The sequence below is a fragment of the Sphingobium sp. FG58 genome (genome assembly GCF_057809055.1).
This window is the reverse complement of the sequence record NZ_JBMDJF010000023.1, coordinates 1-51,152: the sequence shown is the minus strand read 5'-3', so window position 1 is coordinate 51,152 and position 51,152 is coordinate 1. Positions and strand designations below refer to the sequence as shown.

57 protein-coding genes and 1 pseudogene are annotated in these 51,152 nt (G+C 62.2%); 30 read left to right on the top strand and 28 right to left on the bottom strand.

Translation table 11 applies throughout. The features are described from left to right. Positions 1-27 precede the first annotated feature (27 nt). The 4 genes from ACODR8_RS18100 to ACODR8_RS18085 form a co-directional block, all read right to left on the bottom strand. The gene (locus tag ACODR8_RS18100) at positions 28-231 is read right to left on the bottom strand and encodes a toll/interleukin-1 receptor domain-containing protein (RefSeq protein ID WP_489008545.1); all 204 of its coding nucleotides are present in this window, start codon (positions 229-231) and stop codon (positions 28-30) included. A gap of 16 nt (positions 232-247) precedes the next feature. Then, positions 248-685, bottom strand: a complete 438-nt coding sequence (locus ACODR8_RS18095; RefSeq protein WP_489008544.1) for a TIR domain-containing protein — start codon at positions 683-685, stop codon at positions 248-250. Positions 686-1,054: 369 nt separating this feature from the next. Further along, positions 1,055-1,843 carry a hypothetical protein gene (locus ACODR8_RS18090; RefSeq protein WP_489008543.1) on the bottom strand — a complete coding sequence of 263 codons (789 nt, stop codon included), beginning with the start codon at positions 1,841-1,843 and terminating at the stop codon, positions 1,055-1,057. Positions 1,844-2,098: 255 nt separating this feature from the next. Next, positions 2,099-2,611, bottom strand: coding sequence for a hypothetical protein (locus ACODR8_RS18085; RefSeq protein ID WP_489008542.1), 513 nt, complete (start codon positions 2,609-2,611; stop codon positions 2,099-2,101). 452 nt (positions 2,612-3,063) lie between these two features. On the opposite strand from ACODR8_RS18085, the gene ACODR8_RS18080 reads away from it, so the two are divergent. Further along, positions 3,064-3,279 carry a hypothetical protein gene (locus ACODR8_RS18080; protein WP_489008541.1) on the top strand — a complete coding sequence of 72 codons (216 nt, stop codon included), beginning with the start codon at positions 3,064-3,066 and terminating at the stop codon, positions 3,277-3,279. 637 nt (positions 3,280-3,916) lie between these two features. Here the strand turns inward: ACODR8_RS18080 and ACODR8_RS18075 are convergent. From ACODR8_RS18075 to ACODR8_RS18055, 5 genes are read right to left on the bottom strand one after another with little or no spacing between them, the layout of a single operon-like run. After that, entirely contained in the window at positions 3,917-4,378 is a 462-nt protein-coding gene (locus ACODR8_RS18075; protein ID WP_489008540.1) for a hypothetical protein, read from the bottom strand. After that, complete coding sequence (locus tag ACODR8_RS18070) at positions 4,375-5,148, bottom strand: DUF3800 domain-containing protein (protein WP_489008539.1); 774 nt, start codon at positions 5,146-5,148, stop codon at positions 4,375-4,377. The genes ACODR8_RS18075 and ACODR8_RS18070 overlap by 4 nt, the downstream gene beginning before the upstream one ends. A 38-nt stretch (positions 5,149-5,186) precedes the next feature. Next, entirely contained in the window at positions 5,187-6,464 is a 1,278-nt protein-coding gene (locus ACODR8_RS18065) for a hypothetical protein (protein ID WP_489008538.1), read from the bottom strand. Continuing rightward, the gene (locus ACODR8_RS18060) at positions 6,465-6,851 is read right to left on the bottom strand and encodes a HigA family addiction module antitoxin (RefSeq protein WP_489008537.1); all 387 of its coding nucleotides are present in this window, start codon (positions 6,849-6,851) and stop codon (positions 6,465-6,467) included. Further along, complete coding sequence (locus ACODR8_RS18055; RefSeq protein WP_489008536.1) at positions 6,826-7,131, bottom strand: hypothetical protein; 306 nt, start codon at positions 7,129-7,131, stop codon at positions 6,826-6,828. Before ACODR8_RS18055 ends, ACODR8_RS18060 begins: the two co-directional genes overlap by 26 nt. A gap of 292 nt (positions 7,132-7,423) precedes the next feature. On the opposite strand from ACODR8_RS18055, the gene ACODR8_RS18050 reads away from it, so the two are divergent. The 13 genes and pseudogenes from ACODR8_RS18050 to ACODR8_RS17990 all read left to right on the top strand — a co-directional run bounded on the left by ACODR8_RS18050 (position 7,424) and on the right by ACODR8_RS17990 (position 24,295). Then, a complete protein-coding gene (locus ACODR8_RS18050) occupies positions 7,424-7,774 on the top strand; it encodes a hypothetical protein (protein WP_489008535.1) in 351 nt (116 codons plus the stop codon). A 698-nt stretch (positions 7,775-8,472) separates the two neighbouring features. Then, positions 8,473-8,568 (top strand): hypothetical protein, encoded by a 96-nt coding sequence (locus ACODR8_RS18045; RefSeq protein WP_489008534.1) that lies wholly within the window; start codon positions 8,473-8,475, stop codon positions 8,566-8,568. Continuing rightward, positions 8,564-8,701 (top strand): annotated as a pseudogene (locus ACODR8_RS18040) (phage integrase central domain-containing protein); the annotation flags it as partial. The gene ACODR8_RS18045 and the pseudogene ACODR8_RS18040, both read left to right, overlap by 5 nt. Before the next feature lie 229 nt (positions 8,702-8,930). After that, positions 8,931-11,444: a TonB-dependent receptor gene (locus ACODR8_RS18035; RefSeq protein WP_489008533.1), complete on the top strand. Its 2,514-nt coding sequence runs from the start codon at positions 8,931-8,933 to the stop codon at positions 11,442-11,444. Between the two features lie 37 nt (positions 11,445-11,481). Further along, on the top strand, positions 11,482-12,708 hold the full coding sequence (locus ACODR8_RS18030; RefSeq protein ID WP_489008532.1) for a YdcF family protein: 1,227 nt from the start codon (positions 11,482-11,484) through the stop codon (positions 12,706-12,708). Positions 12,709-12,731: 23 nt separating this feature from the next. After that, positions 12,732-14,642 (top strand): glycoside hydrolase domain-containing protein, encoded by a 1,911-nt coding sequence (locus ACODR8_RS18025; protein WP_489008531.1) that lies wholly within the window; start codon positions 12,732-12,734, stop codon positions 14,640-14,642. Positions 14,643-14,695: 53 nt separating this feature from the next. Next, a complete protein-coding gene (locus ACODR8_RS18020; RefSeq protein ID WP_489008530.1) occupies positions 14,696-15,844 on the top strand; it encodes a Ca2+-dependent phosphoinositide-specific phospholipase C in 1,149 nt (382 codons plus the stop codon). 605 nt (positions 15,845-16,449) lie between these two features. Then, complete coding sequence (gene kdpF / locus ACODR8_RS18015) at positions 16,450-16,539, top strand: K(+)-transporting ATPase subunit F (protein WP_037492487.1); 90 nt, start codon at positions 16,450-16,452, stop codon at positions 16,537-16,539. A gap of 15 nt (positions 16,540-16,554) precedes the next feature. Then, entirely contained in the window at positions 16,555-18,258 is a 1,704-nt protein-coding gene (gene kdpA, locus ACODR8_RS18010; RefSeq protein WP_489008529.1) for a potassium-transporting ATPase subunit KdpA, read from the top strand. Between the two features lie 13 nt (positions 18,259-18,271). After that, the gene (gene kdpB / locus ACODR8_RS18005; protein WP_489008528.1) at positions 18,272-20,308 is read left to right on the top strand and encodes a potassium-transporting ATPase subunit KdpB; all 2,037 of its coding nucleotides are present in this window, start codon (positions 18,272-18,274) and stop codon (positions 20,306-20,308) included. Between the two features lie 26 nt (positions 20,309-20,334). Beyond that, positions 20,335-20,925, top strand: a complete 591-nt coding sequence (gene kdpC, locus ACODR8_RS18000; protein ID WP_489008527.1) for a potassium-transporting ATPase subunit KdpC — start codon at positions 20,335-20,337, stop codon at positions 20,923-20,925. Continuing rightward, entirely contained in the window at positions 20,922-23,591 is a 2,670-nt protein-coding gene (locus ACODR8_RS17995; protein ID WP_489008526.1) for a DUF4118 domain-containing protein, read from the top strand. The genes kdpC and ACODR8_RS17995 overlap by 4 nt, the downstream gene beginning before the upstream one ends. Then, positions 23,588-24,295, top strand: coding sequence for a response regulator (locus ACODR8_RS17990; protein ID WP_489008525.1), 708 nt, complete (start codon positions 23,588-23,590; stop codon positions 24,293-24,295). The genes ACODR8_RS17995 and ACODR8_RS17990 overlap by 4 nt, the downstream gene beginning before the upstream one ends. A 16-nt stretch (positions 24,296-24,311) precedes the next feature. Here the strand turns inward: ACODR8_RS17990 and ACODR8_RS17985 are convergent, their stop codons facing one another. The 14 genes from ACODR8_RS17985 to ACODR8_RS17920 all read right to left on the bottom strand — a co-directional run bounded on the left by ACODR8_RS17985 (position 24,312) and on the right by ACODR8_RS17920 (position 37,948). After that, a complete protein-coding gene (locus ACODR8_RS17985) occupies positions 24,312-24,812 on the bottom strand; it encodes a L,D-transpeptidase family protein (RefSeq protein WP_489008524.1) in 501 nt (166 codons plus the stop codon). Continuing rightward, positions 24,809-25,882 (bottom strand): GTP cyclohydrolase II, encoded by a 1,074-nt coding sequence (gene ribA / locus ACODR8_RS17980; RefSeq protein WP_489008523.1) that lies wholly within the window; start codon positions 25,880-25,882, stop codon positions 24,809-24,811. The genes ACODR8_RS17985 and ribA overlap by 4 nt, the downstream gene beginning before the upstream one ends. Beyond that, positions 25,882-26,679 (bottom strand): exodeoxyribonuclease III, encoded by a 798-nt coding sequence (xth, locus tag ACODR8_RS17975; protein WP_489008522.1) that lies wholly within the window; start codon positions 26,677-26,679, stop codon positions 25,882-25,884. Before xth ends, ribA begins: the two co-directional genes overlap by 1 nt. A 259-nt stretch (positions 26,680-26,938) precedes the next feature. Then, on the bottom strand, positions 26,939-27,574 hold the full coding sequence (locus ACODR8_RS17970) for a LolA family protein (RefSeq protein ID WP_489008521.1): 636 nt from the start codon (positions 27,572-27,574) through the stop codon (positions 26,939-26,941). 102 nt (positions 27,575-27,676) lie between these two features. Next, entirely contained in the window at positions 27,677-29,995 is a 2,319-nt protein-coding gene (locus ACODR8_RS17965; protein ID WP_489008520.1) for an FtsK/SpoIIIE family DNA translocase, read from the bottom strand. A 250-nt stretch (positions 29,996-30,245) separates the two neighbouring features. Beyond that, positions 30,246-30,740 (bottom strand): GNAT family N-acetyltransferase, encoded by a 495-nt coding sequence (locus ACODR8_RS17960; RefSeq protein WP_489008519.1) that lies wholly within the window; start codon positions 30,738-30,740, stop codon positions 30,246-30,248. Further along, on the bottom strand, positions 30,741-31,640 hold the full coding sequence (locus tag ACODR8_RS17955) for a DMT family transporter (RefSeq protein ID WP_489008518.1): 900 nt from the start codon (positions 31,638-31,640) through the stop codon (positions 30,741-30,743). It abuts the gene before it with no gap. 5 nt (positions 31,641-31,645) lie between these two features. Further along, a complete protein-coding gene (locus ACODR8_RS17950) occupies positions 31,646-32,026 on the bottom strand; it encodes a type II toxin-antitoxin system VapC family toxin (RefSeq protein ID WP_489008517.1) in 381 nt (126 codons plus the stop codon). Further along, complete coding sequence (locus ACODR8_RS17945) at positions 32,023-32,265, bottom strand: AbrB/MazE/SpoVT family DNA-binding domain-containing protein (protein ID WP_217673174.1); 243 nt, start codon at positions 32,263-32,265, stop codon at positions 32,023-32,025. The genes ACODR8_RS17950 and ACODR8_RS17945 overlap by 4 nt, the downstream gene beginning before the upstream one ends. Before the next feature lie 51 nt (positions 32,266-32,316). Then, entirely contained in the window at positions 32,317-33,477 is a 1,161-nt protein-coding gene (gene ispG, locus ACODR8_RS17940; RefSeq protein ID WP_489008516.1) for a flavodoxin-dependent (E)-4-hydroxy-3-methylbut-2-enyl-diphosphate synthase, read from the bottom strand. A gap of 178 nt (positions 33,478-33,655) precedes the next feature. Beyond that, positions 33,656-34,951 carry an OmpP1/FadL family transporter gene (locus ACODR8_RS17935; RefSeq protein ID WP_489008515.1) on the bottom strand — a complete coding sequence of 432 codons (1,296 nt, stop codon included), beginning with the start codon at positions 34,949-34,951 and terminating at the stop codon, positions 33,656-33,658. Between the two features lie 398 nt (positions 34,952-35,349). Further along, entirely contained in the window at positions 35,350-36,720 is a 1,371-nt protein-coding gene (gene pgmG / locus ACODR8_RS17930) for a phosphoglucomutase/phosphomannomutase PgmG (protein WP_489008514.1), read from the bottom strand. Continuing rightward, a complete protein-coding gene (locus tag ACODR8_RS17925) occupies positions 36,717-37,142 on the bottom strand; it encodes a J domain-containing protein (protein ID WP_489008513.1) in 426 nt (141 codons plus the stop codon). The genes pgmG and ACODR8_RS17925 overlap by 4 nt, the downstream gene beginning before the upstream one ends. Further along, positions 37,142-37,948: a division plane positioning ATPase MipZ gene (locus tag ACODR8_RS17920; RefSeq protein WP_489008512.1), complete on the bottom strand. Its 807-nt coding sequence runs from the start codon at positions 37,946-37,948 to the stop codon at positions 37,142-37,144. The genes ACODR8_RS17925 and ACODR8_RS17920 overlap by 1 nt, the downstream gene beginning before the upstream one ends. A 110-nt stretch (positions 37,949-38,058) precedes the next feature. On the opposite strand from ACODR8_RS17920, the gene panC reads away from it, so the two are divergent. Then, positions 38,059-38,904 carry a pantoate--beta-alanine ligase gene (gene panC, locus ACODR8_RS17915; protein ID WP_489008511.1) on the top strand — a complete coding sequence of 282 codons (846 nt, stop codon included), beginning with the start codon at positions 38,059-38,061 and terminating at the stop codon, positions 38,902-38,904. Positions 38,905-38,910: 6 nt separating this feature from the next. Here the strand turns inward: panC and ACODR8_RS17910 are convergent, their stop codons facing one another. From ACODR8_RS17910 to hemE, 4 genes are all read right to left on the bottom strand, one after another. After that, positions 38,911-39,039, bottom strand: coding sequence for a hypothetical protein (locus ACODR8_RS17910; RefSeq protein ID WP_275402196.1), 129 nt, complete (start codon positions 39,037-39,039; stop codon positions 38,911-38,913). Positions 39,040-39,192: 153 nt separating this feature from the next. After that, positions 39,193-39,633 carry a CopD family protein gene (locus ACODR8_RS17905; protein WP_489008510.1) on the bottom strand — a complete coding sequence of 147 codons (441 nt, stop codon included), beginning with the start codon at positions 39,631-39,633 and terminating at the stop codon, positions 39,193-39,195. Beyond that, positions 39,633-39,959, bottom strand: coding sequence for a helix-turn-helix transcriptional regulator (locus ACODR8_RS17900; RefSeq protein WP_489008509.1), 327 nt, complete (start codon positions 39,957-39,959; stop codon positions 39,633-39,635). The genes ACODR8_RS17905 and ACODR8_RS17900 overlap by 1 nt, the downstream gene beginning before the upstream one ends. Continuing rightward, complete coding sequence (gene hemE, locus ACODR8_RS17895; RefSeq protein ID WP_489008508.1) at positions 39,960-41,003, bottom strand: uroporphyrinogen decarboxylase; 1,044 nt, start codon at positions 41,001-41,003, stop codon at positions 39,960-39,962. Positions 41,004-41,292: 289 nt separating this feature from the next. On the opposite strand from hemE, the gene ACODR8_RS17890 reads away from it, so the two are divergent. The 11 genes from ACODR8_RS17890 to ACODR8_RS17840 all read left to right on the top strand — a co-directional run bounded on the left by ACODR8_RS17890 (position 41,293) and on the right by ACODR8_RS17840 (position 48,409). Further along, positions 41,293-42,120 carry a pyruvate, water dikinase regulatory protein gene (locus ACODR8_RS17890; protein ID WP_217673183.1) on the top strand — a complete coding sequence of 276 codons (828 nt, stop codon included), beginning with the start codon at positions 41,293-41,295 and terminating at the stop codon, positions 42,118-42,120. Further along, entirely contained in the window at positions 42,117-42,710 is a 594-nt protein-coding gene (locus ACODR8_RS17885) for a Maf family protein (RefSeq protein WP_489008507.1), read from the top strand. The genes ACODR8_RS17890 and ACODR8_RS17885 overlap by 4 nt, the downstream gene beginning before the upstream one ends. Further along, a complete protein-coding gene (gene aroE, locus ACODR8_RS17880) occupies positions 42,707-43,531 on the top strand; it encodes a shikimate dehydrogenase (RefSeq protein ID WP_489008506.1) in 825 nt (274 codons plus the stop codon). Before ACODR8_RS17885 ends, aroE begins: the two co-directional genes overlap by 4 nt. A gap of 11 nt (positions 43,532-43,542) precedes the next feature. Next, a complete protein-coding gene (gene coaE, locus ACODR8_RS17875) occupies positions 43,543-44,136 on the top strand; it encodes a dephospho-CoA kinase (RefSeq protein ID WP_489008505.1) in 594 nt (197 codons plus the stop codon). A gap of 32 nt (positions 44,137-44,168) precedes the next feature. Further along, on the top strand, positions 44,169-44,870 hold the full coding sequence (gene dnaQ / locus ACODR8_RS17870) for a DNA polymerase III subunit epsilon (protein WP_489008548.1): 702 nt from the start codon (positions 44,169-44,171) through the stop codon (positions 44,868-44,870). Between the two features lie 76 nt (positions 44,871-44,946). Beyond that, positions 44,947-45,555: a ribosome hibernation-promoting factor, HPF/YfiA family gene (hpf, locus tag ACODR8_RS17865; RefSeq protein WP_489008504.1), complete on the top strand. Its 609-nt coding sequence runs from the start codon at positions 44,947-44,949 to the stop codon at positions 45,553-45,555. A 131-nt stretch (positions 45,556-45,686) separates the two neighbouring features. Beyond that, positions 45,687-46,154 carry a PTS sugar transporter subunit IIA gene (locus ACODR8_RS17860; protein ID WP_294138176.1) on the top strand — a complete coding sequence of 156 codons (468 nt, stop codon included), beginning with the start codon at positions 45,687-45,689 and terminating at the stop codon, positions 46,152-46,154. After that, entirely contained in the window at positions 46,141-46,611 is a 471-nt protein-coding gene (locus tag ACODR8_RS17855) for a PaaI family thioesterase (protein ID WP_489008503.1), read from the top strand. The genes ACODR8_RS17860 and ACODR8_RS17855 overlap by 14 nt, the downstream gene beginning before the upstream one ends. Next, a complete protein-coding gene (locus ACODR8_RS17850; RefSeq protein ID WP_489008502.1) occupies positions 46,601-46,954 on the top strand; it encodes a DUF1491 family protein in 354 nt (117 codons plus the stop codon). Before ACODR8_RS17855 ends, ACODR8_RS17850 begins: the two co-directional genes overlap by 11 nt. Before the next feature lie 177 nt (positions 46,955-47,131). Then, entirely contained in the window at positions 47,132-47,803 is a 672-nt protein-coding gene (locus tag ACODR8_RS17845; protein WP_489008501.1) for a cell wall hydrolase, read from the top strand. Positions 47,804-47,914: 111 nt separating this feature from the next. After that, the gene (locus ACODR8_RS17840) at positions 47,915-48,409 is read left to right on the top strand and encodes an MmcB family DNA repair protein (RefSeq protein WP_217673193.1); all 495 of its coding nucleotides are present in this window, start codon (positions 47,915-47,917) and stop codon (positions 48,407-48,409) included. Between the two features lie 13 nt (positions 48,410-48,422). Here ACODR8_RS17840 and ACODR8_RS17835 read toward each other — a convergent pair whose 3' ends face one another. Next, positions 48,423-49,049, bottom strand: a complete 627-nt coding sequence (locus ACODR8_RS17835; protein WP_489008547.1) for an ankyrin repeat domain-containing protein — start codon at positions 49,047-49,049, stop codon at positions 48,423-48,425. Between the two features lie 41 nt (positions 49,050-49,090). On the opposite strand from ACODR8_RS17835, the gene ACODR8_RS17830 reads away from it, so the two are divergent. Genes ACODR8_RS17830 through ACODR8_RS17815 form a run of 4 tightly spaced genes read left to right on the top strand, consistent with a single transcriptional unit; the run spans position 49,091 to position 51,131 of the window. Beyond that, entirely contained in the window at positions 49,091-49,744 is a 654-nt protein-coding gene (locus ACODR8_RS17830; protein ID WP_489008500.1) for an SCO family protein, read from the top strand. After that, positions 49,732-50,169, top strand: a complete 438-nt coding sequence (locus ACODR8_RS17825) for a YcgN family cysteine cluster protein (protein ID WP_489008499.1) — start codon at positions 49,732-49,734, stop codon at positions 50,167-50,169. Before ACODR8_RS17830 ends, ACODR8_RS17825 begins: the two co-directional genes overlap by 13 nt. A 34-nt stretch (positions 50,170-50,203) precedes the next feature. Further along, positions 50,204-50,866 carry a M48 family metallopeptidase gene (locus tag ACODR8_RS17820; protein ID WP_489008546.1) on the top strand — a complete coding sequence of 221 codons (663 nt, stop codon included), beginning with the start codon at positions 50,204-50,206 and terminating at the stop codon, positions 50,864-50,866. A 4-nt stretch (positions 50,867-50,870) separates the two neighbouring features. Next, positions 50,871-51,131: a hypothetical protein gene (locus ACODR8_RS17815; protein WP_489008498.1), complete on the top strand. Its 261-nt coding sequence runs from the start codon at positions 50,871-50,873 to the stop codon at positions 51,129-51,131. Positions 51,132-51,152 lie beyond the last annotated feature (21 nt).

Below are 51,152 nucleotides of genomic sequence, written 5' to 3'. Positions count from 1 at the left end.
AAACGCCGCAAAGCCTGACAGGCCGCGTCAACGCCACCTTCCGTCGGCACTTACGGTGCATTTGCCCATCTCGGTCTGAATGTGGAGGGCCAAATTTTCGCCACGGCCGCTAATGTATGGATCGATGATGTCGAGATAAGATTCAATTCCGTGCAGTTCACGTAGACGGCGTTCGATCCGCGTTGCGAGCAACGAGTCGGCGGATTGGTGGGAGAGGAACACTTTTACCATTGGTATATATCTCGCTTCACGTTCCGCGGTAGTAAAGATCCCAAATCCCACCGACAACGGACTTGGAATTCCATGCGACGCACTTGCTGGATGCTTGAACGACGACACTTGCGGACCGTTGCGCGCCGCGTAGGTCTACCGCAAGGATCGGCTTTCCGTAGATCCCTGCGCCGTCGATCTCCTTGCCGATCCACTTGCTGTAGTGCGTGTACATGCCAGTCGGGATCACGATGACGTGACTCCGGCAAATCTGACGGTGGATCGCCTCGCGCAGAGCCTTGTCAGTGTTGGCATTGAGGATCGGATCGCTGCTCGGGACTGAGAAGTTCCGTAGGTCGAGCGACGCTTGGCCCACCCTCCAAGTCTGCTCGAAGGTCCAGTTGGATAGCGTGGCATAGTGGCCGGAGTAAGCCCACGAGTGGCTGATGAATACGTGAATCTGATGGGTGCTCATTTCAAACTTGCCGCTAGATTGCCTGTTTGTTCGTACTTTATTTGTTCGCGAGTAACAACGCCCGATGATGCTGAATTTATTGACCATACCAGACCGGTCTGAGGCGGGTTCCTGGAAGGGATCTGAGTGGGTGGCTAATGGTCCCTCCAAGAGCCGGCGGCCACCAACAGTGTTGCTCGGCGACGATGCATTTTTAGGTGTGCGTCGTCGACACCTGCCTGAAAAGCGGACCGACAGTACTCGGGGATGAAAAATTGGACGCTGAACGTCTGCGATGGGTCGATCGTGCAGCGGCTTACTTAGCCTGTTGGATTAGGCCCCCGTAAATTTCCATCGCTTTTCAAAAATGCGTACGTCAACACTGTCCATCTACCGACCCGTAATCAACGGGCCTGATGGCGGCATCGGAAAGGCAAACGGCGCGATTGCCGCGCCGCGATAACCCGAGGTGCTCACGGCGTAAAGCTTGAGGCCTATCACGCTATGCGCCATCAAAGTCATCGAGATCTGCATGAGAATGATGGTCGCGATGCCCCACCATAATGCCGGATGGACGTGGCCTCGGCGGCGACGATCCGCAACGATCGCAATCAACGGCCACAACATCACTGCGGCGAAAACGCCCCATTCTGCATATGGGACAAGCAGCGGCATTGGCAAAAGGCGGCCAAAGGCTGGTCCGGTCAGGATTGCCATGGCGCAAAACATGAAACGCCTGTGCCATTCGGTTCGCTTGCGCATCGATATCGCCACGATGACCAAGCCGCCAAAGCAGAGGATCGATAGGATGTTCATGACAAGAAAATATGCCGGAAGGAAGAAGAACGGCGTGGCGGCGTTTCGCGTCATTTCTATGGTCGTATATATGCCGACGAGGACCATCGCGCTGGCCCACCCAGCGCCTACCCAGCCGAGCTGCCGGTGAAGGGCGATCGAGCCCCGGGTGACTAGGAGGTTTTGTGAGACGAACAGCACCACCCAACCAAAGAAGATGAAAGCGTGGAGGTGGACAAGTGGCGGCGCGCCAAACGTCGAGCGACCCGTCGCCGCTTGAAGGGAAAAACCGGCAACGATAGTCAAAGCCATCGCGATCGCCATCCTCAAAAAGAACCGGTCATCGCGCCCATATCCAGGTAGCGGTTCAGCCAAAGTCGCCATCTACAACCTCCACGCCATCTAGTGATGAAGCTAACGCAAGGGGAGGCGCGGCTCAACCTGTGCAGAAAGCTATTATAGGCGTTCTGTATCACCCGATTTCGGCGAAAGTCCTATTACTGATAGACCTGCCGATTAACGGTAAGAGATCGTCGGAAGGCAACCAATAACCGACGGTCTGCTGCCGGATAACGAAATTTAATCGCTGATAGGCCACAAAGGGTCGATCCTTCCTATCGCGCAGTTATGGCAGCAGCCTCACGGTTCGGGCACACCAAATAAGAACTCCGATCGCCACCACGCGCGGTTTTCAGCCGTATTTGTGGTCCTGTTTCCGGCGTCCTTCAGTGACGGGTTTGAGATAATCGAAACGGCGCGGGGTAGTTTTGAAAGCCACCCTAGCTGCGCCTGCAGCTCATCCCAAGAGATCGCATGCCTAACGTCGTTGATTTCCCACCGCAACGTGGCTTGCATCTGTTCAGTTGCCGCCGAAATGCCGATCAGCCCATGACATACGCCATTCCGAACATCGAGCGGCTTTTGCAGTTGGCGGCGCAACGTCGTGGCGAGTAACGGCCCGAGTGAGTTGGCGGGTTGAGATTCGATGACCGCGCTCTCCCAGGTTTGCAACGCAGCGGCTATGCCACGCGCCCTTGGCGGCAGGAGGCCATGGGCGCGAACAACTTCGTGGCGCACAGCTTTCTCGACCGAGGCCCAAACCAGCAACAGCGATCCCAAGGAACTGCTGATTCTTTCGTAAGATATGTCCAATGCCGCCCCCCGCCGACCTCATCCACGTGCCATATCTCCGGCACTGACTGATGTCACCTAAGGGCAAGCCTCATAAACCAATGCTATTGTTGCCCTTCGGCACTCAAGGGATTCTCGACTGCGCGGAAAGGAAAGCGGCTGTTCCGCAGTTGGGACTAGAAAGCCGCTGGCTGAATGTCTCACAAGGGTCGATGGCAGCCCCGGTCCTGGGTGCCTTGAAATGGGACGATGCTGCCGTTTTCGATCAGTCTGGCGAATGGCAGCTCGCACCAGAAGCCGTCGTTCCGAGGCTGTCTGGGCGGGATCCCGGCACGAGAGAAAAGTGGGTCGAATATTGACTGTTTACGTTTTACCTCACTTCGGCAGCAGATCGGGCCTGACAACTTATCGTTAGCCATGATACCGGATGCCCTGCTTTCTCTCCCCTCGGCAATTGAGACTAGGAGTCGATCATGCGCGAAAACGCTGCCTTCAACGTGTTTTTTCCTTTGAAAGACGAGGCGACGGTGCGCGCATGGCTGGACAAATTTGATAGCGAGGACGGCTATGCGCTGGGCCCGGTAGATAATGTCGGCGTGATCAAGCTGAAGGAAACGATGTTCCTGGTTTCGTTCCTGAGCGAACGTGACGCTCAGGCCATGCGACGGCATTTCTATCCCGATCTGTAATGCGACGAAATCAGGTCGGCGCCGTGACGCCGCCGCCGCAAACGAACGTTGCATCTTGGGACTTTCCTGCCCTTACCAGGTGACGCGTCGAACGGCAGGTCTCGCCAGGAGCGGACGTCCAGCGCTCCCCGACGGCCATCGGAGTGCAATTGGAGACGCGGAATGCGACTCGTAGATTTCAGCTTAGCATATAAAGAAGCCGCCGTTCGCTCCCACGGCCTGTCAACCAACTCACGCCATCAGCAACCGCCGACAATCAACTACCGTCGTCTGGGCCAAAGTTCTCACCTGACTTTCGTCGATGGTCGCGTCTGGATCGTGGAGTGAAGCAGTGCAGCCGCTTGTGTCGTCAAGATGAGTTATTGGAAGGTGAGCGGGCGTGCCACCCCCCGGCCCGTCCGTAGCAATCTATGGCGTGATCGACACGTAAAGTTCGCAAAAGCGGAGCAGAGCATTGGCCGCCAACCGCCAAAGCGGCTTGTTTCACCGCGCCCACGCTGGTACCGCATATGCGGTACCAGGCAATTAGCCTTGCATTCACACTTGACCATGCATAGATACGTCTCAGTCTCACCTGCCATGCGTAGGAAGAGCATTCGAGGTCGGTTCGGCAACGCTGAGCCGGCCTCAGCTGATTCTAGTGGCCGTGAAACTTGTCGCGTTCTGCGCGCAAAGTGCCAATGCGGTGGGCTTGATGCGTTTCATAGGCTGATTTCAGAAGCCAGTAGCCGTCGCGGCGGGCCAGGATGACGAGATACTCCTCGCGGTACCACAGCAGGACACTGGTTTCCGATTTGCGCTTGTTCTCCCACCACTCGATGTCGCCGTCGGTATTCCAGGCTTCGATGACATACTTCACCCAGCGCAGTCGCTCGCAGCGCCGCATGTCGGGCAGGCGATCATCCTCCACCGGTCCTTGCTGGATAAGATGCCAGAAGGCGGCCCATTTGCCTTCTGTTTCAGGAAGGCGGCGACAGGATACCCGGTCGCCGCGAAAGATCAGCCCGCCCTGCGCGATCTCCGCGAGGAAGATCGCGTAGAGTTCGATTTCATAGGCCTTCCAGTCACCCCCGAACGGGAGCAGCGCCGGCACACTCATCCGGCACCCTCCTGCGCCGCCCAAACCAGCAGGTTGAACTTGGTGCTGGAAAACGACGCGGTCTGGGTCAGCGCCTTCGGCCCGAGCCGGCCACGCAGCTGTGCAAGCAGCGCCTGCTTCGCCGCACTCGTCTCCAGCCTACGGTTGGCGTAGCCGACCGCACCGATCAGCAGGTCGGTCAGCTGGAGGATCTCGCTCTCATGCGAGCGGATCTGCTCTACGCGCTCAACCGTCTTGTGATTGAAGTCATGGATGTTGTTGGAAAGCACGTTGTGCAGGTCACGTGTCTTGGGACCGCCGCGCGTGTCCTTCACGTCGAGATAGACGCGGTAGGCGTGCGACGGAGAAATGACGTATTTCAGCATTGTGAAATACATTTTGTAATACCACTCGTCATGGTTCTGGCCGAATCGCTCGTGGTCGAGCTTGTCCTTGTCGGGAACCAATATGCCGCGGAACCGCAGCTTCGGCTCGCTAAGGAAATAGTCGAGAACGTCGGCGTAGAAATCGACCTTGCCAGAAGAAACCTTCGTCCATTTGGTCTCGAAGGTCGGCCCAAGCCCGTGCCGGCGCTTGATCGCGCGGAGCTGCTCCTTGACGCGCTGGGTCTCGCCGACCTCACACCAGACGCAGCCGAGCACCATCACGGGAATCCTGTCCCCCTCGATGTGGCAGCTTTCGTCGCAATAAAGGTTGTAAACGAGACGATTCATGCAACCAATTCTAGAGACTGTCGGCGAGCGCGCAACAATCGCGATGACCTTCTTCATGCGCATTGTTGGCCAGCGCCGCGATCGCTGGCATCGGTCTACTCCTGGGACTGGATTTCGCGCCGCAATTCCGCGATCTTCGGATCGAGCGGCAACTCGCGCGTTCGCTCTGACAACGCCCAGCCGTTGGCCTCGCTCCAGGCCTTCTCCCACTTGGCATCACGCATGTCAGTCGGGAATACGCGGACGTGGCGGTCAGGTTGCCAGATCGCCTGCTGGTACGACTGGGAGGCTTCGAATTCTAACGTCACCCGATCCAGATAGGGTGGCTCATAGCCCCCGGCCCGCCACGGCCTGAACGAAGTAAAGACGACCGGCAGGTCGCTGAAGTCGTCCGGCTCCTGATCGATCTCGATGATCTCGCTGTAAGGGATCACCCCGATCAGACGGAAATGCACCTGATGCTGACGCGGCATCCCGCTCCACGCGGTGATGATGGCATCGGATGATCCCAGAGCCTGCGGCCGTGCCCAGAGCCGTTCGGCTTCGTGCGGATATATATGGTTGAAGCCGGTGGCGAAGTCCCATTCCTGGGTTTCAGGGTTATAGAAGCCGTAATGCTGGCGGACGATGATCCGCAGACCATCGATACCCGGCCCGCACGAGAAAGCCGGACGCCAGCGATAGTCACCACTCTCCCACCCGCCTTCATCGACCTGCGGATAACGATCGTCAGAGGCGTCCCGGATGATGATCGGCGCGCCGGGCCAATGTGCGCCTTCCTGCATCTTGCGGATACGTCGCTTGAGGGTGGTCGCTCGCCGGATGCGCGTACCGACCGCCTGTCGCCGTATCTGCAACGAAATCCCGAAATAGGCGAAGAGCAAGTTGTCGTTCTTCGGCTGGAAGAGCTGATCCTCGATCTCGCCGCGCCCCCAGATGTAAATCTCCTGCACGCCGCGGTCACGACACCAGGCACGGCACGCATCGCGGGTGGCTTTCGAGAAATCACACGCCGCCGCGAAGATCATCCCGTGGAGACCGACGATGCTTTCGGGTGGTATCGCATCGAGGTGCTGGACGATCTTCGTCGGACCGATCGCCTTCTCGCGCTTGCATTGGATCAGCCAGGGACGATCATGGTCCGGCTCCGCAACGTCGTTCTCACCCTCTACGGGCTCTGGCGGCTGACCTAGAGCGGTTGAGACAGCCTCGATCGCGCGAGCATCGAAACCGTCATCGCCGCCGCTCCGCCCCGTCGCTTCGAGTACGCGCCAGGGCCGGAAATCATAGACGAGCTGGCGAACGAGATCCTCGAACCTCTTGGGCTCGAGATGCTCGAACGGTAGCGGGTTCAGAGTGCGCGTCGTGACCATTCAGCCCGGCGAGTTCGCGGCGCTTGCGGCATCGGCATCGGTCCGCCCCTTGGCTCGCGTTCGCACGACGTCGGCTTCCGTGACCGACACGCGGAGAATTGTCAGGTCGCCCAGCTCCTCGCCGAGATCACGCCGCGCCTCGAACAAGTCCCGCGCCTGCTGCAGGTTGAGCCAGAATTCTGGATCGGTGCCGAGCACACGACCCAACCGCAGTGCCATCGGAGCGGTGATCGACCGCCGATCGTTCATGAGCTCGTTGATGCTGTGGCGCGACACGCCCATCGCCTGGGCGAGGCGATCCTGCGTCACCCCTTCGATCGTCAGGAAATGCGCTCGCAAGACCTCGGATATCCGTGGCGGTTCATGCAATCGGTCGGTCTCCTTCATCGATGTCCTCGTCCGAGAACGGCTGCAGCCGGAGCGCGAAGGCGCGGTTCACGTCGTAATCCCAGGCGAAGCTGATCGCCCACGAGGCATCGACCGGGGCTGCATAATGGCCCTCGGGCAGCCGCACGACGCTGGTGAAGCCGCCGATCGTCGACCAGCCGCGAGCGGCGAGCAGCAGGTTCGCCTTCCAATAGGCGGCCGAAGCAAGCGCCGCAGGTATTTCTGGATGCCCGCCGCAGGCGAGTATCAGGCTCAAGATCGGGTCGTCGGTTGTAATCACTGTATCCTCCGTGAAGCGCATCGCATCGGGCGATCGGCGCCGGCGGAGGGGAAAAGCCGGTATGGATAGCGAAGCGCCGCGCCCATTCGCGCAGCGTGGAGAGCTCGGGCGGGGGTGGCGTCGGTGCGAAGACACGGAAGCCGATAGTCAAACGGACGGCGCCGATGACCTGGCGAACACGGGTACGGAACAGCCACGCTATCGGCTCCACCCTCGATGCACCGCGGTCGAGGCGAAAGATGTTAAGCAGCTCTTCGAGCGCGCGGCCGACCGATCGGCGGGATAGCAGGACGTGGCCGATTTCATGCGCAGTCGTGAAGGAGCGTCGCCCTGCATGGCCGCCCATAGTCGTCGACATTGCGAACTGGAATTCATCGAGGAACGCGTCGCGCAGAGGTTTGATCGCAGTGTCGTAACGCACGCTGCCCTGGACGAAGATGCGGGCGTCTTTGTGCTCGGTAAGCGCATGGAGGATATCGTGGCTGATCCGGACCGTCGGCTGCTTGCACTGGACGAGCATGCGGCTCTGGTTGGAATGAACGACGAGATCGAGGTCATAGTCGATCCGCGGCGCAACCCTGGTGGCAACAGCCGTTGCGGCCGAAACGCTATGCGCGGTCGCCCGCCAGTTGCGGACAAATGATAGATCAAACCGGGGGGCAGCGATGCTCATGGTAGGCATGTAGGCCGTGAGCCTACAGAGTTCAAGAGTGTTCGTAAGATGTGAGTCGGCCGACGCGCGTTATAGAACTGATGTCTGACGATCACGAGGAAGCGCTGGCTGTGTTCGCGGACGGCGTATGCAGGCTGCTCAAGTTCGAAGAACTCTTCTACCCGATGAGCGAATGGCCGGTTGTAACGGAAGTTGCCGTTCTAAGCCCAACCGGCGAACGACGCGTTCTGGTCGCGAACTGCCCTAAGGCCGCGTCGAAGCAATGGATGCTATGTAAATTCACGTTCGTCATGTGCAGATTGCTGTGGATTATGGTAGACGCAGATAGATAGAAAAAAATTGTCAGAGCGGCGAAAATGGGCATCGCACCGCGCTGTTTTTTTGCTTGCGGGTACAATTGAGGGTATCCACACAAATCATTTTCGACGACTAAGATTTTAAAACAATTGAGTAAATTCTCAATTCGAGTCCTCTTCTGGCACCATTTGTTCTTCCGGCGACGTCCGAAGATCCCCAGTAAGCGACTGGTTTCAAAGGAAGCGGGCAACGGTCGCGGCAAGATTCACCTCGGCTACCTCATTCAAGGAATCTGCGCAAGAATGGATCGCCAAATGCTAGCGTGAGGGTCGCGCTGCCATCACACTCGACAAATCCGTTGGCTCCTGGGCATGGCCTATCCGCTGATCGGATCCCATCCGATTGATGGCATAACGCCTCACGAGGCGCTGGCGGTCCTGCGCAAGGGAGACGAACGGTCGCTATAAGAGCGCGCTGCGCATGCGGCGCGTGCTAAGCCGCATCTTTCGCTACGGAATCGCGACTGCCCGCTGCGACCGCGGTGTGGCTGCTGACCTGCGCGGTGCCATCTGGCCCAAGTGGCAGAGTGTTACAGCCTAGCTCATGCCGCTCAAACACCGATATCTGCGAGTCGGAAAGCGGTTCGCGTTAGGCTGACACCACCCATGGTCCTGATCTCGGCGATCGGTGGGCGTGGTAACTTTGCCAAGGCGAACCTCCCCGGCAATCCTCGAAAATGCCCAACTTTCCGACATTGACTGGTCAGACTGTCATGGCTCTGTCGCGAAGCGTCCCTAACCGCCCGGCATCCAAGCGGGGAAATCGCACAATGCAACTTACAGTCAAGAAATCCAAAGCCGTCATTCTGCTCACTTCGCTCAGCGCGCTGGCGATGTCGGCGTCCGGCATTGCTGCCGCGCAAGAAACTGCGCCGGCCGCCGCACCGGATGTGGAAGAAGAGCCGCAATCGGACATCGTCGTAACCGGCAGCGCGCGCGCACAACGCCGCTTTGACGTATCCTATGCGGTCAATTCGCTCGGCGAGGCTGAAGTCCAGAAGATCGCGCCCAAGAATTTCGCCGATCTGCTCGGCACGGTTCCGGGCATCCAGGTGGAAGCGACTGGCGGTGAAGTGCAGAACATCACCCGCGTACGCGGTATTCCGACGGATCGTGGCTATCTGATCTTCCAGCAGGACGGGCTGCCGCTATATCATGAAATCGACGGCGTGTTCTTCAACTCCGGCGACGGCATGAACCGCTACGATCTGATGACCGAGCGCGTTGAAATCGTCCGCGGTGGCCCTGCGCCGATTTACGCGAGCAGCGCCGCCGCCATTGCCAATAATATCACAGCGACCGGCGGACCCGAATCGCGTGGCAAGGCGCAGATCACGTTGGGCGATACCGGTCTGTACCGGCTGGACGCCATGCAGTCAGGCCCAGTTGGCGAAAACACCTATTATGCGATTGGCGGCTTCCTGCGCCAGCATGATGGCTATCGCGACGCCGGATTTCCCAACGACAAAGGTGGTCAGATCCGCGCCAATCTGAAGCACGATCTGGACAATGGCTTCGTCAAGGTGACGATGCAATATACGAACGATCACAACCTGTTCTATCTGCCGATCCCGATCGCCGATCCGCGCAATCCGTCAGTCTCGCTCGATCCCTATATCGACTATCACACCGGCACGATGAACTCGCCGTCGCTGCGCAACGTGAACATCAAATATCGTGATGGCGCGGGTGTGACGCAGGGCTTGACCCGCGATCTGGCCGATGGACGCCATATCCGCTTCTTCAACGCCGGCATCCAGTATGAAGGCGATTTCAACGGCTGGCTCGTCTCTGCCAAGGGCGGGTTTACCAAGGGCAAGAACAGCTTCGACGCTTTCTATTCGACCACCAATCCGGTCGATGGCAATGCCTTTATCGCCAGCAATCTGGCAGCCGCACGCACGGCTTTTGGAGCGGACGTAGCGCGCCTGGGTTACGCGATCGCTGGCACGAACGGCGCGACGGCCTATGATCCCTATTCCGCTTCCGGGCTGGTCATGTCCGGCCAGTATCGCGTTTCGGAATCGAAATTCTATTCGGGACAGGCCGATCTGAGCGTGACCCGCAAATTCGAAACCGGCTTTGGCACGCACGACGTGCGGGTTGGCACTTATGGATCATTTTACGGCAATACGCTGTTCCAGGTCTATCAGGACATGCTGATCGAAGTTCAGAGCCGGCCGCGTACGCTCGATCTCGTCGCCTATTCGGCCACGGGTGCCGTGTTGGGTTCGGTCACGCAAAATGGCGTTTTGCGCTACACGACCACGCTCAATCAGGGCAAGGCCGATGCGAAGATGATCGCCATCTACGCGAACGACACTTGGGACGTGACCGACGGATTGAAGATCGACGGTGGCATCCGCAAGGAATGGTATGACTATGAAGGCTATTCGTTACTGTCGGCCAGCGCCAATCTGGGCGACGCCACCACGATAGCCGATAATAATACCCGCGCCTTCACTGGCGCGATAGTTTCCCAGACGCTCAAGCCTTCGGCGACCAACTGGACACTCGGCGCCAATTACGATTTCAACGGCAATTTGGGTGCCTATGGGCGTGTCTCCAATCTGGAAGTACCCCCGCAGATGGGCGTGGTATCCAACCCAGCGCCCACCATTATCAAGACCAAAGCGCGTCAGTATGAATTGGGCGTCAAGGCAAGCTATGGCCCTGCCTATGTCTATGTGACGGGATTTTACACGAAGTTTAACCCGTTCAACGCCTCATTCATCGCTTTCAATCCGGTGACCGGCCGCAACGACCAGTCCGTGCCTTTCATCGGCGAAGCTGTTGTGAAGGGTGTCGAAATCGACGGCAAGATCACGCCCGTCCGCTGGTTTGAATTGGCCGGCTCCGTCACCTATTCCGATGCGCAGTATCGCAACCTGCAAAACTCGTCAGGTGCCGATCCCAGCGCCGTGAACGGCAACCAGATCATCCGTGAACCCAAATTTTTCGGCAATGTGCGCCCATCGTTCACTTTCCCGGTGGGCGAGGGCGAACTGCAGATTGCGGGACGTTATGAATGGGTCGGTCGTCGCTATGTCGACCTTTTCAATCTAACTGCATTGCCCGCCTATCAGACGTTCGGCGCCAGTGCGGCGATGACCTATGGCAAGTGGCGCTTCCAGGTGGTCGGCGACAATCTGACCAATGCGAAGGGATTGACCGAAGGCAACCCGCGCACTGACCAGCTTGCCGGACAGGGCGCAAGCGATGCGATCTATGGTCGTCCGGTGTTCGGCCGCAATTTCCGCTTCATCCTCAGCCGGAGCTGGTAATTTGCACCTGATGCGTGCCTCTGCCTTCGGGGCTTGCGTGGCGGCTGCCTTGTCGCTGGCGTCGGCAACGACGGCAGCGCAGGAGCCTGCGGGGTACACATCACCCTTTGCCGATACGCTGCCGACGCGCGTCTTTCCGCTGTTCGCCATGATGCGGACAGCGGATGGCTGGGGGCAGGCATTGCGGGACGACAGCGTGCTTCAAACGCTGACAGCCAATCGCGCGGCGCGCATTCCCACGGGTCCATGCACCCCCTCGCCGCAATGCCTGGCCGATGCGTGGATCTGGACCGATGCGGACATCGCTTTGGTCCAGGCGCGCTTGCGGCACCTGGTGGAAAATCCGAAACTGGGCAAGGCGCTGGTCGCACGGCAGATGCGCCCATCGGGACGTTTTGCACGATATGCGGCGTTGTCAGACGCCGATCTGGTGGCGGCGGCCTGGGCGGAAACGGCGGCTGCCATCAACCGCGTGATCGCTGTCTATGCCAAGGGTGTGGCGCCGCGCTATCCCGTCATAGATGCGACCATCTTCAATATGGCTCTGCCACAGATGGCCGACATTTTGAGCGCGCATGGCGTCGCCACCGCAGCGCAGGCGAAGGGCAGCGACCTGTTTTTCGACCCCGCTCTGCGTTATGCGGCGGGCCTGCTGCAAATGAACGAACGCATCGACGCCGGAAATTTCCGGCCTTTGCTCGGCGGAGACAATGCCGAAACCAACCGCGCCATTGGCAGGATGAACTGGCGCGGAAAGCCCTACACTGCATTATTGGTATTTGGTCACGGACCGGAGGATGCACAATCGCACACCGGTGTGCTGGGGCATATCCGCTTGTCGATCGCCGCCGATATGTTCGCACGGGGCGTTGCGCCCTTCATCATCGTGTCGGGCGGCAATGTGCATCCCAACCGCACACCGTTCAACGAAGCGGTGGAGATGAAGCGGCTGCTCATCACGCAATATGGCGTGCCTGCCGACCGCATCCTGATCGAACCCCATGCGCGCCACACCACCACCAATTTGCGCAATTGCGCGCGGCTGTTGCTGGCCGCGAAATTCCCCACCGATCGGCCCGCCTTGGTCGTGTCGGATCATCGCACGATCCAATATATAGGCGGCGATGTGCTGGCCCAGCGCAATCTTGCCGAAATGGGCGTACAGCCCGGTCGTCTGACACCGGGACCCGACCAGTTCACGCTGGTCTTTACGCCAGATCCGATCGCTTTCCATGTCGAAGCCATAGACCCGCTCGATCCATGATGAGGCACATCGCCGTTATCCTGGTGGCAGTCTTGGCATATGGCGCGTTTGCGGAGACTGCGGCAGCGCGCGAGCCAGGGCTGCTGGTCGATCCGTTCGTGGGTACGCTTGCCGACTATGGACAACTCAGCCCCGCGGCGGTTGCGCCTTTTGGCATGGTCCAGCTTGGTCCCGACACGATGCCCGCCAACCATGCCGGCTATGACCATGCCGCCACCCAGCTCACCGGATTTTCGCACACGCGCGGCGTCGGTGTCGGCTGCGGCGGGGCGGGCGGCGACGTCAAGGTCATGCTCGCCTATAATGATGCGACACGTCCCGCGCCGATCAACAAGCGCCATGAGCGCGCCCATGCGGGCTATTACAGCGTCGGTTACGGTCCCGGCATCATCGCGGACATGACTGCCACACGTGGCGCGGGCAGCCTGCGCTTCACCGTGCCGAAGTCCGGGCAGGTCAACGTCATCGTCGCCTTCGATCGTGGTTATTCCAAGCGTATCGCCGCCCATTGGCAGGCGCAACCGGACGGCGATCTGCGCGCCAGTTTTTCAGCTGGCACCGTCTGTGACGCAGGCATCTATCATCTCCATTCCGCGACACGCCTGACCCATAATGGCAAGCCAGTGGCAGCGCTCTGGCACGGCGAAGCGGCACGAGAGGCGCGATTGGCGCTGCGCGTGCGCAGCGGCGATAGTGTCGAACTACGCACCGGCCTTTCCTCGGTCGATCCCGCTGCCGCGGCAGCAGTACGTGACACCGAACTGGGCAACCGTCCTTTCCCGACCGTTGCCGCGCAAACATTGGCCGAATGGAACAGGCAATTGTCCCGCGTCCGTATCGGCGGCGCCCAAAAGCAGCAGGGGCTCTTTTATACCTCGCTGTTTCGCGTGATGCAGTCACCCGTCGCCATCGCCGACCCGGACGGGCGCTTTCGCGGCAGCGATGGCACAGTCCAGCAGCTTTCGCCCGGCGATCAACATTATACGAGTTGGGCGCTGTGGGACAATTACCGGACGCAGATGCCGCTGCTCGCATTGATCGACCCGGAGCGCGCCGGGCAGATCGCGCGCTCGCTCGTGAGGCTCTATCAGAGTGGCAAGACGCGCTGGGCAACGCCAACCGAGCCATTTCTGACCGTGCGCACCGAACATGCGGGGATTGCCCTGCTCGATTTCCGACGCAGGGGCATTACTGATTTCGACGCGAAGGCGGCGCTGGCCGGGATGGTGGCGGAAAGCGCCACGCTTGCCCGCGAGACGCCGGACGAACAGATCGAGGCCGCCTATGACGATTGGGCGATTGCCGAACTGGCGTCGGACCTGGGCGAAACCGCCACCGCGCAGGCATTTCGTGCAAAGGCGCTCAGCTATCGTCCGATGTGGCTGGCTACCTTCCGCCACCTTGGGGACGATGCCGATATCGTGAAGGCGCGGGGGCTGTATCAGGGCACATTGGCGCAATATCGCTGGGCGCCGGTGTTCGACCTGCCATGGCTGGCCCGGACGCTAGGCCCGCAGTTCCGGTCCGAGCTGGAGCGCTTCTTCGCCGACAATCTGTTCAACATGACGAACCAGCCCGACATTCATACGCCCTATCTCTTTGCATGGGCGGGCGACAAGGCTGCCACCGAACGGGTGGTACGCCGCTACATTACCCAACCCGTACCGCATCGCTATGTCAATTCCGGCGTCCGGCCACAGCCATGGGTAGGGCGCAGCTTCGCCTTGTCGCCGCAGGGATTTGCCGACGGCATGGATGACGACGCAGGCACCATGTCTGCCTGGTACATCTGGGCCATGCTCGGCCTCTATCCCATCACGCCGGGCGATCCGCGCTATGTCGTCACGACGCCGATGGCCCGGAACATTCGGATCAACGGCAGGGCTTTGATGGACATGCCGGTTCGATCGGTACAGCAGGAGACAGGTCTGTGAAACGGTGTGTTATGGGGGCCAGCCTTGCTGCTGCCCTGTGTGGAGCGATGGCTATGGCACAGCCTGTGTCGAACCCCGACGCCTTGCCAATCAATGCAATACAAGTGGTCGGCACGCACAACAGCTACGCAATCCCCGCCGATCCGCGTGTCATGGCGCTGATGGCGCCACGTCTGTCCTCACGCATGGCAAAGGCGAGCGAAACGATGCTCCCCGCCCAGCGCGCGCAGATGCTGGATGAGCATCCCGGTCGCCTCACTGACATCGCCGCCAGCCTCGACTATGTGCAAATGCCGTTGCAGGCGCAGTTGCGCAGCGGCGTTCGTAGCATCGAAATCGATCTGCAACCCGATCCCAAGGGCGGTGCCTATGCCGATCCCCTTGCCTATCGCCAGTTGCGCGAGCAGGGTGTGACCGATCTTGCGCCCATCTATCGCAACGAACTGACAAAGCCGGGGATGAAGGTGCTGCATGTTGCCGACCTGGATTTTCGCAGCCAATGCCCGACTTTCCGATACTGCCTGACACTGATGAAGCAATGGTCGGATGCCACGCCGAACCACAGCCCTGTATTCGTGCTACTGGAGCCCAAGCTTTCAGGTCTGGATAAGGCGATCCCCGGCGCGACTGCGATCCCGCCGTTCGACAAGGCGGCGTTCGACGAAGTGGATGACAGCATTCGCAGCGTCCTTGGCCGCGACAAGCTGTTTACGCCCGACGATCTTCGGGGGGGCTTGCCGACACTGGAAGCTGCCGCACGGGCAAAACGCTGGCCAACGCTGGGGCAGGCCCGCGGAAAATTCCTGTTCCTGTTCCTCGTGCCAGGAATGAATCTCAAAACCTTCGCGCCCTATCTGGACGGACGCCCATCACTCCAGGGGCGTGTCGCCTTCGTGCAGGGTCAGGCGGGCATGGCGCACACCGCCTTCATGCTGTTCGACAATGCGCTGACGCGCGGCGCGGAAATAGGCGAGGCGGTCCGCCAAGGGTATCTGGTGCGGACACGGGCCGACATTGACACCGTTGATGCGCGCGATGGTTCGGGCAAGCGCCGCGACGCAGCGCTTGCCAGCGGCGCACAAATCATATCGACCGATTATTTGAGCGCCCCCAATATCTACGGCAACGACTACCATCTTGCCCCCTTTGTACAGGGATGGCGTTGCAACAACATGGTGTACCGTTGCAGCGGCGCTCGATAGCTGTTGCCTGGTGCCGCTATCGCGACGTGTTCCGCCATGTTGTTTTTGGCAGATCGATGGTTAGGCCCTCGAATTTTCGTTGGAAACAGACGGTCTGCTTGTGAGAATTCAGGATCATAGTTGAGGACCGACAAAGGGCCGGTGTCGTCGTCCTGCATACATACCATGGTGGGGTCGGTATCTCCGACGGCGTATCGACCTACCAAGCCATTGTCCTGGCCCAGTGCTTCACCAAATTGCTGAGTAGTTTGCGCTGGTGCGAGTTGGCGTTGGGACATGGCGGTTTACTGCCCCTTCATCGCCACCAAAAGTCGGCCATCGGTGCCATCAGCCACGATCATCCAAAGCCTCACGTCCAGTCATGGCCGGTGCGCTATGCGCTTCCATACGCAAATACTATGCGCTTGGGATATCCTCCGTCTCGAATTCCAACGACGCCCTGCAATATCTAGGCGACTGCAGATGACTCATGCGGCCTCCTTCGCGCGAGCACTGTGGGAGACAACCCATGCAGGACATCCTCTGGATCGGCCTCATCCTCGCTCTGCTCGGCGCTAGCCTTGGCTATGTCGCCCTGTGCGACAACGCGTGAGGGTGGCCGGACAATGACCCTTGATCTCTGGCTCGCGGCGATCACCGCCCTTGGCCTCCTTCTTTATCTGGTCGCCGTACTCGTGCGGCCCGAACGCTTCTAGACAAAGGAAGCTCTCATGACATTCCAGGGATGGCTGCTGATCGCGGCCTTTGTGGGCATTTTGCTGGCGCTGACCAAGCCGGTCGGCCTTTGGCTGTTCGCTCTATATGAGGGACGCCCCACACCGCTTCATGCCATACTCGGCCCGGTCGAGCGTGGGTTTTACAAATTGTCGGCCATTAATCCGAACGAGGATCAGAGCTGGCGGCGCTACGCCGTCCATATGCTGATCTTCAATGCCACGCTGCTGCTGCTGACCTACGCGATCCTGCGGTTGCAGGCGGGGCTTCCGCTCAACCCGCTGGGATATGCCGGGCTGAGCGAACATTTGTCGTTCAACACCGCGGTCAGCTTCACCACCAACACCAACTGGCAAAGCTATGGTGGCGAATCGACCATGTCGAACCTCAGCCAGATGCTTGGCCTGACCATCCATAATTTCCTGTCGGCCGCGACCGGCATCGCGCTCGCCTTCGCCTTTTTTCGCGGATTCGCGCGGCGCAGCGCGGCGGGTATCGGCAATTTCTGGGCCGATATGACGCGGGTGACGCTCTATCTGCTGCTGCCGATCTGCATCGTCTATACGCTGTTCCTGATCGCCAGCGGTGTGCCGCAGACATTGGCCGGTTCGGTCGATGTGACGACCCTGGAAGGCGTGAAGCAGACACTCGCGCTTGGCCCGGTCGCCAGCCAGGAAGCGATCAAGATGCTCGGCACCAATGGTGGCGGTTTCTTCAACGCCAATTCCGCCCACCCGTTCGAGAACCCCACCGCGCTCACCAATTTCGTGCAGATGGTGTCGATCTTCCTGATCGGCTTCGGCCTGACCTGGACCTTTGGCAAGGCGGTCGGCAACACCCGCCAGGGTTGGGCAATCCTCGCCGCGATGCTCACCATCTTCCTGATCGGCGTGACGGTCGTCTATGCACAGGAAGCCGCCGGTAATCCGATCCTGCACGGCCTGGGTGTTTCCGGCGGCAACATGGAGGGCAAGGAGGTCCGCTTCGGCATCGCCGCCTCGGCACTCTTCTCCGTCGTCACCACGGCGGCGAGCTGCGGCGCGGTCAATGCGATGCATGACAGTTTCACGGCGCTGGGCGGCATGATTCCGCTGTTCAACATCCAGCTGGGCGAAGTCGTCGTCGGTGGCGTCGGTGCCGGTATCTACGGCTTCCTGCTGTTCGCCATCCTGGCCGTGTTCGTCGCTGGCCTGATGGTTGGCCGGACGCCGGAATATGTCGGCAAGAAAATCGAGAGCCGCGAAGTGAAGCTGGCGGTGCTGGCCATTGCCGTTCTGCCGCTCATCATTCTTGGCTTCACCGCCATTGCATCGGTCATGGATGCCGGACTAGCCGGACCGCTCAACAAGGGGCCGCACGGCTTCTCGGAGATACTTTACGCCTTTACCAGCGCCGTCGGGAATAACGGGTCGGCCTTTGCGGGTCTTACCGCCAACACGCCCTTCTATAATGGGCTGCTGGGCATCGCGATGTGGCTTGGCCGTTTCTTCGTGATCATTCCGATGCTGGCGATCGCAGGCAGCCTTGCCGCGAAGAAATATACACCGGCGACGGCGGGCAGCTTCCCGACCACCGGACCGCTCTGGACCGGCCTCCTGATCGGCATTGTGCTGATCGTGGGTGGCCTCACCTTCCTGCCCAGCCTCGCGCTTGGTCCCATTGCCGATCATCTTGCGATGATCCGCGGCCAGCTTTTCTGATCGGAGCATAAAAATGGCACGCACAGCGTCCAAATCGCTCTTCACCGCAGACCTGATCGTTCCGGCGATCGGCGATGCATTCCGCAAGCTCAACCCGAAAAAACTGATCCGCAATCCGGTGATGTTCACGACCGCGGCGGTGGCTGTTCTTCTGACCGTCCTTTTGGCTGTCGGGCAGGACGGGCTGACGGTCGGCTTCAAACTGCAACTGGTCATCTGGCTGTGGCTGACGGTGTTGTTCGGCACCTTTGCCGAAGCCATCGCAGAGGGGCGTGGCAAGGCGCAGGCTGTGTCGCTGCGCGCGACCAAAGCCGACCTGACCGCCAAGCGCCTGAAAAGCGACGGCCGCGAGAGCGAAAATGTGCCGGCCAGCGCGCTCCGCATGGGCGACATCGTATTGGTGGAGACAGGTGACCTGATCCCGGCCGATGGCGAGGTCGTGTCGGGCGTCGCGTCTGTCAACGAAGCGGCCATTACCGGCGAAAGCGCGCCTGTCATCCGCGAAGCCGGTGGCGACCGGTCGGCGGTCACGGCGGGTACACGGGTCATTTCGGACGAGATTCGCGTCCGTGTCACCGTGAACCCCGGCCAGGGTTTCCTTGATCGGATGATCGCCCTGGTCGAAGGGGCCGAGCGACAGAAAACGCCCAACGAGATTGCCCTCACCATATTGCTGGTGGGCCTGACCATCATCTTCCTGATCGCTGTCGGCACCATCCCCGGCTTTGCAAGCTATGCAGGCGGGTCGATTCCGGTAGCAATCCTGGCCGCGTTGCTGATCACCCTCATCCCGACGACGATCGCCGCTTTGCTGTCTGCGATCGGCATCGCCGGCATGGACCGGCTCGTGCGCTTCAACGTCCTCGCCAAGTCCGGCCGCGCCGTCGAGGCCGCAGGCGACATTGATGTGCTGCTGCTCGACAAGACCGGCACCATCACGGTCGGCGATCGACAGGCGACCGAGTTTCGCCCGGTCGGCGGGGCCAGCCAGGCTGCGCTCGCAGAGGCCGCCCTGCTCGCCAGCCTGGCCGACGAGACGCCGGAAGGTCGTTCCATCGCCCTGCTCGCCCGTGACAAGTTCGGCCAATCGGCGCAGGTTCTGCCCGACGGCGCGGAGGTGATCCCGTTTACGGCGCAGACGCGGATATCCGGCGTGAAGGTCGGCGGCAGCGTGATCCAGAAGGGCGCGGTCGATTCCATCCTTCGCGCCAATCCCGGCCTGGACAAGGAACCGGCGACGCAGGAACTGCGCCGCATCACCGACGAGATTGCACGCGCGGGCGGCACACCGCTGGCGGTTGCAAAGGACGGCAAGCTGCTCGGCGCGATATTCCTGAAGGACATCGTCAAGGCGGGCATCCGCGAACGGTTCGGCGAACTGCGCGTCATGGGCATCCGCACGGTCATGATCACCGGCGACAATCCCCTGACCGCCGCGTCGATCGCCGCCGAAGCTGGCGTAGACGACTTTCTTGCCCAGGCGACGCCAGAGGACAAGCTGGCGCTGATCCGCAAGGAACAGGAGGGCGGACGCCTGGTCGCCATGTGCGGCGACGGCACCAATGACGCGCCAGCGCTCGCCCAGGCCGATGTCGGCGTCGCGATGAATACCGGCACCCAGGCAGCGCGGGAAGCGGGCAATATGGTCGATCTCGACAGTGATCCGACCAAGCTCATCGAAATAGTGGGGCTTGGCAAGCAGCTGCTGATGACGCGCGGCGCGCTCACCACCTTCTCGGTCGCCAATGACGTCGCCAAATATTTCGCGATCATTCCGGCCATGTTCGTGGTCCTCTATCCGGGCCTCGGCATTCTCAACGTCATGAAGCTTGCGACACCGCAGAGCGCGATCCTGTCGGCGATCATCTTCAATGCGCTGATCATTCCGCTGCTCGTGCCGCTGGCGTTGAAGGGTGTGACCTACCGACCCATCGGTGCCGGGCCGCTGCTGGCGCGCAACCTCGCCATCTACGGGCTTGGCGGCCTCCTGTCGCCGTTCGTCGGCATCAAACTCATCGACCTGGCCGTCAGCGGCCTTGGCCTCGTCTGACATCATCGGGCCTGAAGGAAAGCATCATGGGCAAGGACTTCCTCACCTCTCTCCGGCCAGCGATCGTGCTGGCCCTCCTTTTCGCGGCTCTGCTCGGCATCGTCTATCCGCTGACGATGACTGGCATCGGCCAAGCCCTCTTCCCGCATCAGGCCAATGGCAGCCTGATCGAGGAACAGGGCAAGCTCGTCGGTTCTTCCCTCATCGGCCAGGGCTTTGCCGATCCGCGCTATTTCTCCTCACGCCCGTCTGCCGCTGGCAAGGGCTATGATGGCCTTGCCTCGTCAGGCTCCAATTTCGGTCCGACGAGCCAGGCGCTGGTCGATCGCACGAAAGCCGATGTCGCCAAATTTCAGCAAATGTCCCCCGGTCTCCCTGTTCCGTCCGACCTGGTGACAGCCTCCGCCTCAGGCCTTGATCCTGACATCTCGCCTGAGGCGGCTTTTTATCAAGTTGCGCGTGTCGCCGCCGTTCGCGGCCTGCCCGCGGCGCGCGTTCGCGCTCTGGTGCAGGACACGATCAGGACGCCGTTCCTGGGCTTCCTGGGCGATCCCAGCGTCAACATTCTCGATCTTAATCGACGACTGGACCGGATCAGCGCTACAACAGCACAGTGAACGACACCGACAAACGCCCTTCGCCAGAGTCCTTCCTGCGGGTAGCCGCGCAGGAAGGACGCGGCCGTCTCAAGCTGTTCCTCGGCGCGGCACCTGGCGTTGGCAAGACTTACGAGATGCTCAGCGACGGGATGCGGCGGCTCAAGTCGGGCGTCGATGTTGTGGTTGGCGTTGTCGAGACGCACGGCCGACGCGAAACCGAAGCGCTGATCGTGGGTCATGAAGTGATACCAAGGCGGCAGATCGACCATGGGGGGATCAGCCTTGGCGAAATGGATCTGGACGCCATTCTTGAACGGCAGCCAAAGCTCGCGCTGGTCGATGAACTGGCGCACAGCAATGCTCCGGGCAGCCGTCACCCCAAACGCTATCAGGACGTCGAGGAACTGCTCGACGCCGGTATCGACGTCTATTCGACGATCAATATCCAGCACATAGAGAGCCTGAACGACGTCGTCGCATCCTTCACCCATGTGCGCGTGCGCGAAACCGTGCCCGATTCGATCTTGGAAACCGCGGAGATCGAGGTCGTCGATATATTGCCCGACGAGCTGATCGAACGGCTGAAAGAAGGCAAGGTCTATATCCCGGCAGAGGCCACGCGGGCGCTCTCCCATTTTTTCTCCAAGTCCAACCTGACCGCCCTGCGGGAACTGGCGCTGCGCCGTGCCGCGCAGGCGATCGATACGCAGATGCTCGATTATGTCCGCGCCCACGCGCTGGCGGGCAGCTTCGCGGTGGGCGAGCGCGTCGTGGTCGCCGTCAGCGAGCAACCGAGCGCACCGGGCCTCGTCCGCGCTGCCAAACGCCTCGCCGATGCGCTCAAGGCGCCCTGGACCGCCGTGCATATCGAAACCCGGCGCGCGCAGGCCTTTTCCGACGAGGAGCGCAAGGCGCTGGCCGATACGCTGGCGCTGGCATCGCGACTGGGCGCGGCGACAGCCAGCATTCCGGCGGAAAATGTCGTCGAGGGTCTGCGAAGTTTTGCCGCCGATGCGCACGCGACCCAGATTGTCATCGGCAAGTCGAGCCGATCCTGGTGGTTTGAGCTGCGCCACGGATCCGTGGTGGATCGGCTTGTCCGCGATATCGGGTCGGTCGCGGTCCATGTCCTTCCATCAGACGACGATCTTGCGCCGCCACGGAGCCGGCATTCGACCCGCATGGCATGGGGCAAGCCGACCGACTATCTCTGGTCGGCGCTGATGATCGCCGCGATGACGGCGGTTGGCCGCCTGCTGCTGGAGGTCATCGACCTTGGCAATATCGCCTTGCTGTATCTGGTCCCGGTCATGTTCGCCGCAGCAACCTACGGCCTGCGCGCCGGGCTGTTTGCCGGGCTGGTATCGAGCCTTGCCTATAATTTCTTCTTCCTGCCACCGACCGGCACATTGACCGTCAGCAACCCGGAAAATGTCATCTCCATCCTCGTGCTGCTGGGCGTTGCGATCGTCACCAGCCAGTTTGCCGCGCGGGTCCGCGGGCAAGCCGATCTTGCCCAGTCCAGCGCGCGCCAGAATGCGGCGCTTGCCGGTTTCTCCCGGCAACTAACCTCCGCCGCCAGCCAAGATGATCTGATCCAGGCGATCTGCGCGGAGATTGCGCGGCTGCTTGACGTTCGCACGGTCATGCTGCTGCCGTCCGATTCCGGCCCCGCGCTGCGCGCTGCCTACCCGCCCGACGACAGGCTTCAGGAAATCGAGCGGGCAGCGGCGCAATGGGCGATGAACAATGCCCAACCTGCGGGTCGCGGATCATCGACGCTGACGGCATCCGACTGGCTGTTCCATCCGCTGCGCACCCAGCGCGGCGTGCTGGGCGTGCTGGGGATGGCGCGCGACGATGCGGGCGAACCGCTGCGATCGGATCAGACGCCCCTGCTCATGAGCCTTCTCGATCAGGCAGCGATTGCGCTCGATCGCATGGCGCTGGAGGAAGAGATGCAGGGCGCGCGGCAGATTCACGAACGCGACCGTTTGCGGTCCGCGCTGCTGTCCTCCGTCAGCCACGACCTGCGCACACCACTGACGACGATCATGTCTGCGGCGCAGGAATTGCGAAGAAAGCAACCATCGGCGCTGCTCGACACGATCGAGGGGGAAGCGCAGCGCCTCAACCGGTTCGTCGCCAACCTGCTGGACATGGCGAGGGTAGAAGCCGGTGCCCTGCCGATGAAGATCGAGCCGACCGATCTGTTCGACGCGGTGGCCAGTGCCATCAGGGACACCCGCCAGTCGCTTGTCGGCCATGAGGTCAGGGTCGACATTCCTTCGGACATTCCGCTGGTGCGCGTCGATCCGGTCCTGCTGCACCACTGCCTGATCAACCTGCTGGACAATGCGGGCCGTTATGGAGAGTCGGACACCCCGGTCACGATCAGCGGCAAGCGGGTCGCCGATGCCATCCTGCTATCTGTCATCGACGAGGGACCGGGCATCCCGGTCGGCGCGGAAAAGAAGGTGTTTGATACGTTCACGCGCCTGGAAGGATCGGACCGGGTCAAGCATGGCACGGGACTTGGCCTCGCCATCGTCAAGGGTTTTGCAGAAGCGATGGGCCTGGGCGTCGATGCTTCGACCAATAGCGAACCGCGCGGCGCCTGCTTCACATTGCGCATACCCGAACATCTCATCATCAGCGATTTTCCCGGCGAGCCACTGTCATGACCATCCGCCACAAGGTTCTTATCATCGATGACGAACCGCAGATCCGCAGGCTGATCAACGCGGCGCTCAGTCGCGCCAACTATGCGACCGTAGAGGCGGAAAATGCGCGCGACGCGCTGGAAAAATTGCGGACCGAGCGGCCGGATATCAGCCTGCTCGACCTGGGCCTGCCCGACCGCGACGGACTGGAACTGGTGCCTTTGTTCAAGCAGAAAAGCGATACGACCCTGATCATCGTATCAGCGCGGGACGCCACTGAAGAGAAGGTCGCAGCGCTCGATCTGGGCGCGGACGATTATCTGACCAAGCCCTTTGATACGGACGAATTGCTGGCGCGGGTTCGCGTGGCGCTGCGCAACCGCATGACCAAAGGCGGCGGCGTCCCGTCGGTCCGCGCGGGCAATGTCGAGATTGATCTGCTGGGCCGCGTGGTGAGGAAGGCCGGGCAGGAGGTGCATCTGACGCCCAAGGAATATGCGGTGCTGGCCCAGCTCGCCCAATTTCCCGGCCGTGTGATCACCCATGGCCAGATCATGAAGGAGGTCTGGCCCAAGGAACATGAGCATCATGTCGAATATCTGCGGGTCCTCATCCGCACCTTGCGGCAAAAGCTTGAGGATGATCCGCAGCGTCCGCAGATTATCGGCAACGAGCTGGGGATCGGTTACCGCCTCCGCTTCTCAAGCGAGCTGGCTGACGGTTAAGGTGACTGGCGCGATGTCAAACAATCTCCATCGCGTCGCCCGGTTGCAGCAGCGGTAGCAACCGCAGCATATCGGCCCGCTCGACCGCGACACAGCCGGCGGTCGGCCGGCCTTCCGACAGGTGGAAGAAGATCGCACTGCCCTGCCCCGGCACCGGCGGCCGGTCGTTATGGCCGAGGATGACGATCACGTCATAGGCGTCGTCGGCGCGGATCAGGCTTTCGGCAGAGAAACCACGCGGCAGGCGGACCGGGCGGTTATAGGCGGGATCGGCCGGGTCATCAGACCAGCCATCGCCCGCACGCACCCAGCGCCAGGGCAGACGCAACCCCGCCGGATCGACCTTGCCCGGTCGCAGCAGCACGCCTCGAAGCGGCCAGACGCCTAGCGGGGTGCAGCCGTCGCCCTCGCGCTTGTCGCTCGCCGCGCAGGCGCCGCCCCGACCAATGGTGCAGGCCATGCTGGTCGCGCCAAAGGTCAGGCGGCCCGCGCCGCTATCGACGCGGATCAGGCTCATAGCTGGTGGCCGGTCCGGTCGCGCTTGGTGGCGAGATAGCGTTCGTTATGCGGGTTGGTCGGCAGGATGATCGGCAGCCGTTCGGCCACGCTGATCCCCGCCGCCTCCAGCCCCGCCACCTTTTGCGGATTATTGGTCAGCAGCCGGACGGTGCGCACGCCGATCAGATCGAGCATCCGCGCCGCGACCGAAAAATCGCGCGCGTCGATGGCAAAGCCCAGCCGGACATTGGCGTCCACGGTGTCGAAGCCCTGATCCTGCATCGCATAGGCGCGCAATTTGTTGACGAGGCCAATGCCGCGCCCTTCCTGCCGCAGATAGAGCAGCACGCCCCAGGGCGCGTCGGCGATCTGGTGGAGCGCTTCGTGCAGTTGCGGGCCGCAGTCGCATTTCAGGCTGCCCAGCACATCGCCGGTCAGGCATTCGCTGTGCAGGCGGACGACGGGGGGCGAGGAGTCCCGTTTCCCGACAATGAGTGCGACATGTTCGCGCGGTTCATCCGGGCTGCGGAAGGCAATGATTTCCGCGCTTTCGCTGGCCGACACCGGCAGGCTTGCACGGGTGGCGATGGCGAGGTGGATCGCATCGTCATAGGCGTCGATCGCGTCGGCGCTGACATCGACATCCCGGTCGCCTTCGCCATCCAGCGCGAAATAGGCGGGGAGGATGCCGGCCAGGCGGGCGAGGCGCAGTGCGGCCTTTGCCGCCAGTGGCGCAGTGAGGGTGCGGGCCTGAAACGGTCCTTTAAGGGGAGAGGCAAGGTCCAGCACCGGGTCGGAGATGGCGGTCGCCACATCGGCGTCGATCCACGGCGCGCGGGCGATCAGCACCGGCATGTCGGGATCGGCCGCCGCGATCTGGTTGGCAAGTTTGAGCGTCTGGCCGCGCGCAGCGGAGATTAATATGTCGGCTTTGCCCGCAGGATCGAAGTCGGCCAGCGTGACCGCGTCCGCCCCTTCCACCGCCATCAGCCGTAACGCGCCATCGGCAGCCGACACCCGCACCGCCCAGCCGCGCCGCAGCGCGTCGATCGCCCGCGCCGCGTCGCGCCCGATCGCCCGCCTGTCCATCAGAAGGCGAATTCGGTGATGATGGGGATATGGTCGGACGGCTTGCCCCAGTTGCGGGCGGGTTCGACGACACGGTGGGCAACCGCCTTGTCGGCGACGTCGCGGGTCATCCACATATGGTCGAGCCGCCGACCGCGATCCGATTCGGCCCAATCCTTGGCGCGATAGCTCCACCAGGTGTAGAGCCGCGCTGGCGCCGGATGGAAATGACGGCCGATATCGACCCAGTCATTCGATGCCTGCAACCGGGCGAGAATTTCGCATTCGACCGGTGTGTGGCTGACGACGTTGAGCAATTGCTTGTGGCTCCACACATCGCATTCCAGCGGCGCGATGTTGAAATCGCCGGTCAATATGGTCGGCTTGTTATCCAGCGCCGACGACCATTGGATCATACGTTCGATAAAATCGAGCTTCTGGCCGAATTTGGGGTTCTGCTCCCGATCGGCAATGTCGCCCCCGGCGGGGACATAGACATTTTCGATCCGCACACCATTGTCCAGGCGAACGCCGACATGGCGCGCCTCGCCATTGGCCTGCCAGTCGAGCCGGTCATCCTCATGAATCGGCACCCGGCTCATGATCGCGACGCCATGGTGCATTTTCTGGCCGTTCAGCACCTGATGAACATAGCCCAGACGGCGGAACATATCGGCGGGGAAGGTCTCGTTCACCACCTTGGTTTCCTGAAGGCACAATATGTCCGGCGCTTCCTGGGTCAGGAATTGTTCGACGATGTCGATGCGCGCGCGGACGCTGTTGATGTTCCAGGATGCGATGGAAAGAGTGTCGGCCATGGTGTCGCACTAGGAGGCTAATCCGCGCCATGCAAGACGGCTGCGCGCACTGCCGACAAAGTAAGACCCCCGCTCCGGGGGCATGGAACGGGGGTCTCGATCGCGCCCTTGAAGCGCTTTGCGACGGGAGGCGTGTGCCGGGTAACAGGGGGGAAATCCCGGTTGGCCTCTCGCCGTGGAGTTCTAAATAGCGCCCCGGATATGAGCGGCAGATGAACGGAACTGCAAGTTTATCCGTCCATCGTGCGGGGCGCTCGTTTCACCCGCCCGCCGAGCGGCCCTTTGGCCTGGGATCGGTCCAGCGGAAGGCGGAATCGGCGATGGGCACGCCATAGCGCTGGTTCGACAGGCGGATGGCAGTGCGGTTGTTCTGCGAATCGAGCGCGACCCAGCCATAGAGTTGCAGGCCCGCCGGGCTGGCGGCGTCGCGGCGGAAAATCATGGTGATGGTGCCATATTCGGGCCGCTTGGGATCGCGCGCCTGCACGCTCAGGATCGACGGATCGCCAGTCGGCACGACCTTGCCAAATTTGGACAGATCCTTGCTCGGATCCAGCAGCGCGCCCAGCGGCGAATTGCCGATCGGCCAGCGCTGCACCTGCCGCACTTCATAATCGATCATGGTCAGCGCCTTTCCATCACCCACGATCAGCAACGGCACGCCCTTCTGATATTGAAAGCGGATCTTGCCCGGTTGCTTGAGCGTCAGCTGGCCGGTCAGCGTCTGGCCATTGCGGTCGGTCTGGCTGAAATCGGCGGTCATACTGCTGACCGCGCGGATATAGGCATTGACCCGGCTGAGTTCAGACTGACCCTGCTGCGCCAGCAAAGGCGCGGCGAGCGGGACGGCAAGGACGGCAGGCGCGAAGGCCAGCGCGAGACTGATGCGCTTCATGGAATACTCTCCGGTTGTTACGGATGCGGTGTAGGATGAAGCGATTGAACGACCTGTGAACCCGCCCGTTCCCTACCGTTCAGCCACGCCCCCCCTGTCAGGCTATAGCGGATTGCCATTTTCATCGCGCAGCACTTCGCGGCGGCCGACATGGTTGGGGGGGCCGACCAGCCCTTCTTCCTCCATTTTCTCGATCAGGCGCGCGGCGCTATTATAGCCGACCCGCAATTGCCGTTGCAGCCAGCTGGTCGAGGCCTTCTGGTTCTCGAACACCAGCTGGCACGCCTTGCGGAACAGCTGCGCGTCCGGGCTGTCATCGCCCAGATCCACGCCGTCGAGGGCGAAGCTGCCTTCTTCCGGTTCTTCGGTGACGGCTTGGATATAGTCGGGCTGGCCCTGCGCGCGCCAATGGTCGGCGACGACGCGGACTTCATCGTCGGACACGAACGGGCCATGGACGCGCATCAGCCCCTTGCCGCCGTGCATGTAGAGCATGTCGCCCTTGCCCAGCAATTGTTCGGCACCCTGTTCGCCCAGGATGGTGCGGCTGTCGATCTTGCTGGTCACGAAAAAGCTGATCCGGGTCGGCAGGTTCGCCTTGATGACGCCGGTGATGACATCGACCGAGGGGCGCTGGGTCGCCAGGATCAGGTGGATGCCGGCGGCGCGAGCCTTTTGCGCGAGGCGCTGGATCAGAAATTCGACTTCCTTGCCCGCCGTCATCATCAGGTCGGCTAGCTCGTCCACCACCACCACAATCTGCGGCAGCGGCTGGAAATCGAGCTGTTCTTCCTCATAGATGGGCTTGCCATTTTCGGGGTCGTAGCCGGTCTGGACACGGCGGCCCAAGGGCTTGCCCTTCGCCTTGGCGGCGCGGACCTTTTCGTTGTAATTGGCGAGGTTACGGACCGAGATGGACGCCATCATGCGATAGCGATCCTCCATCTGCTCGACCGCCCATTTGAGCGCGCGGATCGCCTTTTGCGGCTCCGTGACGACCGGAGACAGCAGATGCGGAATGTCGTCATAGGTCGACAGTTCCAGCATCTTGGGATCGATCATGATCAGGCGCAGCTGGTCCGGCGTCATGCGGTAGAGCAGGGACAGGATCATGGCGTTAAGGCCGACCGACTTGCCCGACCCGGTGGTGCCCGCGATCAGCAGATGGGGCATGGGGGCCAAGTCGGCGATGATCGGTTCGCCGGAGATATTCTTGCCCAGGATGATCGGCAGCGTCCCTTCACCGCCAAATTGTTCGCTGGTGATGAGTTCGCGGAAGGAGACGCCCTCGCGATGGGCGTTGGGCAGTTCGATGCCGATGACGGTGCGGCCGGGAATCGTCGCGACACGGGCCGACAGCGCCGACATGTTGCGCGCAATATCGTCGGCCAGCGCGATCACCCGGCTGGCCTTGATGCCCGGCGCTGGTTCCAGTTCATACATGGTGACGACCGGGCCGGGGCGAACCTCGACAATATTGCCCTTCACATGAAAGTCGTCGAGGACGGATTCGAGCAGCCGGGCGTTGCGTTCCAGCGCCGCCTTGTCGATCTTGCCGCCCTGGCTGGCGGGAACCGGGTTGAGCAGGTCGGGCGAGGGCAGCGAGCTATGGCCGAACAGATCATCCTGGCTGACCGGGGCCATGGGCCGCTGGGCGGGCGCGGGCTTGGGCGTCTGGATGGTGATCGGCGGCTTGGGTTCGTTGGACACGGTCTTGCGCGGGGCGATGACCCGTTCGCCGACCTCGTCTTCCTCTTCCTCATCCGCCGCACTGCTGCCCGCAAAGCCAAGGCTGGGCTTGGGCAGGCTGAGTTTGGGCAGGGCCGGGCGGCGCAGCGCGAGAATCGGCTTTTCCAATGCCAGGCTGCGATAACAGGCGACCAGGCCACCGATCATCGCGATGATCACGATGGCCCCGGTAATCCATGGCTGCGCCACCGGTACTTGCGCCGTCAGGCTCAATATTCCCTTGGCAGTGACCAGCGCGATCACCCCGCCCCAGCCCGCGGGCAGGCCGACCAGCGGATTAGTCTGGAACAGGGCCAGCGCGATCCCGATGAGGATGATGCCGAACAGGCATTGGCCAAACTGCCCCTTCCACGCGCTCATATCCTGATCGCCCCACAGACGGCGCGCGGTAACCGCCATCAGCGGCAGGATGAGCGCGATGGGTACGCCCAGCAGCCAGAGCAGGAAATCGGCGGTCCAGGCACCCGGTGCCTGCATAACATTGGCGACATGATCGCCCGCCACCGTGTTCATCGACGGGTCGCTGGGCGTATAGCTGAGCAGCGCCAGCGCCAGGAACAGGGTCGCCAGCATCAGCGCGATGGCACCGATCAGCGCACCGCTGCGGAGCAGGCTGCGCTTGAGCATTTCGCGCCATTCGGGCGTGCGCTTCACTGTGCGGCTGACAGCCATGTTAACCCCGTGTCCCCCAAATGTTCCGTTTGCGCACAATGCGCCGGGCGGGGAGTCGGCGTCAAGGGTGTGCGCCCACGGCTCGTCCCGACTGATCCGTAACATTCCGTATGGCGGGCGGGGTCAGCGGCGGGGCAGGAAGATGCCCGAAAGGAATTCACCATGATCGCCGACTATTTCCCTGCCGTCGTTGCCCTGTCGCTGGGCGCCTTTGCCGCCATGCTGATCTTTGTCAGTGTCGAGGATGCGCTCAAGCGGTGATCGGGGCCGCGGCGGCGAGCGCGCGGAGCGCTTCACCGTCGAGCCGCTGCACCGTCCATTCGTCCATCGGCTGCGCGCCGATGGCGCGATAGACGGCGATGGCGGGTGCGTTCCAGTCCAGCACCGCCCATTCCAGCCGGGCGCAGTCGCGATCCAGCGCGATCTGCGCAAGCCGGGCGAGCAACGCCCTGCCCGCGCCCATGCCCCGCGCGTCCGGCTGCACGAACAGATCCTCCAGATAAAGACCCGGCCGCCCTTCAAAGGTCGAGAAATTGTGGAAGAAGAGCGCGAAGCCGATCGCCGCGCCGTCGCTTTGCGCGATCAGCACTTCGGCCATCGTGCGCGGACCGAACAGGTAGCGGGCCAACGTCGCGGGGTCCGCCTTCACCGCGTGGGACAGCTTTTCATACGCCGCCAGCGCATGGATAAAGCCCACGATCGCGTCGAGATCGTCCGGCGTTGCGGGGCGGATGGTCAGGGTCATTCAGGCGGTTCCCGGTTCGACATGGGCGATAGCCGCCCGTTTGCCTCGTGCGGTTATCAGGCAGGCGGCGATGATGAGGGCTGCGCCCGCCACTGTGGTCAGGGTCAGCCGCTCGCCAAAGGCCAGCCAGCCGACCACCGCCGCCCAGAGGAAGGCGCTATATTCGACCGGGATCAGCCGCTGCGCCTCCGCCCTTGCATAGGCCCAGGCCAGCGCGGCAAGCGAGGTGAAAGCCAGACCCGCCGCCAGCAGGATCAGCGGGATCGCTGACGGCGCGGGCAGCCGGGCGTAGAAAGGCGCGCCGATGGCGAACACGCCCAACATGACAAGATGCTGGAAGAAGGCGACCTCGATCGGGGACGCGCGCTGCGCCTGCTGGCGTTGAAGGATGAGGTTCCAGGCGAACAGCACCGCCGACGCCAGCACCGCCAGCGCACCCAGCAAAGCGTCGCGATCATAGTGGCCTTGCAAACGCCCAGACAGGATCACGCCGACGCCGACCAGCCCCAGCACAGATGCACCGATTGCCTGTCGCCCGATCGTTTCGCCCAGCAGCAGCGCGGCGAGATAGAGCGCGATCAGCGGCGCGATGAAGGACAGGGCTATCGCTTCGGCGAGCGGCATACGCATCAGCGCCCAGAAGAACAGCCCGGCCATCAGCGCCACGACCGAGCCGCGCAGCATGTGCAGGCGCAGCACCGTCCGGTCGGGCCAGCGCTGGCGGGTGAGGAGCATCAGGCCAAGGCCAAGCAGCGTCCCCGTGATCGCCCGCCACAACAGGGCGTTGTAGAGACCGATGGCGAGGCTCAGCCCCTTCATCGCCGCATCCATCACCGAAAACAGCGCCACGCCGACGCAGCAGACGGCAAAGGGAATGAGGAAGCTGGAGCGCGCGGGCATGGCGTTCAGCGGATGAGCCGGATGTCGATGCCGATGTCCAGCGCAGTCCAGGCCCGGTCAGCGGTGATGACTGGCAGATTAGTCAGCCGCGCAAGCGCCAGACAGGCCCGATCGCCAAGGGACAATCCCAAATGCCGGGTCATCGGGCGAAGCATGGCGGCTTCCAACGCGTGCGCTTCGTGGAATGGGCTGATACGCAGTTCCAGGCGCATGACCTGATGCGCGGCATCGTCTCGCGACAGGCCAGCCTCGACAAGTTTCGTGAAGGTTTCACAAAGATTGATGACCGACATCTGCCCGGTCGCCAAATGCGGCCGCACCTGATCTGCTCCCGGCTCATCCAGCAATATGGTCAACAAAGCCGATGTATCGATGACCGCGGTCATTCGCGTTCCGCTTCGGCGCGGCGTTCGGCCAGAAAATCATCGACGGTGAAAGGCTTTTTTATCAATGCTTTCAGATCGCTCTGCACTTCGCGCAAAACCTGATCATAGCTTTTGACCAGAATTCCGCTGCCGTGCCGCTCAAACACGATCCGGTCACCATCCTTGAAGCCCAGTTGTCGGCGCAACTCTGCGGGGAATACGGCCTTGCCGCCTGCAATCATCTTTCCGCTATAGGTCATGAAATTCCTCCAGGACCTGAATAATATATCGGTCCTGAATTTCCAAGCTGCCTATTCCGCCGCTTCGGCCTTGCCCGCGTCGGTCATGTCGGATTCGGCATTGGCAGCCTCGATCTCCGCTGCCTTGGCCTCGACCAGCCGGACGATATGATCGACCATATTTTCGTCCTGAATGGTGTGGTCGGTGATGCCCGACAGATAGACCATATGCTTGCCATTGCCGCCGCCGGTCAGGCCGATATCGGTTTCGCGCGCTTCGCCGGGGCCGTTGACGACGCAGCCCAGGACGGAGAGTGAAAGTGGCGTATGGATATGCTGGAGCCGTTCTTCGAGCGCCTGTACGGTGCGGATGACGTCGAAGCCCTGGCGCGCGCAGGACGGGCAGGAAATGACCTTCACCCCGCGGGTGCGGATGCCCAGCGATTTGAGGATCTCATAGCCGACGCGGACTTCCTCTTCGGGTTCGGCGGACAGGGAAACGCGGATCGTGTCGCCAACCCCGGCCCAGAGCAGATTGCCGATGCCGATCGCGCTCTTCACCGTGCCGCCGATCAGCCCGCCCGCTTCGGTAATGCCCAGATGGAGCGGGCAATCGACCGCGTCGGCCAATTGCATATAGGCGGCGACCGCCAAGAACACGTCGCTGGCCTTCACCGCGACCTTATATTCGTGAAAATCCTGGTCCTGGAGCAGCTTGATATGATCGAGCGCACTTTCGACCAGCGCTTCGGGGCAGGGTTCGCCATATTTTTCGAGCAGGTCGCGTTCCAGACTGCCGGCGTTGACGCCGATGCGGATCGCGCAACCATTCGCCTTGGCCGCGTCCACCACTTCCTTGACGCGGGCTGACGATCCGATGTTGCCGGGGTTGATGCGTAGGCAGGCGGCGCCAGCATCGGCGGCTTCCAGTGCGCGCTTATAGTGGAAATGAATATCCGCGACGATCGGCACGCGCGCGGCGCGGACGATCTGCTTCAGGGCAGCGGTCGATTCCTCGTCAGGGCAGGACACACGGATGATGTCCACGCCCGCATCTTCGCAGCGACGGATCTGGTCGATCGTCCCCTTGATATCATGGGTCAGCGTGTTGGTCATGGTCTGGACCGTGACCGGCGCACCACCACCCACCGGCACATTGCCGACCATGATCTGGCGGCTCTGGCGGCGGGCAATGTCACGCCAGGGGCGCAGGCCGGGATTATGGTCGGACATCTATGAACGGCTCCATCAATATGGAGCCTCTATAGGGATGTTTGGTGACGGTTAAAACCGCTGCTATTTGATGTTTCAGCCGTGCTGAAACGCGCGGCACCAGCCCGCACCCCCACCCGGCCTCCCATCCAGGATATTCTGTGGGAGGCCGGGTGGGGGTGCGGGCTGGTGCGGCCCTTCAAAAACGAACAGTTAGGGAAGCGGCCAATTGATCCGCATTGCCGCTGGCGCTCGACAGCGTCGTGGTGGTTACCGTGGCGGGGGCAGGATAATAATGGTCCGGGCGGATGATGTTCGCCTTTTCCACGAAGGTGTGCGCGTAGCTGAGATTGAGCGCCAGCGCGGACGATATATTCCAGGTCGCGCCACCGCTGAGCCAGACGCGGTCGCCATCGGGGACGCGGGTGGTCAGAAATTGCGGATTGGTGGGCGTGCGGTCGAACATGGTGCCGGCGCGCAGGGTCAGCCGATCGCTGACATCATATTCGCCGCCAGCGCTGACGCTGTAGCTGTCATGATAATGCATTTCCTTGACCGATGTGCCGGTCGCGGTGTTGATCGTGATCGCCTTGAACACCGACCAATTATACCAGCGCGCAGTCAGCATCGCCCGCAACTTAGGCGTCAAGCGATGCATCATGCTGACCGTGACGATATCGGGCAGTTCCAGCGGCGCGTTGGCGGCGAAAGTGCCGTTGGCCCCGGCCAGCGGTCCCAACAGGCCGCTAATCTCCTGCTCACCTTTCAGCTTGTGGGTCATGCGCGAGCGATAATGGACGCCGAAATTGGTGTCGCCGCTGGTGTAGAACAGGCCTGCGTTCCAGCCGACCGACAGATCGTCGCCCTCGATCGAGGCATGGCCATCGGCCAGCAGCGGGGAGAGTTGCGGCAGGGCGTTGGTCAGCGTCACCTTGACATATTGCACATCGACGCCGCCGCCGATCGAGAGATTGTCGCTCAGCTTATAGGCAGCGGACGGCTGGACATTATAGGTTTTCAGGTCGGTATGGAGGGAATCGTACCGGCCGAAATAGCTTTCGTCATAATCCAGCTTCAGCCCGAACGGCGCGTTGACGCCCAGGCCCAGCCAGAGGCGATCGCTGACCTGCGCGGTGGCGTAGAAGCTGGGAATCAGGATGATTTTGGCAAAGGGATTGCCGCCATCATTGCCAGTGACCGGCACGGATGTGGGCAAGCCCGGTACCGAACGGCTGGACCCGCGATTGCTCTGCTGCGCGGTCGCCGACAGGATGATGCCGCCCACCGACGTCTGGATGCCCGACAATTGGGTCATCGCCGCGGGATTGAAATAGATGGTCGATGGATCGTCGCCTGCCGCAGCGCCCCCTGACAGCGCACGCCCGGTTTCCTTGGGCGATTGTTCCTGCAGGTAGAAGCCGCCCGCCAGCGCCGGGACCGGGGCCGCCAGCACGCCTGACAGCAGGAAGGGAAGAAGGCGACGGCTAAGCGACATGGACGATCCTCTACACACTATCGTGCCGGCACCGGCGCACTATCCCGCGCGCGCTGACCGACTTTGCGCAGCGCGGATAGCAGCATCGTGGTTAATTTCCAGTATCGCACCTGTCCGGTTCATCGCATTTACAGGCGGTTGCGACGGTCAGAGACAGTCGGACGCTACGGCAGGACCGCCATGCGAAGGACAAAAAAAAGCCGCCCCGAAGGACGGCCTTGAAGTTTTAGGAGAGGATGCCTGAAAGGCGAGTTTCTTTTGCGGTGCAGCAGCGATTGTCGCAAATGCGAAATATGATGGAGTGATTGCAGAAAATGCAATCAAGTCTGAGTTTTCAGCTTTCCGTAGGGGAAAGGCGAATGTCGCGATGATAGCGATACCAAATTTTTATTGCTCAATCATATAACGGGCCGCCTGATTCCCGATTCGTGCAGCTGTGCATCGATCTGGGCCATGAGTCGGGCCAGCCCTGCGCCGTCTTGCGATTCGGCGCGCGCGACCAGGGCCGCCTGGGTATTGGATGCGCGCAGCAGCCACCAGCCATCGATGGTGCGGACGCGCGCGCCGTCGATCGCGTTCACATCCGCGCCGCTTATACGCAACCGGGCGCGTATTTCGTCGATCACCGCGAATTTGCGATCCTCCGCCACCGCAAAGCGCACTTCGGGGGTGTTGGCAAGGTCGGGCATCGCGCTGCGCAGATCGGTGATGCTGCGATCCGGTCGGGCAGCGCGGATCAGGCGGACGGCGGCATAGAGGCCGTCGTCATAGCCATAATAATCGTCGGCGAAGAAGAGATGCCCGGTCATCTCGCCCCCCAACGGACTGCCAATCTGCTTCATTCTGGACTTGATATGGCTGTGGCCGGTTTTCCACATATCGGGCCTACCACCCAGCGCAGCGATGCCGTCGAACAGCGACTGGCTGGCCTTCACATCGGCGACAATCGCGGCACCGGGGCGTTTTTCCAGCACGCTCGGCACGAACAGGCCCAATAGCTGGTCACCCGCAATCACCCTGCCCTGCCCGTCGATCACGCCGATCCGGTCACCATCGCCATCGAAAGCCACACCGAAATCGAGCTGCTTGGCAAGGACAAGGGCGCGCAGGTCGGCCAGATTCGCTTCCTGCGAAGGATCGGGATGATGGTTGGGAAAATTGCCGTCTATGTGGGTGAAGAGCAGATGATGCTCACCGGGCAGGCGCTGCACCAGCGTCTCGACCACCTGTCCGGCCGCGCCATTGCCCGCGTCCCAGCCGATGCGCCATGCGCACCCGTCAAAACCCTCGACCAGCCGGTCGACATAGCGGTCGATGATCGTGATGCTTTGACTCTGGCCAAAGCCATCGTCCCAGTCGCCCGCCGCCGCCATAACGCCCAGTTGCTGGATCGCTTCGCCGAAAAAGGGCGCATGGCCCTGCACCAGCTTGAAGCCATTTTGATCGCCGGGATTATGGCTGCCGGTTATCTGAATGGCGCCGTCCACCTGGCCGACCATTTCGGCATAATAGAGCATCGGGGTTGGTCCCAGCCCGATGCGCAGCACGTCGATGCCGCTGGCGCACAGACCGTCGACCAGCGCAGCTTCAAGCATCTCTGAACTCAGCCGTCCGTCATAGCCCACGGCAATGCGCGATCCCCCTGCCCGCGCTATGACGGTGCCGAAGCTGCGCCCCAGCGCCCAGGCGTCGGCGGCGTCCAGCGTTTCGCCCACCGTGCCGCGCATGTCATAGTCGCGCAGCAGGGTAGGGTCGAAACGGTGAGTCACCTTTCCGCCTGATGGCGCAGCAGCAGGTCGCGGGCGGCGTTGATCTGGGCCGCCAGCGCCTCCGTCCCGCCCTTGTCGGGATGGACCGAAGCGATCAGGCGACGATGGGCGGCGCGGATCATGTCCGCGTCAGCGTCAGGCGCCACGCCCAGCAGGGCGCGGGCCTGCGCAATATCCTGTGGCGGCAGAGGTTTGGGCGCGGCGGTCTTGCCTTTGCCGCGCAGCTTGCCTTGTCCTACGAAGAACATGGCCGCGCCGATCAGCAGCGGCGCGCCGATCACCGGCTTGCCCTTGGCCGCCAGCACTGCGCCGACCAGCGCCACGCCCAGCGCCATTCCATCTTTCGCGCTCATGCGTTGCAGCCTTCCTGTCCAGATCAGCCAGCCTGCAAGGCCCGCCAGCAGCAGCGCAAGCCAGCCCATCAGGCTGCGCCGATCAAGTCCATGGAGCCAACGCCGCTGCGTTCGGGGAGAGCGAGGCCCGCCACCATTTCCCGCAATTCCTGCCGCGCCGCGATATGGCTGACGCCCAGTTCGCCCAGATGCCCCTTGTCCAGCAGGGTCAGGCCCGACGGGAACAGTTCGCGGAAGATCACGCGCTCCGACAGGCCCGGAATGACGCGGAAACCGACGCGACGGGACAATTCCATCAGCGCGTCGCCGACCCGCTTCTTGTTGCGAGCATCCTGATGCTGGACGCGGTTGCGCAGCACGACCCAGTCGATCGAGACGCCATCGGCCTTGGCCCTGGTCTTGCGCGCTTCAAAGATGAGTTCGGAATAGAAGGACAGGCGCTTGACCTTGAAACTTTCCGCATCGACCTGCCCGATCAGGTCGAAATCGACGAAACTGTCGTTCATCGGCGTGACCAGCGTGTTGGCGCGCGCGGCCATGTGGCGGGCGAATACATCATCGCGGCCGGGCGTATCGACGATCAGGAAATCCGTGTCCTGCGACACGGCAGCGACTTCGGATTCGAGCGCCTCTATACTGTCGCCCTTCAACACCGCAAAGGTCGGTGCGACCAGTTCAATGCCGCGGCGGAGCGCGGTTTCGGCGCGATTTTCCAGATAGCGGGTGACGGTGCGCTGGCGCGGATCAAGGTCGATCATGCTGACGCGATGGCCGAGCGCCGTCAGCGCGATCGCGGTGTGGACAGCAGTGGTCGATTTGCCGGTTCCGCCCTTTTCATTGGCGAATACGATGAGATGCGGCTGCGAATTGGCCATTGGACCCCTGATAACCCCGTTGATTGTCGCAATGATTCTTGACCGTCCAGCGACTGCGCGCCTAGCAGGACGTCCCTGTCACCCCTGCCCTTATCGGAGCCGTTCCTCCCGTGCAAACCCTGTCTGACCTGCCCGCGCTGCGCGCCGCCATCGACGCGCTGAAAAGCGACGGAAAGCCGCTGGTTCTGGTGCCGACCATGGGCGCGTTGCATGACGGGCATATGGCATTGGTCGAGGAAGCGCGGCGGCACGGGCGGCATGTCGTCGTGTCGATCTTCGTCAATCCCAAACAGTTCGGGCCGAACGAGGATCTGGCCGCCTATCCACGGCGCGAGGCCAAGGACGCGCAGATGCTTAGCGCCGCCGGGGTGGATATTTTGTGGATGCCCACGGTCGATGTCATGTATCCGGCGGGCTTTGCCACGAACATCAGCGTGAGCGGGGTCAGCGACGGGCTGGACGGGGCAGCGCGACCGGGCCATTTTGATGGCGTCGCGACGGTGGTGACCAAATTGTTCAACCAGGTGCGGCCTGATGTCGCGATCTTTGGCGAGAAGGATTATCAGCAGCTCGCCGTCATCCGGCGGATGGTGGCTGATCTCGACATGGGCATAGAGATTGTCGGGATGCCGACCCAGCGGGCCGAGGATGGGTTGGCCCTGTCATCGCGCAACGCTTATCTGAGCGACGATGAGCGCAAGGCTGCGCTGGCTTTGCCGCGGGCGCTGGGCGAGGCCAAGCGGCAGATCGAAAAGGGCGGCGCGGTCGAGGAGGCGCTGGCCAAGGCGGTCGCGATGCTGAGCGCCCAGGGCTTTGACCCGGTCGACTATGTCACTTTGTGCGATGCGGTCACGCTGGAGCCGATGCATGTGCTGGACCGCCCTGCCCGGCTGCTGGGCGCGGCCAGGCTGGGCAAGACGCGGCTCATTGACAATATCGCGGTCGATCCGGCCTGATCTGCGTCAGAACAGCTGTTTGGCAAGGATGGCGGCCGCTACCAACAGGCCGATGATAGCCCAGCCTTCCCAACTGCGGGGACCCCATCCCCAACCAAGACGCTTGCGGCCAAACCAGAGGCGGGGATGATTCATCGGACGACTCCATCCTGATGCTTAACTTCGCACTTTTCCCGGTAAATCGGACATTTTATTGCGCGGGTCTGATCCTATCGGAAAGCGACATCGGGAGTATAGCAGCGCGGCAGGGTGTAGGATAGCCTGCCCCCCTCCCCTTCCCCCGAAGATTTAGAACGGTTTGACGATCACGGCGATGACGATGACCGCGGCCGCAACGCCGGGGACTTCGTTGAACAGGCGCAGCTGACGGTCGGTCAGGGTCCGCTGTCCCCTGGCCAGTTTCTTCGTATAGCCCGCAATCCAGCCATGATAGGCCGACAGACCCAGCACGAAGAGCAGTTTCAGGTGGAACCAGCCAAAGCTCCACGCGCCAAGCTCCACCATCAGCATCAGGCCGAACAACCAGGTCAACACCAGCGAGGGGTTGAGGATGATCTTGAGCAGCCGCTTTTCCCGATCGATCCATTTGCGGTCCTCGTCCGATCCGGGCGCGCTTTCCTGATGATAGACGAAGAAGCGCGGCATCATGAACAGGCCCGCCATCAGGAAGATGACGAAGATGACATGGGCAGCCTTCACCCAGAGATAAGCGGCACCAAGAAAGGCCATCAAACACTTGCTCCCTTGCCTATCAACGCTTCAACGACGCGCATAATCTGCGCTTGCTGATCCGCACTGGCACCACGATATAAGTAATTCAAGCGACGGGCATCTCCATGCAAACGATCGGGATTATCCTCGTCCGATAGTATATCTGCGGGACTGACCTCGAACACTTGCCCCAAAATCCGCATCCATTTGTCACTAAGGCGCAGCTTTCCACGTTCCAGGTCATTAATCGTGGGAATCGAGCAGCCAGCGTCTAACGCCACATCCTCTAGAGTCATAGCGCGTGCATCACGCAACTCCCTGATCCGATTGGGTGCCTTTTTCATTTACCGCCTCACATAGGCGATCAGCGCCTCGACATGCGCGATGGGCGTGTCGGGGAGGATGCCATGGCCCAGATTCATGATGTGGGGTCGGTCGACAAAGGCCGCGCGGATATTGTCCACCGCCTGTTCGACCGCCCGCCCGCCCGCGATCAATGCCAGCGGATCGAGATTGCCCTGTACCGGCAAGCCCTGGGGCAGGACGCGGTTGGCCCAGTGGGGATCGACCGTTTCATCGACGCCGATCGCATCGACCCCGGTGCCAGCGGCATAATCGGCCAGTTTCGCGCCCGCGCCCTTGGGGAAGCCGATGATCGGGATCGTCGGATGCAGCGCCTTCAACTTGCGTACGATCGCGGCATTGGGCTGGATCACCCAGCGATCGAACTGGAGCGGGGCGAGGCTGCCGGCCCAGCTGTCGAACAATTGCACTGCTTCAACGCCCGCCGCGATCTGGCCGGACAAATAGGTGACGGTCGCATCGACGATGGCGTCGATCAGCTCGCCAAAGCGAGCGGGATCGCCATAAGCGAGGCGACGGGCCGCGCCCTGATCCTTGCTGCCCTGCCCAGCCACCATATAGGTGGCGATGGTCCAGGGGCTGCCTGCAAAGCCGAGGAACGTAACTGACGGGTCGAGCGCGGCCTTGACCTGCCTGACCGTCTCATAGACCGCTTCAAAGCGGCTAAAATCGGGTTTAAGAGTGCTGATATCGGTTTCGGCAAGGATGGGAGCAAGCCGCGGACCTTCGCCCGCCTCGAACCATAAATCCTGTCCCATCGCATAGGGGACGATCAATATGTCGGAAAAGAGGATCGCGCCATCAAAGCCGAACCGGCGCAAGGGCTGGAGCGTGACCTCGGCAGCGGCCTCGCTGTCATAGACAAGTTCGAGGAAGCCGCCCTTGTCCGCTCGCAATGCGCGATATTCGGGCAGATAGCGCCCGGCCTGACGCATGAGCCACATCGGCGGCACGGATGGGACATCGCCCTGGAGGACGCCAAGCAGAGGCTTGGTAGCAAGGACCGTCGGCGCGTCGAGGCTCATCTATTCTCTCTTAATATAGATTTAAGTAGGATGATGGAGATAGTAGGGACGTTGGCAGCGGGGTTTATGCGCTGTGCCCGGATTTGCCAACAGCTTGACTCCCAAGGCGCACGCTTTGCGGCCTGAGTCAGTCACTCTATCCACGTTATCCACAGGCTGTGGATGAAAATGTGGGTCTGTTGGGGGGCTGTGGATAAGATTTGCGGTGTCGTGGACGGAGCAAAAGCGGGGATTTTGTCCCCAACTCCTCCCTTGCTTTATCCACAGCCTGCCCACACAGATATGGGCCATGTCGCGCATCCACCTGCACCTCCTGTCGGACTCCACCGGTGAAACGCTGGAGAATATCGCCAAGGCCGCGATCGGCCTGTTCGAAAATGTCGAGGCGATCCGCCATTTCTGGCCGATGGTGCGATCCGAAGTCCATCTCGACCGGATCATGCAGGAAATCGCCGCCAATCCGGGGCTGGTGCTGTTCACCCTGACCAACCATGTGTTGCGGCGGCGGCTGGAAACGCGCTGCCGGGCGCTGGGCCTGCCCCATGTCGCCGCGCTCGACAGCGTGGCGGACGCGCTGTCCAACATATTGGGGCAGGAAACCCGGACCCGGCCGGGGCGCAAACATATTCTCGACGAAGCCTATTTCGCCCGGATCGAGGCGATCCAGTTCACCATCGCCCATGATGATGGGGTGGGCCATGAAAATTGGGAAGAGGCCGACATCGTGCTGGCGGGCGTGTCGCGCGCGTCCAAGACGCCGACGTCGATCTACCTCGCCAATCGCGGCTACAAGACCGCCAATATCCCGCTGGTGCCGGAATCGCCGCCGCCCAAAAGCCTCTATAGCCTGAAACATCCGATGATCGTCGGCCTGACCGTCAGCCCCGATCGCCTGATCCAGATCCGCCGCAACCGGCTGCTCTCGCTCAATCAGGCGCCGGAGACGGCCTATGTCGATAATGAGAAGGTGCAGGAGGAGCTGGCTTTCGCACGACGCATGTTTGCCGATCATGGCTGGCCGGTGATCGACATGACCCGCCGGTCGATCGAGGAAGCGGCCGCGGCGATCATCAACCTGTTCAACGACCATGTTCTGGGTGAAGGGGCGGCATCATGATCGTGCTGGCATCGCAAAGCGCCAGTCGACGGGCGCTGCTGGAGGCCGCGCATGTGCCGTTCGAGGCATTGTCACCCGGCGTGGATGAGGAAGCGGCGAAGGAGGCATTGCGCGCCGACGGGCTGGACGCGCGGGCGCTGGCGGATGCGCTGGCGGAGTTGAAGGCGCTCAAGGTTTCGCGCCGGGTGCCGGGGGGACTGGTGCTGGGGTGCGACCAGACGCTGAGCCTGGATGATGGCAGCATGATCGACAAGGCGGTCGACCGCGCGGATGCGGCGCGCATCCTGCGGTTGCTGTCGGGGCGGGTGCATCATCTGCACAGCGCGGCGGTAATCGTGCTGAATGGCGAACCGATCTGGCGGCATGTCGAGCGGGTGCGGATGACGGTTCGACCCCTGAGCGATGGCTTTATCGACACCTATCTGGACGGCGACTGGGACGAATGCCGCTGGTGCGTGGGTTGCTACCGGATCGAGGGGCCGGGCGCGCAATTGTTCAGCAAGATCGAGGGCAGCCAGTTTGCGATTCAGGGTCTGCCGCTACTGCCGCTGCTTGACTTTCTGCGCGTGCGCGGCGTTTTGGCGGCATGACCGACACGATCCCCTATGCTGAAGTGATTGGCGATCCGATCGCCCACAGCAAATCGCCGCTCATTCATAATTTCTGGCTGAAAGCGCTGGATATCGAGGCGGAATATCGCAAGACCCATGTGACGGCTGAGGGGCTGGCCAGCTATTTTCTGCAACGGCGCGCCGATCCCGACTGGCTGGGGTGCAATGTCACCATTCCGCACAAGATTGCGGTGATGGATTATACCGACGATCCGGGCGGGGTGCGCACGCGGATCGGGGCGATGAACACCATCGCCAGCGAAACCGGCGGGCCGCTGATCGGCACCAATACCGATGCGGGCGGCTTCCTCCAGCCCCTGCTGCGCGACAAATGGAAGGGGCAACGGGCCGTCCTGATCGGCGCAGGCGGTGCGGCGCGGGCGATCCTGTTCGCATTGTCGAGCCTGGGCGTGCCGGACATCATAATCATGGTGCGCGACGTCGCCAAGGGTCAGGCGCTGCTTGATCGGGCGGGGGTGAAGGGACAGGTCATCAGCCTGACCGATCCGCTGCCTGCCTGCGACCTGCTGGTCAACAGCACGTCGCTGGGCATGGTGGGTCAGCCGGTGCTGGACCTTGACCTTACCCCCCTGCCCGCCAGCGCGACCGTCTATGACATTGTCTATGCGCCGCTGGAGACCGATTTGCTGAAAGCGGCGCGGGCGCGGGGTCTCAAGACGCTCGACGGGCTGGAAATGCTGATCGGGCAGGCGGCGCTGGCGTTCGATATTTTCTTCGATGCGCAGGCGCCGCGTGAGTTGGACGCGGATCTGCGCGCGCTGCTGTTGGCGGCGGACTGACGGGCAGCCCCATGAAGATTTACGGCCTGACCGGATCGATCGGCATGGGCAAGTCGGCGGTAGCGGCGATGTTCCGGCGCGAGGGCATACCCTTGTTCGATGCCGATGCGGAGGTGCATCGGTTGCAGGGACCGGGCGGCGCGCTGATCCCGGCGATCGAGGCGCGCTTTCCCGGCACGACCGGGCCCAAGGGGGTGGATCGGGCGAAGCTGGGCGCGGCGGTCTTTGGCCATCCCCATGAGCTGCGGGCGCTCGAAGCGATCGTCCATCCGGCGGTGCAGGCGGCACGGCGCGCTTTCTTGCGGCGGCACCGGTCGCGGCGTTTCGTGATTCTCGATATCCCGCTGTTGTTCGAGACGCATGGGCAAAAGCGGCTGGCGGGCGTGATCGTCGTCACCGCTCCGGCGTGGAAACAGCGCAAGCGGGTGCTGGCGCGACCGGGGATGACGCCCGCCAAATTCCGCCGGATCGTCCACCTCCAGACCCCGGACGCGGAAAAAAGGCGGCGGGCCGATCATATCATTCACACCGGCACCACCTTCACCCAGACCCGCGCGCAGGTGCGGCGTCTGGTCGCTTGCCTTGGCGCAAAGATGGGCCGATAAGGGTTTGCCCAAGAGTCGATATGAAGAGGGCGATGCGCGAGATTATTTTCGATACCGAAACGACCGGATTCGATCCGGCATCCGGCGACCGACTGGTCGAGATCGGCTGCATCGAACTGATCAATCGCGTGCCGAGCGGCCGCACCTTCCATGCCTATTATAACCCGCAGCGCGACATGCCTGCCGCGGCGGAGGCTGTGCATGGCCTGTCGTCGACGTTCCTGAAGGACAAGCCGCTGTTCGCCAGCGGCGTCGATGATCTGCTCGCCTTTCTGGAGGACAGCCCATTGGTCGCGCATAATGCGCGCTTCGATTTCGGCTTCCTCAACCATGAATTGCGGCTGTGCGGCCGCGCCGATGTGTCGATGACTCGCATGATCGACACGGTGGCGATCGCACGGACGCTGCATCCGGGCGCCAAGCACAGCCTGGACGCGCTCTGCACCCGTTACGGCATCGATCGCAGCCATCGCATCAAGCATGGCGCGCTGCTCGACGCCGAATTGCTGGCGCAGCTTTACATCGAACTGACCGGCGGCCGTCAGATCGGCCTGGGTCTTGCACAGGAGGAGGAAAAAGCAGCCACAGACGGGGAACTTGGCGCTGGCGCCATGGTTCGCCCTGTTCGTCCCGCGCGCGTTTTTGCAGCGAGCGCGGCGGAGCTGGAACGGCATGCCAGGTTCATTGCGACCCTGGACAAGCCGATCTGGCTGGAGGAGGCGCAGCCGGGCTGACAAAAACGGTCCGTGTCCGTGCCTCCAGGTCATCCGGGCCGCTTCCTGCGACCCGGCAAGAATAAGGAGAAGGCATATGGATATTCGTGTTTCCGGGCATCAGGTCGACACGGGCGATGCGCTCAAGCAGCATGTCGCCGACCGCATGGAGGCGATGGCCGAGAAATATTTTTCCCGCACGATTTCGGCCCATGTGACCTTTCGACCCGCGCCGCACGGCGCCTTCCACTGCGACATCGTCTGTCATGTCATGACTGGCCTGATCCTGAAAGGAGCAGGCGAGGCGCAGGAGGCGCATCCGTCCTTCGACCAGGCGGCGGACCGGATCGAAAAGCAGCTGCGCCGTTACATGCGCCGTCTGAAGGACCGGCACAGCCAGGCGACCGCCGCCGAAGCGCAGCGGGTCAACAGCTTCAGCGTCGATGATATTGACGGGGCGGGCTATACCATTTTCGCCTCGCCCGTGGACGAGCATGAGGAGGTGGTCGAGGATTCGCCGCTGATCGTCGCGGAAACCCGCGTCGATATCCCCGAAGCCAGCGTGTCCGACGCGGTCATGATGCTCGACCTGCGCAACACCAATGCGCTGCTGTTCGTCAATGCCGGGACCGCGGCCTATAATATGGTCTATCGTCGCCATGACGGTACGATCGGTTGGGTCGAACCGCGTTTGGCGGCGAGCTGAACCGGGCCATCTGCCATGGGCCGCCTGTTGACCTGATGGTGCAGGCGGCTTATGGGGCCGGGCTTTATATTCCCCGATCGCCGCGCATCTAGACCCCAGGCTGGGCGCGGCTCGGCTGGTTCGGACAGACCATGGTTGATTTCCACGACATCGTTTCAGCGGACGCGCTCGCCACGGGCCTTTCGGTGAACGGCAAGAAGCAGTTGTTCCAGAAGATCGCGGCGCTGGCGTCCTGCGCCTATGGGCTGGACGCCGACGAGGTTGGCGACGCTCTGTTCGAGCGGGAGCGGCTGGGTTCGACCGGCTTTGGCGGCGGTGTCGCCATTCCCCATGCCAAGATTGCCGGGCTGGAGCGGATGTGCGGCATGGTCGTGTTGCTCGATCCGCCGGTGCCGTTCGATGCGGTGGACGATGCGCCGGTCGATATCGTCTTTGCCCTGCTTTCGCCGGTGGATAGCGGCGCGGAACATCTCAAGACATTGGCGCGGGTATCGCGCTATCTGCGCGACGAAAATCAGGTCGTGCGGTTGCGCGGGGCCAAGTCTGCCGCCGCGCTCCACGCGCTGCTGGCCGGTGGCGGGGCGCGTGACGCTGCCTGAGACAGGCGCGCCCGCCAGCGGCGAGGCCGCGCATTTCCGTGCGCTGGAAAATCTCTATCGCTCCGCGCCGATCAACCGGCTGTTCCGGTCGGAGATTGCGATTCAGGAGCCGGGCCGCTGCGTCATCGATTTCGATGTCGATGAGAGCCAGTTCCATGCCGCCGGTGCCGTCCATGGCACCGTCTATTTCAAGATGCTGGACGATGCCGCCTTTTACGCGGCCAACAGCTTGGTCAGCGACCGATTCCTGCTGACCACCGCCTTCAACCTGCTGTTCACCCGGCCGATCGCGCCCGGCCGGATTCGCGCCGAGGGGCGCTGGATCAGCGGCAAGCGCCGCGTTTATGTGGCCGAGGCGAGTCTGGTCGATTCAGAGGGCGAGGAAGTTGGCCGCGGCACCGGCACCTTCATGCGGTCGCAATTCCCGCTGTCATCGTTGCCGGGATATGGTGGCTGAGTCGCAGGACAATGCGCGGCTGACCAGTGCGATTCTGGTCAACGCGCTGGTGCGACGCACCAACGCTGCGGGCGGCTTTGCGATGGTGCTGGTCAAGGGCGACGCGACCAGCGGCGTCATACTCATACAAGCGCTTGAAAAGGGGCGGGAAACTGGATTGTTCGAACGGGTATCGAACTTTGCAGGGGGTCATGCGTTGATGCGTTGTGGACCTTCCCCGGAGGAGGGGCCGGAGGCGCTTGCCACCTATGTGGCGCGTCGGCGCAGATCGGACCCCGATCTGTGGATCGTTGAACTCGATATCCCGGAAGCAGAACGGTTTGCCGCTGAAACGATCTGCTGATCGTTGACATAGTGCAATGGTCCGTGCAGAGGCCCGCCCACGCTGAACGCGCAGGTTGCTGCATTCGTCCAAGGGGGGTGAATGTTGTAAACACGCAGACGGGGGGCGGCCCAACGTCAGGGAATATGTGTTAAAAAACGACGTTTAAGGCCAAGAACCGCACGTTTTTGAGTAGTAATGAGTTTTCGTCTGAGAGCCGCGATCATCGTGGCATTTGCACTGTCCGCCACAGCGGCAGTGACCGCTTCCGATATGTCGATCGCCGGTGAGTCGGTCCAGTCGGTAGCTTCCCTGTCCAGGGACAATGCGCTGATTCCAGCGCCCGCGGCCGCCCAAAAGCCCGCCATCACTTTTGCCGCGCCGCGCGAAATCGTGCAGCCGCTGGCCTCGGCCTCCAAGGCCGACCGCACTTATTCTCCCGAATCCGACGTCCAGGCGAGCAGCCTGTCCGCGCTGGTTGCCGCCCATGGCGACGCAGAAGCCGTGGACGGCGACATGAAGTGCCTGGCCGGAGCGGTCTATTTCGAATCCAAGGGCGAAAGCCTGGAAGGCCAGCTGGCCGTGGCACGGGTGATCATCAACCGCGCCAAGTCTGGCCGTTTCGCCGACAGCCTGTGCGGCGTCGTCTATCAGCCCAGCCAGTTCAGCTTCGTGCGTGGCCACGGGATGCCGCCGATCCGCATCGACAGCCGCGATTGGCGCGAAGCCGTCGCCATCGCCCAGATCGCGATGAACGACAGCTGGAACAGCCCGGCCGAAGGCGCGCTTTTCTTCCACGCCCGCCGCGTTTCGCCGGGTTGGGGCAAGGCCAAGCTGGCGATGATCGACAATCATATTTTCTATCGTTGAGGGACGGCGCGCGATTGGCGCGCATCTTTTGGGGTGGATCATGAAAAGGCCGATTTGGTGTTTGCCGAATCGGCCTTTTCTTTTGTTCCCGACCTGTTCTAAAGTCGCGCCATGAGTAGCGCCCCGATCGAAAGCTGTTCCCCGTTGACCGACGGCACCGCGCTGGCGGTGGCGCGGGGGACGTTGCGGCTGTTCTTTCGCCATGACATGAGCGGCATATTGGAAGTGCCGCTGCCCAACGGGCGGCGTGCCGACATCATGGCGATCGACGGGGCAGGGCGGCTGACGATCGTGGAGATCAAATGCAGCCGCGCGGATTTGCTGGGCGACATGAAGTGGCCCGACTATTTCGACTATTGCGATCGCTATTATTGGGCGGTGCCGATGGGGTTCGACCTGTCCCTGTTCGACAGTGAGGCGCTATGGCCCGCGCGCACCGGGCTGATCGTCGCGGACCAATATGACGCCGAACTGGTCCGCCCCGCGCCGATCGAGCCATTGGCCGCGGCCCGGCGCAAGGCGGAGACGTTACGCTTTGCCCGGCGCGCGGCGCGGCGGCTGACAGCGATCAGCGACCCCGATCATGCGGCGGAGATCGGGTGGTAGGCGGCGTTTTGCCTCAGAACACCGGACCCTGCACCGGTCCCTTGGGCGCTGCGCTGGTTTTGGCGGCGGCTAGGGCTTCGATGAGGCCGGGGGTGCGGTTGTCGCGGTTGGCATAGTCGCGGGCGGACATGCCGGCGATGCTGTCGCGCTTGTCGGGATTGGCGCCCTGCGCCACCAGCAGCCGGACAAGGCCCAGGTCGCGCAACTGCACCGCACGGATCAGCGGGGTTTCGCCGCTGCCATTGGTCTTGTCCACCTGCGCGCCATGGGCGATCAGCGTGCGCACGCCTTCCTCGAACCGGCCCTGCACCGCCTTCATCAGCGGGGGATTACCCGCATTGTCGGCCAGATTGGGGTTGGCCCCCTTGGCCAGCATGAAGGCGAGCCAGGTGGCGTCGCGCCGCGCGATGACGATGTGCAGCGCGGTTTCGCCGGTCGTGACGTCGCGGCTGTTGACCACGGTGGAGCCGGGTTTTTGCAGCAGGTCGGTGACCTTCTGCCCGTCGGCATCCTTCACGGCTTTGAGGAAATTATAATTGTCGGAAAATTGCGCCTGCGCCGCGACCGGGGACAGCAGCGCCAGCGTCAGCGCGGCGGCGCGTCCCAGACCCATCCATGCGCTCAACCCGGTCTTGCTCATCATCTGCCCCGTATCATTTGCAAATCGGCCCATAGCAAGGCATGGCTGGCGGCACCATGAACAAAGCAAAGATTGCGATCGCCCTGCCGCTGCTGGCCTTGCTGGCTGCGTGCAATATGGGGGCGGACGGAAACGCATCAAGCGGCGACAGTGCGCCGGGCGAACTGGCTGGCGCGCGGATCGGCGCGCCCTTCACCCTGACCGATCAGGATGGCAAGCCCAAAAGCTGGGACGATTTCAAGGGCCAGTATCGCCTGGTCTATTTCGGCTATACCTATTGTCCCGATGTCTGCCCGGTCGACCTGCAACGCATCATGCAGGCCTTTGCCCAGTTTGAGAAAGCGCAGCCCGCGCTGGCGGCGAAGGTGCAGCCGATCTTCATCAGCGTCGATCCGGCGCGCGATACGCCCGCAATCCTGAAACCCTATGTCGCCGCTTTCCACCCGCGCCTCATAGGCCTGACCGGCACGCCGGAGCAGATTGCGAAGGTCGCCAAGGATTTTGCTGTGATCTATAATGCGGAGAAAAGTGAAGGGAGTAGCGAGTATCTAGTTGGTCATTCGCGCACCCCTTATTTTTTCGCACCAGATGGTAGCCCGATCGCGCTAGTGCCTGTCGATAATCCCGCCACTCCGAATGAGAATGAAGGCTCGGAAGATATCGTCCTCGCTTTCTTCAAAAAATGGGTCAAGTGACGCACTTCTGGGAAAAGCCTCTCCACACGCTCGACGCTGCCCAATGGGAGGCGTTGTGCGATGGCTGTGGCAAATGCTGCCTGCACAAGGCGGAAGATGAGGATACGGGGCATATCTACCCCACCAATGTCGCCTGCCGCCTGCTCGACCGCCATAGCGGCCAATGCACCAGCTACAAGAATCGCCGCAAATTCGTGCCTGACTGCGTGCGGCTGACCCCGGCCAAGGTGAAGCAGATCAGCTGGTTGCCGCGCACCTGCGCCTATCGCCTGCGCGAGGCGGGCGAGCCGCTGCCGGACTGGCATTATCTGGTGAGTGGTGACCGGGAAGCGGTGCATCGCGCGCAGGAATCGGTGCGCGGCTGGACCGTGGCGGAGGCGGAAGCGGGCGACCTGGAGAATCATCTTGTCGACCGGGACATCTGATCCCGACGCCGCGATCGTTATCGACGGCGTCGCAATGCCGGTGCGGGTGCGGCGGTCGGCACGGGCGCGGGCCTACCGGCTGACGATCGACGGGGCGCGGGGCGAATTACGGCTGTCGATGCCGGTGCGGGCGAACCTGAAACGCGCACTGGGCTGGGCGCAGCAGCATGAGGGCTGGGTGCGCACGCAGATGGCGGGGCAACCGGCGGTGACATTGCTGGAGGATGGCGCGGTCTTTCCGCTGGAGGGACGGGAGGTGCGCATCTGCTGGGTCGAAGGCGCGTCGCGCACGATTCGGCTTGAGGGTGATCGGCTGATGCTGGGCGGGGCGGCGGAGTCGGTGAGTGCGCGGGTGCAGCGCTGGCTGGTGGCGCGGGCGCGGGCGGTGCTGGAAGTCGAGACGCAGGAGTTGGCGCGCGACCATGGGCTGATCGTTGCGTCGGTGGGCGTGGGCGATCCGCGCAGCCGCTGGGGCAGTTGCACCTCGTCCGGCGCGATCCGCTATAGCTGGCGGCTGATCCTCTGCCCGCCGGAGGTACGCCGGTCGACCGTGGCGCATGAGCTGGCGCATCTGCTGCATATGGACCACAGCCCGGCCTTCCACGCCGCCCATGCGCGGATTTATGGGGTGGACCCGCGACCTGCGCGGGCCTGGTTGCGCGCAAACGGGGCGGGGCTGCACCGCTATCGGGCTTAGGCGAATGGCGCGCCGAAAACGCTATCTGACCGCGACCTTGCCGGACGGCTATGTCAAGACGATCGGGCCGACCGCGGACCCCTTCACCCATTATTGGCGGATCGTCGCTGTGCTGGACAATGGCAAGACGGAAGTGTTCTGGGGCCATGTGCGGTCACTGGCCGAGGCAAAGAAGAAGCGCGCGGCGGCGGAGGATGGCGCGCGGATGCGCGGCTGGAAAAGCTATGCGTTCGAGATTGCGGAGCTGGTGGAGACGGTGCCTTAATCCGTTCGTTTCGAGCGAAGT

Bases quoted from the DNA above. Each gene is read 5' to 3' on its own strand.
- ACODR8_RS18100 (WP_489008545.1), bottom strand. From the start codon at position 231: ATGGTAAAAGTGTTCCTCTCCCACCAATCCGCCGACTCGTTGCTCGCA.
- ACODR8_RS18095 (WP_489008544.1), bottom strand. From the start codon at position 685: ATGAGCACCCATCAGATTCACGTATTCATCAGCCACTCGTGGGCTTAC.
- ACODR8_RS18090 (WP_489008543.1), bottom strand. From the start codon at position 1,843: ATGGCGACTTTGGCTGAACCGCTACCTGGATATGGGCGCGATGACCGG.
- ACODR8_RS18080 (WP_489008541.1), top strand. From the start codon at position 3,064: ATGCGCGAAAACGCTGCCTTCAACGTGTTTTTTCCTTTGAAAGACGAG.
- ACODR8_RS18075 (WP_489008540.1), bottom strand. From the start codon at position 4,378: ATGAGTGTGCCGGCGCTGCTCCCGTTCGGGGGTGACTGGAAGGCCTAT.
- ACODR8_RS18070 (WP_489008539.1), bottom strand. From the start codon at position 5,148: ATGAAGAAGGTCATCGCGATTGTTGCGCGCTCGCCGACAGTCTCTAGA.
- ACODR8_RS18065 (WP_489008538.1), bottom strand. From the start codon at position 6,464: ATGGTCACGACGCGCACTCTGAACCCGCTACCGTTCGAGCATCTCGAG.
- ACODR8_RS18060 (WP_489008537.1), bottom strand. From the start codon at position 6,851: ATGAAGGAGACCGACCGATTGCATGAACCGCCACGGATATCCGAGGTC.
- ACODR8_RS18045 (WP_489008534.1), top strand. From the start codon at position 8,473: ATGGCCTATCCGCTGATCGGATCCCATCCGATTGATGGCATAACGCCT.
- ACODR8_RS18035 (WP_489008533.1), top strand. From the start codon at position 8,931: ATGCAACTTACAGTCAAGAAATCCAAAGCCGTCATTCTGCTCACTTCG.
- ACODR8_RS18020 (WP_489008530.1), top strand. From the start codon at position 14,696: ATGGCACAGCCTGTGTCGAACCCCGACGCCTTGCCAATCAATGCAATA.
- kdpF (WP_037492487.1), top strand. From the start codon at position 16,450: ATGACCCTTGATCTCTGGCTCGCGGCGATCACCGCCCTTGGCCTCCTT.
- kdpA (WP_489008529.1), top strand. From the start codon at position 16,555: ATGACATTCCAGGGATGGCTGCTGATCGCGGCCTTTGTGGGCATTTTG.
- kdpB (WP_489008528.1), top strand. From the start codon at position 18,272: ATGGCACGCACAGCGTCCAAATCGCTCTTCACCGCAGACCTGATCGTT.
- kdpC (WP_489008527.1), top strand. From the start codon at position 20,335: ATGGGCAAGGACTTCCTCACCTCTCTCCGGCCAGCGATCGTGCTGGCC.
- ACODR8_RS17990 (WP_489008525.1), top strand. From the start codon at position 23,588: ATGACCATCCGCCACAAGGTTCTTATCATCGATGACGAACCGCAGATC.
- ACODR8_RS17985 (WP_489008524.1), bottom strand. From the start codon at position 24,812: ATGAGCCTGATCCGCGTCGATAGCGGCGCGGGCCGCCTGACCTTTGGC.
- ribA (WP_489008523.1), bottom strand. From the start codon at position 25,882: ATGGACAGGCGGGCGATCGGGCGCGACGCGGCGCGGGCGATCGACGCG.
- xth (WP_489008522.1), bottom strand. From the start codon at position 26,679: ATGGCCGACACTCTTTCCATCGCATCCTGGAACATCAACAGCGTCCGC.
- ACODR8_RS17970 (WP_489008521.1), bottom strand. From the start codon at position 27,574: ATGAAGCGCATCAGTCTCGCGCTGGCCTTCGCGCCTGCCGTCCTTGCC.
- ACODR8_RS17965 (WP_489008520.1), bottom strand. From the start codon at position 29,995: ATGGCTGTCAGCCGCACAGTGAAGCGCACGCCCGAATGGCGCGAAATG.
- ACODR8_RS17960 (WP_489008519.1), bottom strand. From the start codon at position 30,740: ATGACCCTGACCATCCGCCCCGCAACGCCGGACGATCTCGACGCGATC.
- ACODR8_RS17955 (WP_489008518.1), bottom strand. From the start codon at position 31,640: ATGCCCGCGCGCTCCAGCTTCCTCATTCCCTTTGCCGTCTGCTGCGTC.
- ACODR8_RS17950 (WP_489008517.1), bottom strand. From the start codon at position 32,026: ATGACCGCGGTCATCGATACATCGGCTTTGTTGACCATATTGCTGGAT.
- ACODR8_RS17945 (WP_217673174.1), bottom strand. From the start codon at position 32,265: ATGACCTATAGCGGAAAGATGATTGCAGGCGGCAAGGCCGTATTCCCC.
- ispG (WP_489008516.1), bottom strand. From the start codon at position 33,477: ATGTCCGACCATAATCCCGGCCTGCGCCCCTGGCGTGACATTGCCCGC.
- ACODR8_RS17935 (WP_489008515.1), bottom strand. From the start codon at position 34,951: ATGTCGCTTAGCCGTCGCCTTCTTCCCTTCCTGCTGTCAGGCGTGCTG.
- ACODR8_RS17925 (WP_489008513.1), bottom strand. From the start codon at position 37,142: ATGGGCTGGCTTGCGCTGCTGCTGGCGGGCCTTGCAGGCTGGCTGATC.
- ACODR8_RS17920 (WP_489008512.1), bottom strand. From the start codon at position 37,948: ATGGCCAATTCGCAGCCGCATCTCATCGTATTCGCCAATGAAAAGGGC.
- ACODR8_RS17910 (WP_275402196.1), bottom strand. From the start codon at position 39,039: ATGAATCATCCCCGCCTCTGGTTTGGCCGCAAGCGTCTTGGTTGGGGA.
- ACODR8_RS17905 (WP_489008510.1), bottom strand. From the start codon at position 39,633: ATGGCCTTTCTTGGTGCCGCTTATCTCTGGGTGAAGGCTGCCCATGTC.
- ACODR8_RS17900 (WP_489008509.1), bottom strand. From the start codon at position 39,959: ATGAAAAAGGCACCCAATCGGATCAGGGAGTTGCGTGATGCACGCGCT.
- hemE (WP_489008508.1), bottom strand. From the start codon at position 41,003: ATGAGCCTCGACGCGCCGACGGTCCTTGCTACCAAGCCTCTGCTTGGC.
- ACODR8_RS17890 (WP_217673183.1), top strand. From the start codon at position 41,293: ATGTCGCGCATCCACCTGCACCTCCTGTCGGACTCCACCGGTGAAACG.
- ACODR8_RS17885 (WP_489008507.1), top strand. From the start codon at position 42,117: ATGATCGTGCTGGCATCGCAAAGCGCCAGTCGACGGGCGCTGCTGGAG.
- aroE (WP_489008506.1), top strand. From the start codon at position 42,707: ATGACCGACACGATCCCCTATGCTGAAGTGATTGGCGATCCGATCGCC.
- coaE (WP_489008505.1), top strand. From the start codon at position 43,543: ATGAAGATTTACGGCCTGACCGGATCGATCGGCATGGGCAAGTCGGCG.
- dnaQ (WP_489008548.1), top strand. From the start codon at position 44,169: ATGCGCGAGATTATTTTCGATACCGAAACGACCGGATTCGATCCGGCA.
- hpf (WP_489008504.1), top strand. From the start codon at position 44,947: ATGGATATTCGTGTTTCCGGGCATCAGGTCGACACGGGCGATGCGCTC.
- ACODR8_RS17860 (WP_294138176.1), top strand. From the start codon at position 45,687: ATGGTTGATTTCCACGACATCGTTTCAGCGGACGCGCTCGCCACGGGC.
- ACODR8_RS17850 (WP_489008502.1), top strand. From the start codon at position 46,601: ATGGTGGCTGAGTCGCAGGACAATGCGCGGCTGACCAGTGCGATTCTG.
- ACODR8_RS17845 (WP_489008501.1), top strand. From the start codon at position 47,132: ATGAGTTTTCGTCTGAGAGCCGCGATCATCGTGGCATTTGCACTGTCC.
- ACODR8_RS17840 (WP_217673193.1), top strand. From the start codon at position 47,915: ATGAGTAGCGCCCCGATCGAAAGCTGTTCCCCGTTGACCGACGGCACC.
- ACODR8_RS17835 (WP_489008547.1), bottom strand. From the start codon at position 49,049: ATGAGCAAGACCGGGTTGAGCGCATGGATGGGTCTGGGACGCGCCGCC.
- ACODR8_RS17830 (WP_489008500.1), top strand. From the start codon at position 49,091: ATGGCTGGCGGCACCATGAACAAAGCAAAGATTGCGATCGCCCTGCCG.
- ACODR8_RS17825 (WP_489008499.1), top strand. From the start codon at position 49,732: ATGGGTCAAGTGACGCACTTCTGGGAAAAGCCTCTCCACACGCTCGAC.
- ACODR8_RS17820 (WP_489008546.1), top strand. From the start codon at position 50,204: ATGCCGGTGCGGGTGCGGCGGTCGGCACGGGCGCGGGCCTACCGGCTG.
- ACODR8_RS17815 (WP_489008498.1), top strand. From the start codon at position 50,871: ATGGCGCGCCGAAAACGCTATCTGACCGCGACCTTGCCGGACGGCTAT.